Source organism: Pseudorhizobium endolithicum, from assembly GCF_902153245.2.
Taxonomy (GTDB): domain Bacteria; phylum Pseudomonadota; class Alphaproteobacteria; order Rhizobiales; family Rhizobiaceae; genus Neorhizobium; species Neorhizobium endolithicum.
In genome coordinates, this window is the sequence record NZ_CABFWF030000008.1 from 201,092 (window position 1) to 246,305 (window position 45,214).

The 45,214-nt window shown below is 64.5% G+C and carries 34 protein-coding genes and 1 riboswitch; of the genes, 16 read left to right on the top strand and 18 right to left on the bottom strand.

Annotated features, from left to right (window positions below; genetic code table 11):
• The first annotated feature begins 63 nt into the window (after positions 1-63).
• Positions 64-2,199 (top strand): methylmalonyl-CoA mutase, encoded by a 2,136-nt coding sequence (gene scpA / locus RTCK_RS05630; RefSeq protein ID WP_142592080.1) that lies wholly within the window; start codon positions 64-66, stop codon positions 2,197-2,199.
• 4 nt (positions 2,200-2,203) lie between these two features.
• Here scpA and RTCK_RS05635 read toward each other — a convergent pair whose 3' ends face one another.
• Positions 2,204-3,310: an NAD(P)/FAD-dependent oxidoreductase gene (locus RTCK_RS05635; protein ID WP_142592081.1), complete on the bottom strand. Its 1,107-nt coding sequence runs from the start codon at positions 3,308-3,310 to the stop codon at positions 2,204-2,206.
• A gap of 221 nt (positions 3,311-3,531) precedes the next feature.
• Here RTCK_RS05635 and RTCK_RS05640 point away from each other — a divergent pair, with 221 nt between their 5' ends.
• Entirely contained in the window at positions 3,532-5,697 is a 2,166-nt protein-coding gene (locus RTCK_RS05640; protein WP_142592082.1) for a DUF294 nucleotidyltransferase-like domain-containing protein, read from the top strand.
• 19 nt (positions 5,698-5,716) lie between these two features.
• Here RTCK_RS05640 and RTCK_RS05645 read toward each other — a convergent pair whose 3' ends face one another.
• From RTCK_RS05645 to RTCK_RS05665, 5 genes are all read right to left on the bottom strand, one after another.
• The gene (locus tag RTCK_RS05645) at positions 5,717-6,715 is read right to left on the bottom strand and encodes a TRAP transporter substrate-binding protein (RefSeq protein WP_142592083.1); all 999 of its coding nucleotides are present in this window, start codon (positions 6,713-6,715) and stop codon (positions 5,717-5,719) included.
• A gap of 12 nt (positions 6,716-6,727) precedes the next feature.
• Positions 6,728-8,494, bottom strand: coding sequence for a TRAP transporter large permease subunit (locus tag RTCK_RS05650; protein WP_142592084.1), 1,767 nt, complete (start codon positions 8,492-8,494; stop codon positions 6,728-6,730).
• 107 nt (positions 8,495-8,601) lie between these two features.
• The gene (locus RTCK_RS05655) at positions 8,602-9,546 is read right to left on the bottom strand and encodes an ABC transporter substrate-binding protein (RefSeq protein WP_185927922.1); all 945 of its coding nucleotides are present in this window, start codon (positions 9,544-9,546) and stop codon (positions 8,602-8,604) included.
• Positions 9,543-10,322: an ABC transporter permease gene (locus RTCK_RS05660; RefSeq protein ID WP_142592085.1), complete on the bottom strand. Its 780-nt coding sequence runs from the start codon at positions 10,320-10,322 to the stop codon at positions 9,543-9,545. The genes RTCK_RS05655 and RTCK_RS05660 overlap by 4 nt, the downstream gene beginning before the upstream one ends.
• Before the next feature lie 137 nt (positions 10,323-10,459).
• A riboswitch (TPP riboswitch) is annotated at positions 10,460-10,563 on the bottom strand.
• A gap of 71 nt (positions 10,564-10,634) precedes the next feature.
• On the bottom strand, positions 10,635-12,584 hold the full coding sequence (locus RTCK_RS05665) for a protein-L-isoaspartate(D-aspartate) O-methyltransferase (RefSeq protein WP_142592086.1): 1,950 nt from the start codon (positions 12,582-12,584) through the stop codon (positions 10,635-10,637).
• Between the two features lie 293 nt (positions 12,585-12,877).
• On the opposite strand from RTCK_RS05665, the gene RTCK_RS05670 reads away from it, so the two are divergent.
• Positions 12,878-15,127 (top strand): FepA family TonB-dependent siderophore receptor, encoded by a 2,250-nt coding sequence (locus RTCK_RS05670; RefSeq protein ID WP_211181433.1) that lies wholly within the window; start codon positions 12,878-12,880, stop codon positions 15,125-15,127.
• A 78-nt stretch (positions 15,128-15,205) separates the two neighbouring features.
• On the opposite strand, the gene RTCK_RS05675 is transcribed toward RTCK_RS05670, so the two are convergent.
• Positions 15,206-16,096, bottom strand: coding sequence for an alpha/beta hydrolase (locus tag RTCK_RS05675; protein ID WP_142592087.1), 891 nt, complete (start codon positions 16,094-16,096; stop codon positions 15,206-15,208).
• A 19-nt stretch (positions 16,097-16,115) separates the two neighbouring features.
• Entirely contained in the window at positions 16,116-17,567 is a 1,452-nt protein-coding gene (locus RTCK_RS05680) for a glycosyl transferase family protein (RefSeq protein WP_185927923.1), read from the bottom strand.
• A 280-nt stretch (positions 17,568-17,847) separates the two neighbouring features.
• Here RTCK_RS05680 and RTCK_RS05685 point away from each other — a divergent pair, with 280 nt between their 5' ends.
• The 5 genes from RTCK_RS05685 (at position 17,848) to RTCK_RS05705 (ending at position 21,875) form a co-directional block, all read left to right on the top strand.
• The gene (locus tag RTCK_RS05685; protein WP_142592089.1) at positions 17,848-18,774 is read left to right on the top strand and encodes a siderophore ABC transporter substrate-binding protein; all 927 of its coding nucleotides are present in this window, start codon (positions 17,848-17,850) and stop codon (positions 18,772-18,774) included.
• Between the two features lie 75 nt (positions 18,775-18,849).
• The gene (locus RTCK_RS05690; protein ID WP_142592090.1) at positions 18,850-19,812 is read left to right on the top strand and encodes an ABC transporter permease; all 963 of its coding nucleotides are present in this window, start codon (positions 18,850-18,852) and stop codon (positions 19,810-19,812) included.
• Positions 19,802-20,767, top strand: coding sequence for an iron chelate uptake ABC transporter family permease subunit (locus tag RTCK_RS05695; RefSeq protein ID WP_408004507.1), 966 nt, complete (start codon positions 19,802-19,804; stop codon positions 20,765-20,767). The genes RTCK_RS05690 and RTCK_RS05695 overlap by 11 nt, the downstream gene beginning before the upstream one ends.
• Positions 20,764-21,522: an iron ABC transporter ATP-binding protein gene (locus RTCK_RS05700; protein WP_142592091.1), complete on the top strand. Its 759-nt coding sequence runs from the start codon at positions 20,764-20,766 to the stop codon at positions 21,520-21,522. The genes RTCK_RS05695 and RTCK_RS05700 overlap by 4 nt, the downstream gene beginning before the upstream one ends.
• Before the next feature lie 50 nt (positions 21,523-21,572).
• Positions 21,573-21,875 carry a DUF2218 domain-containing protein gene (locus tag RTCK_RS05705; RefSeq protein WP_142592092.1) on the top strand — a complete coding sequence of 101 codons (303 nt, stop codon included), beginning with the start codon at positions 21,573-21,575 and terminating at the stop codon, positions 21,873-21,875.
• A 116-nt stretch (positions 21,876-21,991) separates the two neighbouring features.
• Here RTCK_RS05705 and RTCK_RS05710 read toward each other — a convergent pair whose 3' ends face one another.
• Positions 21,992-22,903 carry a LysR family transcriptional regulator gene (locus tag RTCK_RS05710; RefSeq protein WP_142592093.1) on the bottom strand — a complete coding sequence of 304 codons (912 nt, stop codon included), beginning with the start codon at positions 22,901-22,903 and terminating at the stop codon, positions 21,992-21,994.
• Between the two features lie 157 nt (positions 22,904-23,060).
• Between RTCK_RS05710 and RTCK_RS05715 the strand changes: the two genes are divergently transcribed.
• From RTCK_RS05715 to RTCK_RS05730, 4 genes are all read left to right on the top strand, one after another.
• Positions 23,061-24,161 (top strand): Bug family tripartite tricarboxylate transporter substrate binding protein, encoded by a 1,101-nt coding sequence (locus tag RTCK_RS05715; protein WP_142592094.1) that lies wholly within the window; start codon positions 23,061-23,063, stop codon positions 24,159-24,161.
• 71 nt (positions 24,162-24,232) lie between these two features.
• Positions 24,233-26,230: a tripartite tricarboxylate transporter permease gene (locus RTCK_RS05720; RefSeq protein WP_142592095.1), complete on the top strand. Its 1,998-nt coding sequence runs from the start codon at positions 24,233-24,235 to the stop codon at positions 26,228-26,230.
• A gap of 60 nt (positions 26,231-26,290) precedes the next feature.
• Positions 26,291-27,394 (top strand): 4-oxalomesaconate tautomerase, encoded by a 1,104-nt coding sequence (locus tag RTCK_RS05725; protein ID WP_142592096.1) that lies wholly within the window; start codon positions 26,291-26,293, stop codon positions 27,392-27,394.
• Positions 27,395-27,428: 34 nt separating this feature from the next.
• The gene (locus RTCK_RS05730; protein WP_142592097.1) at positions 27,429-28,487 is read left to right on the top strand and encodes an isocitrate/isopropylmalate dehydrogenase family protein; all 1,059 of its coding nucleotides are present in this window, start codon (positions 27,429-27,431) and stop codon (positions 28,485-28,487) included.
• Positions 28,488-28,539: 52 nt separating this feature from the next.
• Here the strand turns inward: RTCK_RS05730 and rraA are convergent, their stop codons facing one another.
• The 4 genes from rraA to RTCK_RS05750 all read right to left on the bottom strand — a co-directional run bounded on the left by rraA (position 28,540) and on the right by RTCK_RS05750 (position 32,163).
• Entirely contained in the window at positions 28,540-29,031 is a 492-nt protein-coding gene (rraA, locus tag RTCK_RS05735; protein WP_142592098.1) for a ribonuclease E activity regulator RraA, read from the bottom strand.
• Positions 29,028-30,005 (bottom strand): D-2-hydroxyacid dehydrogenase family protein, encoded by a 978-nt coding sequence (locus tag RTCK_RS05740; RefSeq protein ID WP_142592099.1) that lies wholly within the window; start codon positions 30,003-30,005, stop codon positions 29,028-29,030. Before RTCK_RS05740 ends, rraA begins: the two co-directional genes overlap by 4 nt.
• Before the next feature lies 1 nt (position 30,006).
• Positions 30,007-31,095 carry an Ldh family oxidoreductase gene (locus RTCK_RS05745; RefSeq protein WP_142592100.1) on the bottom strand — a complete coding sequence of 363 codons (1,089 nt, stop codon included), beginning with the start codon at positions 31,093-31,095 and terminating at the stop codon, positions 30,007-30,009.
• A gap of 159 nt (positions 31,096-31,254) precedes the next feature.
• Positions 31,255-32,163, bottom strand: coding sequence for a LysR family transcriptional regulator (locus tag RTCK_RS05750; protein WP_142592101.1), 909 nt, complete (start codon positions 32,161-32,163; stop codon positions 31,255-31,257).
• Between the two features lie 464 nt (positions 32,164-32,627).
• Between RTCK_RS05750 and RTCK_RS05755 the strand changes: the two genes are divergently transcribed.
• The gene (locus RTCK_RS05755) at positions 32,628-33,284 is read left to right on the top strand and encodes a GntR family transcriptional regulator (protein ID WP_185927924.1); all 657 of its coding nucleotides are present in this window, start codon (positions 32,628-32,630) and stop codon (positions 33,282-33,284) included.
• A gap of 36 nt (positions 33,285-33,320) precedes the next feature.
• On the opposite strand, the gene RTCK_RS05760 is transcribed toward RTCK_RS05755, so the two are convergent.
• Both RTCK_RS05760 and RTCK_RS05765 read right to left on the bottom strand, forming a co-directional pair.
• Positions 33,321-34,715, bottom strand: coding sequence for a CoA transferase (locus tag RTCK_RS05760; RefSeq protein WP_142592103.1), 1,395 nt, complete (start codon positions 34,713-34,715; stop codon positions 33,321-33,323).
• Entirely contained in the window at positions 34,715-35,866 is a 1,152-nt protein-coding gene (locus RTCK_RS05765; RefSeq protein WP_142592104.1) for a 2-methylaconitate cis-trans isomerase PrpF family protein, read from the bottom strand. Before RTCK_RS05765 ends, RTCK_RS05760 begins: the two co-directional genes overlap by 1 nt.
• Before the next feature lie 107 nt (positions 35,867-35,973).
• Between RTCK_RS05765 and tcuA the strand changes: the two genes are divergently transcribed.
• From tcuA to RTCK_RS05780, 3 genes are all read left to right on the top strand, one after another.
• On the top strand, positions 35,974-37,407 hold the full coding sequence (gene tcuA, locus RTCK_RS05770; protein ID WP_142592105.1) for an FAD-dependent tricarballylate dehydrogenase TcuA: 1,434 nt from the start codon (positions 35,974-35,976) through the stop codon (positions 37,405-37,407).
• Positions 37,404-38,540 carry a tricarballylate utilization 4Fe-4S protein TcuB gene (gene tcuB / locus RTCK_RS05775; protein WP_142592106.1) on the top strand — a complete coding sequence of 379 codons (1,137 nt, stop codon included), beginning with the start codon at positions 37,404-37,406 and terminating at the stop codon, positions 38,538-38,540. Before tcuA ends, tcuB begins: the two co-directional genes overlap by 4 nt.
• A 116-nt stretch (positions 38,541-38,656) precedes the next feature.
• Complete coding sequence (locus RTCK_RS05780; RefSeq protein WP_142592107.1) at positions 38,657-39,547, top strand: LysR family transcriptional regulator; 891 nt, start codon at positions 38,657-38,659, stop codon at positions 39,545-39,547.
• Positions 39,548-39,598: 51 nt separating this feature from the next.
• On the opposite strand, the gene RTCK_RS05785 is transcribed toward RTCK_RS05780, so the two are convergent.
• The 3 genes from RTCK_RS05785 to RTCK_RS05795 all read right to left on the bottom strand — a co-directional run bounded on the left by RTCK_RS05785 (position 39,599) and on the right by RTCK_RS05795 (position 44,515).
• Positions 39,599-41,257 carry a thiamine pyrophosphate-binding protein gene (locus tag RTCK_RS05785; RefSeq protein ID WP_142592108.1) on the bottom strand — a complete coding sequence of 553 codons (1,659 nt, stop codon included), beginning with the start codon at positions 41,255-41,257 and terminating at the stop codon, positions 39,599-39,601.
• Positions 41,258-41,351: 94 nt separating this feature from the next.
• Positions 41,352-43,367: a tripartite tricarboxylate transporter permease gene (locus tag RTCK_RS05790; protein ID WP_142592109.1), complete on the bottom strand. Its 2,016-nt coding sequence runs from the start codon at positions 43,365-43,367 to the stop codon at positions 41,352-41,354.
• Between the two features lie 62 nt (positions 43,368-43,429).
• Positions 43,430-44,515 carry a type 2 periplasmic-binding domain-containing protein gene (locus RTCK_RS05795; RefSeq protein ID WP_142592110.1) on the bottom strand — a complete coding sequence of 362 codons (1,086 nt, stop codon included), beginning with the start codon at positions 44,513-44,515 and terminating at the stop codon, positions 43,430-43,432.
• Between the last annotated feature and the right edge of the window lie 699 nt (positions 44,516-45,214).

Consider the following 45,214-nt stretch of genomic DNA (forward strand, 5'->3'; position numbering starts at 1 on the left):
ACTGAATAACAAGCCACGGCGGAGCCTTCCGCGCGTGAACAAAGGCGTATCGAGGAGCGACCGATGTCGGAGAAGACCCTGAAGGATTGGGAGCAGCTGGCCGAGAAGGAGCTGAAGGCTTCGCCGAAGACGCTGGTCTGGGAGACACCCGAGGGAATTGACGTCAAGCCGCTCTACACGGCGCAGGACCTCGAAGGGGTCAACCACCTCCACAGCCTGCCGGGCTTCAAGCCCTTCGTCCGCGGCCCGCGCGCCACCATGTATGCCGGCCGCCCCTGGACCATTCGCCAGTATGCCGGCTTCTCGACGGCGGAAGCGTCGAATGCCTTCTACCGCCGCAACCTTGCCGCCGGCCAGAAGGGTCTTTCCGTCGCCTTCGACCTCGCCACCCACCGCGGCTACGATTCCGACCATCCGCGCGTGGAGGGCGACGTCGGCAAGGCGGGGGTGGCGATCGATTCCGTCGAGGACATGAAGATCCTGTTCGACGGCATCCCGCTGAAGGACATGTCCGTCTCCATGACGATGAACGGCGCCGTCATCCCGATCCTCGCCTCCTTCATCGTGGCGGGCGAGGAACAGGGTTGCTCGCGGGCGGAGCTCTCCGGCACCATCCAGAACGACATCCTCAAGGAGTTCATGGTCCGCAACACCTATATCTACCCGCCCGAGCCCTCGATGCGGATCGTCGCGGACATCATCGAGTACACCGCGAAGGAGATGCCGCGCTTCAACTCGATATCGATCTCCGGCTATCACATGCAGGAGGCGGGCGCGACGCTGGTGCAGGAGCTTGCCTTCACGCTCGCCGACGGACGCGAATATGTCCGTGCGGCGCTCGCCAAGGGCCTCAACGTCGACGATTTCGCCGGCCGCCTCTCCTTCTTCTTCGCCATCGGCATGAACTTCTTCATGGAGATCGCCAAGCTGCGCGCGGCGCGCCTCCTCTGGTCGTCGATCATGGAGGAGTTCCGGCCGCAAAAGGCATCCTCGTTGATGCTACGCACCCACTGCCAGACGTCGGGCGTCTCGCTGCAGGAGCAGGACCCCTACAACAACGTCATCCGCACGGCCTACGAGGCGCTGTCGGCCGTGCTCGGCGGCACGCAGTCGCTGCACACCAACGCGCTCGACGAGGCGATGGCGCTGCCGACGGATTTCTCCGCCCGTATCGCCCGCAACACGCAGCTCATCCTGCAGCACGAGACCGGCGTCACCAAGGTCGTCGATCCGCTGGCCGGCTCCTATTACATCGAGACGCTGACCAACGAGCTGGCGGAGAAGGCCTGGGCCCTGATCGAAGAGGTCGAGAAGCTCGGCGGCATGACCAGGGCAGTCGCGGACGGACTGCCGAAGCGGCTGATCGAGGAGGCGGCCACCAAGCGTCAGGCCCGCGTCGACCGCGGCGAGGAGATCATCGTCGGCGTCAACAAGTACCGGCTGGAGAACGAGGACGATCTCGACATCCTGGCGATCGACAACACCGCCGTACGCGCCGCCCAGATCAGGCGGCTGAAGCAGGTACGGCGGCAGCGCGATCCGAAGCGCGTGGAGGAGACGCTCGCTACGCTTTCTGAAGTCGCTCGTTCGGGCCAGGGCAACCTGCTTGCGGCCGCCGTCGAGGCGGCGCGCGCGAGGGCCACGGTGGGCGAGATATCCGACGCCATGCGCCAGGCCTTCGGCGACCATGCCGCCGTGCCGGAAGTGGTGGGCGACATCTACGGCGCCGCCTACGAGGACGATCCGGAGTACAGGACGCTCGTCTCGCGCCTCTCCGGCTATGCCCAATCCTCCGGCAGGCCGAGGATCATGGTCGCCAAGCTCGGGCAGGATGGTCATGATCGCGGCGCCAAGGTGATCGCCTCCGCCTTCGGCGATATCGGCTTCGACGTGCTGGCCGGACCGCTTTTCCAGACACCCGACGAGGCGGCCGACCTGGCGGTGAAGGAGAAGGTCCAGGTGGTGGGAATGTCCTCGCTCGCTGCCGGCCACAGGACGCTCGCGCCGCAACTGGTGGAGGCACTCAAGGCAAAGGGCGGAGGCGACGTCATCGTCGTGGTGGGCGGTGTCGTCCCGCGCCAGGACTACGATTTCCTGCTGGAGAACGGCGTCGCCGCCGTCTTCGGCCCCGGCACCAACGTGCTCGATGCCGCCAACAAGGTTCTCGACCTTCTGGAGGGCAAGCGGCGCAATATCTGATGCGTCAGCCTTGCCTTACCGTGTCTCGAACATGGTCCCCGATGGCAAGGCAGGAGGTGAGACCCGGCGACTCGATGCCGAACAGGTTGACGAGACCGGCCACGCCATGCGCCGGCGGCCCCTGGATGAGGAAGTCCTGCGACGCCACCTCCGGCGGCACGATCTTCGGCCGGATGCCGGAATAGGCGGGGATCAGCGAACCGTCGGCAAGACCCGGATAGTAGCGCCGGATACCGCGGTAGAAGCTCTCGGCGCGGGCCGGGTCGACCTCGTATCGCAGACCATCCACCCATTCGACGTCGGGGCCGAAGCGTGCCCGGCCGGCAAGATCGAGCGTCAGGTGGATGCCGAGCCCGCCCTTTACCGGCACCGGGTAGATCAGTCGCGAAAACGGCGTCCTGCCGGTCATCGAGAAATAGCTGCCCTTGGCGAAGTAGGCCTGCGGCACCTTTTCCGGCGGCATTCCGGCGATCCTCCTCGCCAGACCCGGCGCTCCGTGCCCGGCAGCATTGACCAGCAGCCGGCAGCGCAGCGCGGCGGGTTCTTCGCCGCCAATCTCGATCTCCACTCCCGCCTCGACCGCCCGACCCGCCACCACCGGCGCCTTGAAGGCGATCAGGGCGCCTGCATCTTCCGCGTCGCCCAGCAGCGAGGTCATCAGCGCATGGCTGTCGATGATGCCGGTCGAAGGCGAAAGCAGCGCGCCGGTGGCGGAAAGGGCAGGCTCCAGATCCATCGCTTCCTCGGCGGAAATCTGCCGCAGGTCGTCGACGCCGTTCGCCGCGGCCCGGGCGGCGATCCCCGGCAACACTTCGAGCTCCTCCGGCGAGGTTGCGACAATCAGCTTGCCGCAGTTGCGGTGCGGCAGACCACGCTCCGCGCAATACCGGTAGAGCTGGTGCCTCCCGGCCACGCAGAGCTTCGCCATGAGGCTGTCCGAGGGATAATAGATCCCGGCGTGAATGACCTCGCTGTTGCGCGAGGACGTTCCGGTGCCGATCGCGTTGTCCGCTTCGAGGACCAGCACCTCGCGACCCGCAAGCGCCAGTGCCCTTGCGGTCGCCAGTCCGACGACGCCTGCACCGACCACCACGCAATCCACGTCCTCCACGTCGCTCTCCCGCCTGTTAAACTGGCCAGAAGTGATACCGGAAGGAAAACCGGAGGACAAAGGCCATCGTCCCGATTGATCCGGATGGCGGCGGGTTGCGGCTTAAGTCTACTTGCCGAAGCCTGAAATCCGGTCGAGTCTGCGGGACGGGAGCAGCTCCGGTTCTTTCGCGGGCTGGGACGAGTGATGGACAGCGCAGAAGGCGGTATGGAGACGATGGCGTGACGCCCGGAACGTTCGGTGACGCGGCGGCGGGTGCGAGCGCCCCGTTGATCGCCCTCGACACCGTCGTGCTCGATACCGAAACCACGGGGCTTGACGTAAGGCAGGACCGCATCGTCCAGATCGGCGCGATCCGCATGCACGGCGCGGACATTCTGGAAACGCAGGTCTTTGACGTCATCATCAACCCCGGCATCCCGATCCCCGCGGGGTCCAGCCGCGTGCACGGGCTTGCCGATGCCGATGTTTCCGGCCGCCCGAATTTTGCTCAGGTCGCCCGCGAACTGGAGACGTTCATCGGCAACCGGGTCGTCGTCGGCCATTCGATCAACTTCGACCTCGCCATGCTGCGCAACGAGGCGCATCGCCACGGCGTGCGCTGGAAGGAGCCGCGCTGGCTCGACATCGCCCTGATGTCGGTCGCCATCACGCCGGGCCTCGTCAGCCCCTCCCTGGACAACCTGGCCCTTACCTACGGCATCGAAATCGAGGGCCGTCATACTGCGCTGGGTGATGCCCGCGCGACGGCCGCCGTCTATGCCGCCATGCAACAGCGCCTTATCGGCAAGGGCGTCCGCACTCTGGGCGAGGCGGAAAATCTCGGGTGGTCGGCCCATGCGCTTGTTGCGCAGCAGCAGGGGGTGGGCTGGTTCGAGCGCCCGGCCGGCGGGCCGGATTTCGTTCACACGGCAATCGAGATCGGAAGCAAGCGGGCAATCGACAGCTTCCTCTATCGCCAGCGGCTGGAAGACGTGATGAGCAGTCCGCCGATCACCGTGGATGCCGGTGCCTCGCTGCACGAGGCGGCCCGCCTGATGGCGGACAAGGGCATAGGCTGCGTCATCGTCAGGCAGGCCGATGGGCCGCATGGGATACTGACCGAGCGTGACGTCCTGCGGGTGCTGGCCGACAGGGGACCGGAGGCCGGTGCGACGGTGGTCGGCACGATCATGAGCTCGCCGGTCATCACCGCACCCGGGGATACGTTTCTCTACCGGGCGCTCGGACTGATGGCGCGCCGGAACCTCCGCTATCTCGGCGTCCGAAACGAGCACGGCGACCTCGCCGGTGTCTTCACCCTTCGAACCCTCCTGCGGGAGCGGGCGCTTTCGACGCTGACGGTGGGCGACGAAATTGCTGCAGCGACGCGCCCGCGCGAACTCGCACGGGTCCGGGCGGCTCTCCCCTCCCTCGCTTCGGGCCTGATCTCCGACGGCCTCAACGCGCAGGCGGTGGGGGCGGTGATTGCCGCGGAAGGACGTGCGATGACCGCTCGGGCCGCGGAGATCGCCGAGGGCGAACTTCTGGCGGCCGGTCACGGCCCGCCGCCGGCCGATTATGCCCTGCTCGTTCTCGGATCGGGCGGCAGGGGCGAGAGCCTGCTGGCGGCGGATCAGGACAATGCGCTGGTGATCGACGACGACTACCACGGCGACCTCGATTCGGAGGAGGACTGGTTCAGCCGCTTCTCCATGCGCGTCAACGAGATCCTCGACCGCGCGGGCGTCCCGTACTGTCGCGGCGGCGTGATGGCGAAGAACCGCTCCTGGCGCAGGAGACATGGCGAATGGCTTCGGCAGGCGCGGATCTGGGCGACGGAGCCGTCGCGGCAGGGTTTGGCAAACGTCGACATCTTCTTCGACTTCGCGCCGGCCCACGTCTCCTCGACGAAGGCGGCAGGGCTCGCGGACAGCCTCCGGCTCGAGTGCGCCCATGTTGCGCGCGCTTCCCCGGGCATGCTGCGGATCCTCAGCGAGGACGCGGCGGCACGCTACAGCCCGCTCGGCATGTTCGGCCGCATCCGAAAGGACAATGGCGGACGCGTCGACCTCAAGAATGGTGCCTTGCTGCCGATCGTCTCCGGCGCCCGGGTCGTCGCGCTTCGTCATGAGATCCCCGCCCACACAACGCCGGAGCGACTGCGGCAGGCAGCCGCTGCCGCCAGGCGTTCGGAGAGCGTTGCGGCGCTGCTGGCCGACATGCACGGTTTCCTGATGCGGCTTATCCTGACACAGCAGATCGCCGACATCGAAGCCGGAATCAAGCCGGGCGGTACGGTGGACGTATCCCGGCTCAACCGCAGGGACATGGAGCGGTTGCGCCACGCGCTCCAGCATGTCGGCCTGGTGCGCAATCTCGTGGGAGACCTGCTGCGGGAGACCTGAGGCCGCTGCGGATTTCTGGTCAGCTCAGCCGCAGGATGGCATCTATGATCTTCCGGCCGCCGACGGCCCCGCCAAACTCCTGCCAGACGGGTTCGGCAAGCTTGCGCCATTGCTCCGGTGATTCCGGCTGCAGTACCCGAGCGCCCCGGGAGACCGCCAGGTCGAGCGACGTCTGCTCGTCGTCGGCCATCCAGGTGTTGAAGAGTTCCGTAGCCTTCCCCGAGATCTCCGTCAGGACCTGCCGCTCCTGGTCGTCGAGACGATCCCAGAAATCCGCGGCAAAGAAGATCACGCCTGCCGACCGGATATGGGAGGTCCGGGTCAGGAACGGCACGACCTCGTATAGCTTGAGCCCCGCATAGGCCGAAATGGTCAGGTCCATCGCGTCGGCCACTCCGGTGGAGAGCGCATTGTAGGTCTCCGTGATCGGAATGCCGACGGGGATCGCTCCGAAGCCGCTCCAGAGACTGGTATGGAGCCGGCTCTGGATCACCCGCATCGTCTTTCCCCGCATCTGCTGCGGCAGCGTTACCGCTTCCTTGGCAAGCAGATTGCGGGCACCGTAATCGATGAAGCCCCCGACGACGAACCTCTGCTCGGCAAGGCGCACGACCAGTCCCTCGCCGATCTCACCACCGACGACGCGGCGCATATGATGCTGGTCCCGGTACAGGAAGGGCAGGTCCAGCACCTGCAGTTCCGGCACCCAGGCCGCGAGGGTGGAGACGGTGGAGAGGCTTGCCTGGATGGAACCGAGCAATGCCCCATCCGCCACTTCCTTTTCACCACCGAGCGCGCCATTGGCGACGATCCTGAAGCGGAACCGGTTCGGCAGGCGCTCCTCGGCGCGATCAGCGATCCACCGCCAGATCCGCGTCTCCGGCTTGTCTTCGCCAAGCAGCGAAGCGACCGTCACCGGGGTTGTCCGGGCGGCGGCGGGCCGTACGAGACGAGGAGAGGCTAAGGCCGGAACCAGGGCGGCGGCCGTGAGCAGGGTGCGGCGTGTGAGAGGGATCATCGAGCATTCCTTTCAGAGAAGAAGCGTCAGAAGGCAGAGGGCGAGAAGCGCGCATAGCAGCGCGACGAGATAGGGGATGACCGCCCGGAAGAGGGTGGCCGGCGGCACTCCGGTCGTGCCGCTGACCACGAAGACCAGCATGCCCACCGGCGGGGTCAACCCGCCCAGCATCAGGTTGACGACGAGGATCACGCCGAACAGCACTGGGTCGATGCCGGCGGCCACGGCGGCCGGCAGCAGGATCGGTCCGAGCAGCAGGATCGCCGCCCCGGTATCGAGCACCATGCCTGCCGCAAGCAGGACAAGGTTGCAGAGAAGCAGGACCTGCCACGGGTTGCCGCCGAGGGTCCCGACCGCATTGGTCACCATGCCCGCCACGCCGTCGACGGCAAGAAGAAACGCAAACGGGGCGGCCGCGCCGATCAGCAGGCCGAGCGCCGCAGCCTCGACCGCCGACCGGCGGAAGGTCGAAAAGAGGCCCGCCGGGCCTTGCCGGCCCGCCACCGCCAGCAGCAGCGCATAGCCGGCGGCGAGTGCCGCCGCTTCCGTGGGCGTCACGACCCCGAAGCGTATGCCGCCGACGACAACCCCTACGAGCCCAAGCGCCGGAACGGCCTTCACAAGGGCCTTGCGACGTTCGTCGCCGCCGGCCCGGACGCTGCGGGCGCTGTCTCCGTTGGCAAGGCGGATCGCCACGGCGAGGCAGAGCGCCATGAGCAGGCCGGCATAGGCTCCGCCGACCAGCAGCGCGCCGACGGACAGGTCGGTCGCGGCAGCCAGGAGAAGAAATGCGATGGAAGGGGGGATGACATTGTCGAGCACGGACGTGGCGGCGATGATCGCGGCGGAACGCTCCGGCGGATAACCGTGACGGACAAGATGCGGATGGAAGGTCGCCGCACCGAAGGCGGCATTCGCCACCGACGAACCGGATGCGCCGGAGAAGAGGACGCCCGAAAGCAGCGCAGTCTGCGCTAGGCCCGCCTTCCTGTGACCGACGAGGGCTTCCGCCAGCCGCACGAGGCGCGCACCGGCGCCGGACAGGGTCAGCAATCCGCCGCAAAGCAGGAAGAAGGGGATTGCCAGCAGCAGGAATTTCGACATGCCGCCGGCTACCGACGAGGCGATTGCGGCCTCGCCCAATCCGCCGCCAAAGGGAAGAGCGAGGAAGACGCCGACGAGCAGGCAGTGGGCAAGCGGCGCTCCCAGTGCCAATCCTGTTCCGGCGGCAAGCGCCGCAACCATGCTCGGCTGCCATTCCGAGACTATCCGTACATCGGGCACGGCGAGGACGGCCGCGCCTGCCAAGATCAGGGAAAGGCACGCCCCGATGGCCCGGCCCTCGCTGATGCGGACGAGCAGGAGGGTGATGACGAGCAGAAGACCTCCTCCAGAGAGGCAGGCGAAGCGGACGGCTTCCGGAAGGCCGAGAACGGGAGACAAGGAGCGCATGGCCGTAGCCGCCGCTCCGCCACCGGCGAGGAGGACGAAGCCGGCCGCAGCGGTGAAGGCATCCGCGCAGATGTCGGCCGACGCCTTCAGCCTTCCCGGCAGCAGCCGGGTGAGCCCGTCCAGCCGCAGCGAAAGCGGCCCGCGTAGGCTGAGCGGCATGCCGAGCGCGACGAGCGCCAGGAACAGCCAGAGGGCCGCCTCCTCGGTTCCTACGATGCCGGTCGACAGCAGGTACCGAAGACCGACCGAGACCAGAACGAGCCCGAGAAGCAGCATGAGGAGAATGGCGGCGCAGGCCGACAGCAGCTGTTCGAGGCGGTGAACCATCCGGCCCGCCAAGGCGGCCGCGCCGGCAGGTCCCCTGCCGTCCGCCGGTGGCGACAAAGTCGCCGCAAAACTGTTTGGCAGGGCCGCCGGCCGGCGCTGCATCCCCGTCATCGGCCGATTTCGATCGCCAGGTCTTCGACCGCCGGAGACCGCTCGATCAGGCCGCTTTCGGCCATGAAGGCGCCGAAACGCTCGTAGCGAGCCCGGTCCAGCGCGGCGGGGCGCTTGGCAAAGCGAGGGAGGGTGTCGGTGAAGGCCTGCCGGTTCAGCGCATCGTCGAGATTCGGATAGGCCTTGATGAAGAGCGCCCAGGCCTCTTCGGGATGATTGGTGAGGAAGATGCTGGCCTGTTCCACGGCCTGCAGGAAGCGGCGCAGCCGGTCGTCCCCAGCGAGATCCCTGTGGACGACGAAAATCAATTCGTCGTAGACGGGCACGCCGTACTCCTCCGGAAAGAAGGAACGTGCCTCGCCGCCCTCGAGCCGGATCTGGGTCAGCTCGAAATTGCGGAAGCCACCGACCGTGGCATCCACCTGACCGCCGAGCAGGGACGAGGTGAGAGCGAAGTTGACGTTGACGAGTTTCACCTCGTCGAGGCCGACGCCTTCCACGGCGAGCATGCGCTTCAGCAACGCATCCTCGAAGCCCGAGACGGAGAAGCCGATCTTCCTGCCCTTTAGGTCCGCAAGCGATCCGACCGGTCCATCCGCGAGCACCGTGACCGTGTTGAGCGGAGTCTCCACCAGCGTGCCGAAGCGCACGAGCGGCAGGCCGGCGGCATGGTCGAGATAGAGGTTGGGCTGATAGTGAACTCCGATATCCGCCTGCTTTGCCGAGACCAGCCGCGGAACGGCGGACGGATCGGCGGGCGGGACCAGCTCGACCTCCAGCCCGGCCTGCTGGAACAATCCTTTCTCGAGCGCCACGACCATGGGAGCGTGGTCGGGATTGACGAACCATTCCAGCAGCACCGACAGGCGATCGGCTGCGAAGGAGGGCACGGGCATCGCAAAGAGTGCAAGCAGGACGAGGGATAGGAAGCAAAGCTTCATGATTTGTTTCTCCGGCTAACGATTCGGGACGAGTGTTCGGTTTCCGGTGCCCAGGGCGTCAGCCGCGCCGTCAGCCGGTCGACGGCGAGGCGCAGCAGAAGCGTCAGCAAAGCCAGGACAGCCATTGCGGCGAAGACAGTATCGGTCTGCATGCGGGCGTTGGCCTGGACCATGACGAAACCCAGACCTGCTGAGGCGCCCACCCACTCACCGACGACGGCACCGATCGGCGCGAGCGGTGCGGCGACCCTGAGGCCCGAGATCAAGCCCGGCAGGGCCAGCGGCAGGCGGACGTACCGGAGCGTCTGCCAGTGGGTCGCGCGTGTCAGGGCGACGGCGTCGAGGATCGCCGGCTCCGTGCGGCGCAATCCGTCGGCAAAGGCCGAGGCGACCGGAAAGAAGATGATGATCGTCGCCATGACCGCCTTGGACCCGATGCCGAAGCCGAACCACAGCACGAGGATGGGCGCGAGGACGAAGACGGGCAGCGCCTGCAGCACCAGGATCAGCGGCCAGAGAAGCCGGCCGAGCCGCGGGAAGGCGGCGGCAGCCAGAGCCGCAAGCATTCCGATCAAGGTGCCGCAAACCAGCCCGACGACGATTTCCGCCAGCGTGACGAGACTGTTGCGGAAAAGAAAATCCCCCTGCCGCACGAAGGCGGCCAGAACCTGCGACGGCGACGGCAGGATGTAGCGCGGAGGGTCCGCGAGCGTGACGCCGGCCTGCCAGAGCACCAGCAGCCCGAAGACGCCCGATCCGGTGTGACGGAGGGACATGGCGCGTGTTCTATCGCATCCAGGCGGGGTCCGGCGGCACGGAGGCAGGCGGGTATTGCGTCACAATGAACAGCATCGAGCGATCTCCAGACGTCACATCACGGAGATCCAGGCAAAGCGGAGAAGAGAATTGGCGCCGAAATGGCCGTTTCCGTTCCTACGCCGGCATGACCCGGATCAGGTTCAAGGGTCCGGCTCACCGCCATCTCAGCACCGTTACGATGCCCCCCTCGGAATAGGCCCATGTTCCACGAAAGACCTTGCGCTGTCAATCGAGCCTCCTCCCCAACTCTCCGCCGAGCCGGCGAGGTTTCAGAGGCCGGAGGGATAGGTTTCCGGAACGCCCTGATGCGGATCATCCGCGGACAGGGGTTGGACCGGCGTGGTGCGGTCAAACCAGACGAAGGCATCGAACTGTTGCGCCAGGGAAGCCTCCATGTAGTGGCTGGAGCGCTCGCTCTCCGGCCGGTAGATCACCCCGATGAAGCGCTCCAACCGCGGCGTGTGCAGTTCTTCCCGCAAAACGGGGTGCCGTGACAGGTCCAGCAGGAAGCGTTCCAGCCCCGTCCCGTGCATGAGGCTTTCGTAGCTACCGTCCAGCGACGGGCGAATCCGCTTGATCTCCATGTCGCCGTCCCAGTCCGTCGCCGCAGCCACCTCGCCCTCGTGAGTTCCGAAGCCGATGAGCGCTGCGTCATCCCCGAAACGCTGCCGGCACAACTGGCCGATGTTGATCTCGCCGCGGGCGCGTCCCATCCCCGTCGCCCGGGCGTCGCCGATATGGGAATTATGCGCCCAGACCACGGCCTTGGCATCCGCGCCGGCCGCTTGAAGCACCTGCTCCAGGGTCTCGAACATATGGGTGTCGCGGAGATTCCAGGACTCCGCGCCTCCGTAGTACATGATCCGGTAATAGCGTTCAGCAGACGCGACCAGCCGCGCATTCTGGGCGGCATCCAGCAGGCCCTCCCCGCCATCCTCCTCAAACTGCCGCCGAAGCAGATCCCGGCACTGCTCGACCACCGCCTTTTCACAGGTGCGATAGCCGGCGGTCAGCACCGCGCGGCCGTATCCCGCCGGCTCGTCCTGCCACGGCGTGAGGCACCCGTAGCGTTGCCGGGCAATTTCGGCGGCCTCGGGATCGACGGCATCGAGATAAGCCAGAACAGCCGATATGGACGCCTGCATGTTGTAGATATCGAGGCCGTAGACGCCCGCCGCGGCGGAGGGCGGGATCGACCGGTTGCGGTCGCGCAGCCATCGGACGAATGTCCACACTTCGCGATTGCGCCACATCCAGGCCGGAAATCTCCGGAAGGCGCTTTCGGACAGGCTGGGCGAGCGGTTCTGCACGTAGCGGTTATAGGCGGCAGCGTCCGGCCAGTCCGCCTCCACCGCGACCACGGTGAAACCGTGGCGCTCGATGAGCCGGCGCGTGATGGCGGCGCGCGCACGGTAGAATTCCGACGTACCGTGGCTCGCCTCGCCGAGCAGGACGATCCGACGATCGCCCCAGCGGTCGAAGCATTGGCCGAACGAAGGATCGTCTACGTCAGGAAGGGGCTCCGCCGCCGCTGCAATGCGCCGCGAAAGTCCGGCCGGACCGTCATCCTGTACCGCCGGCAGCCATCCCTGCCGGCCGATCAGCGGGACAAAGCGCACTCCTCCGAGATCGTCATCCTGGAACGCATCCACACCGGTACGGGTAACCCGCACCAGCCGTTGCTCGTTTTCCGGACCGATGGGAATGACGAGGCGTCCGCCGATGGCAAGTTGTTCCTTCAGAGCATCGGGCACGGCCGGGCTGCCGGCGGCAACCAGTATGGCGTCGAAGGGTGCCGCCTCGGGGAAACCCTCGCTTCCGTCGCCGACATGGACCTCGACATTGTCCTGCCCGAGCTCGCGAAGCCGCTCCTCCGCCTCCTCGGCGAGTCGCGGATGCCGCTCCACCGTCACGACGCGTTTCGCGAGACGACCCAGCACGGCCGCGGCATAGCCGGATCCGGTTCCGACCTCCAGCACCCGATCCTCCGGCCGGATCCGCGCCTCAGCGCACATCACAGCGACGATGTAGGGCTGCGAGATCGTCTGCCCCTCACCGATCGCCAGGGGGGCATCCTCATAGGCATGCCGCTCCATTCCTGCCGAGAGGAACATCTCCCTTGGCACGATTCGCAAGGCGTCGATGACTGCCGGGTTGTCCACACCACGGCGGAGGATCTGCTGGACCATCCTTTCGCGGGCATCTTCGAAATCTATCATGACATGATCTCTCTCCTGCATACGCTATCCCAACGCCAGGAAATGCAACGAGTTTCAGGGCGCCGGACAAACAGGTGCGGTTTCGACGGGCGCCACGGGACGGACCTCCTTCGGAACGGAAATACGGGATTCAGCCGCCGGCCCCGCGGCTTTCAGATTTGCTCCCACCGATAATTAGACTCGTTCAAAAACACCGCCATTGACCCCCGCCCGCCACCTCATGAAAAGGCGACTAGCTTAGTCATGTTTAGGAGGCTTCCATGCTATCTCGATCGCGCATGTCCAGGAGACGGATGGACCACGCACGGCTTCTGCTGACGACGGCGCTGACCGGCATGATCGCCGTGCAGGCGGGGCAGGCATTCGCCCAGGAAGCGGAAACCGAGGACGACACGGTCCTGGAGACGATCGTCATTTCGGCCGAGCAACAACTGAAGCAGGCGCCGGGGGTCTCGACGGTCACTTCGGAAGATCTCGCCAAGGCGCCTCCCGCAAACGATATCGCCGAGATCATCCGCAAGATGCCGGGCGTCAACCTGACCGGCACGACCGCAAGCGGCCAGCGCGGCAACCAGCGCCAGATCGACCTGCGCGGCATGGGTCCGGAGAACACGCTGATCCTCATCGACGGCAAGCCGGTGCTGTCGCGCAACTCCGTCCGCATGGGACGCGCCGGCGAGCGCGACTCGCGTGGAGACACGAACTGGGTGCCGGCCGAGGCCGTGGAGCGGATCGAGGTCATTCGCGGCCCCGCCGCTGCGCGCTACGGCTCCGGGGCGGCGGGCGGCGTCGTCAACATCATCACGAAACGGCCCGAGAAGCTCAGCGGCACGGTTTCGACCTATCTGAACGTGCCGCAGCACTCCGAGGAGGGCATGACCCGGCGCGGCAGCGTGCTTCTCGGCGGACCGATCAGCGACACGATGTCCTTCCGCCTGCTCGGCAGCTACAACAAGACCAATGCGGACGACGCCGACATCAATGCCGACGTCAATGTCGATCCGACCGTCGCACCGCCGGCGGGCCGCGAGGGGGTCGTCAACAAGGACGTGCGGGCGCTTCTTTCGATCGAGCCCACCTCTGACCATGTCTTCGACATCGAGGGCGCCTTCAGCCGCCAGGGCAACATCTTTGCCGGAGACCGCCAGCTGACGGCGACCAACCCGACGCTCGAATCGATGATCGGGAAGGAAACCAACATCATGCGGCGCGGCACGCTGTCCCTTACCCACCGCGGCACCTATGACTTCGGCGAGTCGAACAGCTATATCCAGTGGGAAAGGACGCTGAACGAGCGCCTTCTGGAAGGCCTGGCCGGGGGACCGGAAGGCTCCATCACCTCGACGGAATGGGGCCAGATCACCCTCGACAACCTGACCGCCAAGTCGGAGTGGAACCTGCCCGTGGTCATCGGCGGGTTCGACCAGACCTTTACATTGGGTGCGGAATTCCGCGGCGAATGGATGGAGGATGATGTTTCCATCCAGCAGGCGACGGCCGTCAGCCCAGGCGGCGGTGGGCCCTCCACGCCTGTCGTCATCCCCGGCGTGCCCACGAACGGCGACGACCGGGATCCTACCATCAACGCCTGGATGGGCGGCATCTATGTCGAAAACAACATTCTCCTGACGGACCGCCTGACGCTGACGCCGGGCCTTCGCTTCGACTATCACGACCACTTCGGCACGAACTGGAGCCCCAGCCTGAACGCATCCTACGAACTGACCGACGAGGTCACGATCAAAGCGGGCATCGCCCGGGCGTTCAAGGCTCCGAACCTCTACCAGCTCAATCCCAACTACGTGTACTATACCCGAGGCCAAGGATGCCCCGTCGGATACACGAATGGCGCTACCGGCGGCAACGGATGCTTCGTCGTCGGCAATCCCGACCTGGAGGCGGAAACGAGCTGGAACAAGGAAATCGGCATCAACTACAACGATGATGCCGGGTGGAATGCAGGGATCACCTACTTCCACAACGACTACCGCAACCGCATCTCCTCCGGCATGGTGCCGGTAGGCACCGCCGATGCCGCCACCGGCACCCAGTTCGGAACGCTGTTCCGCTGGGAAAACGTTCCGGAGGCTGTCGTGTCGGGCCTGGAAGGAAACCTGTCGATCCCGATCAACGACGTCCTGACGTGGAGCACCAACGCCACATATATGCTGGAGTCGGAAAACAAGCAGAACGGACAGCCGCTCTCGCTGGTGCCCGACTACACGGTCAACACGTGGCTCGACTGGCAAGCGCGCGAGGACCTGTTGCTGACGTTGTCGGCCACCCATTACGGCGAGACACCCTCGCCGACCGTCACGGCCACCACGGGTGAAGCGGTCGGCAACCCCGAGCCGCGCGATCCCTATACGCTCGTCAATATCGGCTTCAAATACGATATCAACGAGATGTTCAGGCTCTCCGGCGGCGTCAACAATGTGTTCGACAAGCGGGTCTTGCGCGAGGGAAGCGGCAATGCCGCTGGCGCCAATACCTATAACGAGCCGGGGCGCTCCTTCTACGTGGCGCTGACGGCGAGCTTCTAGGACCGCAGTCATACGGACACACAATCGGCCGCACGCGTGCGGCCGATTTTCCATCTCATGCTTCCCGGCCGATGGGATCTAGCCGGCTCGCGAAACCCAATCCAGGACGGAGGGGATCGAGGCCGCGAAGGTAGCCCCATGCCCCATGCCTTCCAGCACCGTCACGGTCAATGAAAGGTCGTGGTGCCGGCGAAGCCGTCGAACCAAGTCCATGGTCGCAGGTGCCGGCCCGATCTTCGGCGGCGTCTTGTCATCGGACCGCTGCTCACGATCCCCCAGCGCCACCAATAGCGGGACAACCTCGCCGGCCGGCAGCTCGAACATCTTCTCCTTCTCCTGCAGCAGCGAGCCGCCCCACCAGACCGAGGGGCTGATCGCAGCATAGCCGGCAAAGGCGGACGATCCCGTCAGGAGCGTATGGAGCGCAAACAGCCCGCCATAGGAATGGCCCCAGAGAAAGCGGCGGCCCGGATCGACCGGAACGTTCGCCTCGGCCAGGCGGCGCAGTTCGCCCGTCAGCATCGCCAGAAAGGTATCCGCACCGCCGATCTGCCGTTCGGGCCGCTGCGGATCGGGCACCGGTCCCTTGCCATCCAGCGACGGCGTGTAGTCGAGCGAACGTCGGTTGACCTCGAAACGCAGATTGGTGGGATAGCCGATGCCGAAGATGGCCACATCCTGCGCCGCCCCCAACAGCTGCGGCGTCAGGACGTCGAAGGCCCCGTTGCCGTCGAGCATGTAGAGGGCGCGGTATCCCGCCGGCGGGGCGGCCTGCACCGGCACGGCCCGGAAGAGGCGGAACGCGCCCCCATCGGAGAGCGTCACGTCGGCGACGTCGAGCCGATGTGTCGGAACCGTCTGTTTCAGGATGTCCAGCTTGACCTCCGGGATCTTGATCTCGGCCCTTGCACCGAGGGCGAGGGCCACGAAGGGCAGAGCTGCGAGAAAGGCGCGTCGCGATGGCTGCATGGTGTCTCGTCGGTAGGGGTTAGCGCTTGCGGCTCGCCCATAGTTCGGTCGCCCGCCGCAGGCTGTCTTCGAACCGGGCTGCGGATTCCCTGGAGACGGCGAACAGGGCTGTCGCCGCGGTGTAGATGACGGTCGCCTCCGCCAGTTCGTCACGCGCGGCGCCCGACCAGACCGCCTGCCAGTATTCGCGCTGCGTGTAACCGCTGGTCGGAGCAGCGGTGCTGCCGAGAGCAGGCCGAGCCGGAATCACGACCGAGATATCCTCGCCCTCCATCATCCGCATCACGGTGGTCGCCCGCGTCGGGGTGATCTGGGCAAAGCTGCGGATGGTCGTCACCATGGTCATACTCTCCATGCCCAGCAGCTTGGCCACATCGCGGTAGATGAACCTCGAAGCGCCGCCTGGCGCGCCCACGATCGTGGCGGGAGCGGATACGGGATTGATCAAAGGCGCCACGTTGTGAAGCGGCGTGCGGGTTCCGAACAGCGGATGCAGGTTGAACATCGCGGTAACCTGCGGAACCAGCGCCGCAAGCGGCATATAGGCTATGCCATGGGATGCCAGTGCCGCCGAGGCTTCCGCCGCGGTGACGCAAATGGGGATGGAGGCGCGTTCCGCAGCTTCTTCCAGTTTGCCGCTGTCCGCCCCGTTTCCGAAATGCCCATGCATGAGGACACGATGTCCCGCTCCGGCGACCAGCTTTGCAGCGTGCATGAACCAGGGAGGACTCCGCCATCGGGGCGATACGTAGGCGGGCCAGTCCAGATCAGCCCCCAGATCATTCCCTACCCCCGCCGGCACGGCCTCCCGCACGGCTCTCGTGAAGCCGGCAAGCTCCACTGCCGTCGGACCGCGATACTGCACCGTCGACAGCAGTGCGCCGATCTGAACCGGGTCTGCTTCCCCCCGCAGGATGATGGCCAGTGCATCGCGCGCCTCTTCCGCCTCCAGCGGGCGACTGCGCCCGGGGCCTGGCGACGTCAGGGCTATGTACTTGGCGAGGCGGCGCTGCGGGTCAGCATTGTCGCCGATGGACGCGATCTGCCGGGCGATGACCGCCGAGGTCGGTTCGGCCTCCAGATGATCGCCGCGCGTTGCGGCCAGCGGGGGCGACAGGACGATCGACCGGCGCTGCCAGCCGTCCTGCGGTGTCTGTGCCGGGGCAGAAGTGGTGGTATCCCGTTCTTTCCAGCCTTCGCCCCTCATCAGCGCGTTCACCTCCTCGGAAACTGCCCGCACCCGCAGTCTCAAGGTCTCGGCGAACGGAGTGGGCTTCAAGCCCCGGCCCGTCCGGATGAAGATCGGGTCGCCGTAGAGTTCCCTCAGATCTCCGAGCATCCGGCTCACGGAGGAGACCTGCATCTCCAAGCTGGCCGCCGCGCCCGTTACGCTTCCTTCGCGCAACAGAGCATCAAGCACCAGAAGCAGCTTGGTCCGGTTGATCTGTAACTGTCCGCCGTCTTCGGCCATCTTGCCTCTTTCGACCCCTTGGTGGTGCGGGCCGGCCTCACATCTACGGCCGCCGCCACCTCCCTTTGGAGCAGACCTCGGCATGCGACCTACATAAGTTTTCCATAGAACTCAACTTTTTCCGCCGAGCTTGCCAGCGTGGTGCGAATTGCTATTTCGGCAAATTGGAATATATCGAAAAAACAGCGATTGACCGCCGCTGCACCCTCTCGATAACTGGCCCTATTTCCTCAAGTTATCCTGGAGCCCTCGAGGGGGCGATCCAAAGGTGGAGACGTCAATGTTCCCGAAGATCCGAAACGTCCGACTGGCCCTCGCAGTTGCAGGCGCCATTCTTGCCGCACATGCCGTGCCGTCCGCGGCGGCCGAGATTGTCGTCAAGCACAGCAAGGGCGAGACAACCTTGCCGGAGACCCCGAAGACCGTGCTCGTCTTCGACATGGCCAGCCTCGATACCCTCCATACCCTGGGCGTCGAGGTCGACGGCGTGCCGGGCGGCGCCAAGCCCGACTACCTGTCGAAATATGCCGGCGGCGACGTCCTGAACATCGGCTCGCTGTTCGAGCCCCACTATGAGGCCGTCAGCGCGGCCAAGCCCGACCTGATCATCGTGGGCGGCCGCTCTTCGGCCAAATACGAGGACCTGGCGAAGATCGCTCCGACGATCGACATGACCACGGATCCCGCCCACTTCATCGAAAGCGCGCGGAAGAACGTGCAGACGCTTGCGGAAATATTCGACAAGCAGGCGGAGGCGGATGCCGCCCTGCAGGCGCTCGATACGTCGATCGCCGACCTCAAGGACAAGGCGGCATCGGCCGGCAAGGGGCTGCTCGTCCTGACGACCGGCGGCAAGATGAGCACCTACGGCACCGGCTCGCGGTTCGGCGTCCTCTTCTCCGACTACGGCGTGCAGCAGGCGGACGAGAACATCAAGGTCGGTACGCACGGCCAGCCTGTCTCGTTCGAATACATCCTTGAAAAGAACCCCGACTGGCTCTTCGTCATCGACCGGGACAGCGCAATCGGCCGCGAAGGACAGTCGGCCCAGAAGTTCCTCGACAACGAGATCGTCGCGCAGACCACCGCCTGGAAGAAGGGACAGGTCGTCTATCTCGACGCAGCCGCGTGGTATCTCATCGGCGGCGGGCTCACGGCCATGCAGAACACGGTGAACCAGTTGAACCGGGCCTTCGAAGCCAAGTAAAGAAACAACAGACACGGCAGGGCGGCGGCAAACCGATGATCGGTTGCCGCCGCCCTGCATCACACGGTGACCTTCGTGAAGCTCTTCATCCCAGCCCTGCTGGCCACCGCCGCGCTTGCCGTGGCAAGCCTGTTCGTCGGCGTCAGCGAGATGACCTTCTCCACCCTGCTTTCCGGCCCGGGCGGCGAAAGGGCGTGGATGATCCTCGGGGCGAGCCGCGTTCCACGCACCCTGGCTCTCATACTGGCAGGCGCCGGAATGGCCGTCGCCGGTACCATCATGCAGATGCTGTCGAGGAACCGGTTCGTGGAACCGTCGACGGCCGGCACGGTGGAATCGGCCAGTCTCGGCATGCTTGCCGTCCTGCTCCTCGCGCCCGATCTTCCGGTCATCATGAAGATGCTTGTGGCCGCAGCCTTTGCGCTCGCCGGCACCGCCGTCTTCCTCTCCATCCTGCGGCGGGTGCCTCTCCGCTCGCCCGTGCTGGTGCCGCTGATCGGCCTGATGCTGGGCGGCGTCATCAACGCCTGCACGACGTTCTTCGCCTACCGCTATGATCTCCTGCAGGCCATGGGAGCATGGACGAGCGGCGACTTCTCCGCCGTCCTGAGGGGCCGCTACGAGGTCCTGTGGGTCGCGCTGGCACTGACGGTTGCGGCATATGTCGCAGCCGACCGGTTCACCGTGGCCGGCATGGGCGAAGACTTCTCGACCAACCTCGGCCTCGACCACCGGAAGGTGGTGGGGCTCGGGCTCGTCATCGTCTCCATGGTGACGGCATCGGTGGTCGTCACCGCGGGTATCCTGCCCTTCATCGGGCTGATCGTTCCGAACCTCGTCAGCATGGTCATGGGCGACCGGTTGCGGCGCACCCTGCCCTGGATCGCGTTGAGCGGCGCGGCGCTTGTGCTCGTCTGCGACATGATCGGCCGGCTCGTCAACGCTCCCTACGAAATACCCGTGGGCTCCGTCCTCGGAGTGGTGGGCAGCCTCTTCTTCCTGAACCTGCTGTTGCGGAGACGCCCGCGTGCAGCCTGACTCCCTCCGTTCAGCCCGCAGGGTGCTGCTCATCATCGGCATCGTCGCGGCCGCCGCCGTCGTCGCGTTCATGACCCTCGGGGCCCGCGGAAACTGGAGCTTCGTCCTGCCCTTCCGGGGAACGAAGGTTCTCGCCCTCGTCCTGGTGGCCTATTCGATCGCCGTCTCGACCGTGCTGTTCCAGACGATCACCAACAACCGCATCCTGACACCCGCGATCATGGGGTTCGACTGGCTCTATATGCTGCTGCAGACCGTCCTGGTCTTCCTGCTCGGCGCCGCCGCGACCTCGTCCATCGACCCGCGCCTGATGTTCCTTGTGGAGATCGGCACGATGACGGGCTTCTCGCTGGTCCTTTACCGCTTCCTGTTTTCGGGAAGCATCCGAGATCTTCACCTGCTGATCCTGATCGGCGTCGTGTTCGGCACCCTGTTCCGGAGCCTCGCCGGTCTCCTGCAGCGCCTGATCGATCCGAACGAGTTCGTGGTCCTGCAGGACAGGATGTTCGCAAGCTTCAATGCCGTCGATTCCAACCTGCTCGTGATCTCGGCGGTGATGGTGGCGATCGCCAGCATCATCGCCCTGCGCATCTTCCACACCTTCGACGTGATGGCGCTCGGGCGCGAGACGGCGATCTCGCTCGGCGTCGATCACCGCCGCATCACGATGATCGTACTCATCCTGGTGACCGTTCTCGTGTCGGTCTCCGCCGCACTCGTCGGCCCGGTGACGTTCTTCGGCCTGCTGGTCGCCAACCTCGCCTATATCGTGATGCCGACGGCGAAGCACCGCTACGTGCTGCCGGCCGCCGTGCTGATCGCCATCATCTGCCTCGTCGGCGGCCAGACGGTCCTGGAGCGGCTGTTTGCTTTCGACACCGCACTTTCCATCGTCGTCGAATTCGCCGGCGGCCTCTTCTTCATCTTCTATCTTCTCAGGGGACATCCCCGATGATCGACATCGACAACATCACGAAGGCCTATGGCGAAGCGACGGTCGTCGACGGCGTGACCGCCAAACTGCCGAAGGGCGGCGTCACCACCATCATCGGCCCGAACGGCGCGGGCAAATCCACCCTGCTCTCGATGATCGCCCGGCTGATCCCGAGCGACAAGGGGTCCGTGCTGGTGGATGGGCTCGATGTCGCCCGGACCTCCGGCGACAAGCTGGCACGGCGGCTCTCGATCCTTCGCCAGGACAACCACATGACGGCCCGCCTGACCGTCCGCGACCTCGTGGCCTTCGGTCGCTATCCATACAGCAAGGGACGGGTCACGGCCGAGGACCGGGAGCATGTCCGGCGCGCGCTCGGCTATCTCGGGCTGGAGGAGCTGGGCGAGCGCTTCCTGGACGAACTGTCGGGCGGGCAGAGACAGCGTGCCTTCGTCGCCATGATCCTCTGCCAGGACACCGACTACATGCTGTTCGACGAGCCGTTGAACAATCTCGACATCCGTCACGCCGTTGCGATGATGAAGCTGCTGCGCGATGCGGCGCGCGACTTCGGCAAGACGGTCGTGGTTGTGCTTCACGACGTCAACTTCGCCTCCTGCTACTCCGACCATATCGTCGTGATGCGCGACGGCAGGCTGTTCATGCAGGGGACACCCCGCGAGATCATACGGCCCGACATTCTGGAGCAGACATACGGCTGTCCCTTCGAGGTGCACGAGCTCGGCGGCGACCGCATCGCCGTCTACTACGCCTGACCGGTCGCCATGTCGCAGACCACAAGGGCACAAACAGGAAAGAGAAGAGCATGAGCGAGCACACTCCCACCGCCAGAAGCCGCGCCGATATTGCGACGGAACATGCCAGCAAGTACCTGCAGCAGCTTTGCAAGCATTTCGCGCACAAGCGCCCCGTGACCTTCGACGAGCGGAACGGTGAGATCAGCCTGATGACCGGGACGTGTCAGCTTCGCGCAGAAGACGGCCATCTGCTCATCGCCGTGGAGAGCGACGACGCGGCGCAACTGCCGCAGCTCGAGGACGTGGTCGCGCGGCACCTGGTGCGCTTCGCCTTCCGGGAAGAAATGAAGATCGATTGGCAACGGGCTTAGCAGCAGGACGGCTCACCGGACGGCCGGCGGACGGCCGTCATCGACATCCGCTTATTCAGGGCGGGGCGGGTGGCTGACACAAATCCAGGTCCGGGCAGCTTTTCGTCTGCGCCCTGTTATTCCGGACCTGGCTTGCTGCTCCACATTCCCATCAGCATTGCGCGGAAATGCTCCGCGGCAGGCGAAAGTCTTGCGCCGCGACGACGCACGACGCCGATGGTGCGCCCGATCCTGGGATTGAGGATGGGCCGCGTCACGATGAACGGGTGATCGTCTCCCGGCGTCGCCGTCTGCGGCAGAACGGATATGCCCAGGCCGGCCTCCACAAGTCCCAGCGAGGTCGAGAGATGGGTCACCTCATAGAACCATTGAAGTTCGATATTGGCGCGCGTCAGCGTCGCATCCAGAAGCGTGCGGTTGCCGCTTGAGCGGTGCACGGTGATGAGACGGTAAGGCAGAAGATCCTCCCACCCGACCTTCTCCTTTTCCGCAAGCGGATGATCCCGCCGGACGGCGAGGACGAAGGGGTCCTCCGCGATCCGGTCGAAGATGAGGTCCGGGTCCGCCGTTCCCATGAAATTGATGCCGAATTCGACTTCCCCACGCAGCACGGCCTGCAGTCCCTCGGTTGCCGTCAGGTCGAGTATCCGAAACCGGATATCGGGAAACTCGCGGTTGAACTGCTTGATCACCGCCGGAAGGAAGTAGAACGCCGCAGTGGGCAGGCATGCGATCGTCACGAGCTCGTGGCGCCGGGGCCTCCTGTCGCGGGCAGCGAACAGGGAGCCGTCGAACTCCTCGAGCATCCGGCGCACGAGCGGCACCAGCTCGAGTCCGAGCGCGGTGGGCGAGACGTGTCTGGTGGTGCGCTCCAGCAGCGCCGCACCGATCGAGGATTCCAGCTTCTGAACCCGCCTGCTGAGGGCCGGCTGAGACATATTCAAGGCTTCAGCCGCGCGATTGAAGTTCTCCAGTTCCACGACCGCCAGAAAAGCGCGCAAGTCCAGGATCTCACAATTAATGCCCATATCGCATCAATCCCGCGAAAATTTGCAATTAACTTAATAATCCCGTGGGGTCATAACTGTCAAAGGAAAGCCAAACGGTCTCGCAAGAGCCCTTGCTTCCCTTTCCATAATGTGTACCTTTGTATACATATGAACGCAGTCCTCGGGAGGAAAAACAATGATTGATCTCACTCGTCGCCAGCTTCTGGCCGCAGGCTCCGCTGCGGCCGCCTTGGGAATGGCCGGCGTGCGCCCCGCGCTGTCGCAAGGCTCCGTCGACTTTGCCGGCAAGACCGTGGAATGGTGGATGCCGTTCTCGGAAGGCGGCGGCTCGGATGTATGGGCCCGCTTCTTCGCCCCCTATCTGTCGAAGTACCTGCCGGGCAATCCCAATGTCGTCGTCCGGAACGTTCCGGGCGGAGGCTCCATCACCGGCTCGAACGAATTCGTCGCCCGCGCGCGGCCCGATGGGCTGGCGATCCTCGGGACCTCCGGCTCCACGCAGTTCCCTTACCTGCTTGGGGATCCGCGCGTCCGCTACGACTATACCAAGCTCATCCCGGTCCTCGTTTCGCCCACGGGCGGCGTCTGTTACCTGCCGGCGAAGTTCGAGGTGAAGTCGCCGGCGGATCTCGGCAAGATCAAGGACCAGGAACTGGTCTACGGCAGCCAGGGCGCAACATCGCTCGATCTGGTGCCGATGCTCGCCTTCCGCCTGCTCGGCCTCAATGTCCGCCATGTCTTTGGTATGAAGGGCCGCGGGGATGGTCGCTTGGCCTTCGAGCGAGGCGAAGCAACAATCGACTACCAAACGTCCTCAGCCTACCTGACCAACGTGATGCCCCTGGTGGAGGCCGGAACTGCGGTTCCTATGTTCTCCTGGGGCGTCCTTGACGCCGAAGGCAACGTTCAGCGCGATCCTACTTTCCCCGACCTGCCGCATTTTGTAGAAGCTTACGAAATGATGCATGGATCGAAGCCCTCCGGTGTGGAGTTCGATGCTTACATGGCCTTCTTCGGCTCCGGCTTCGCAGCGCAAAAGCCCTGCATGTTGCCTGAAGGAACGCCTGACGACATCGTTGCGACCTATCGCAAGGCGTTCGCCGACGCGGTGGCGGACCCGGAACTGCAAAAGGCCAAGTCGGAGGTTCTCGGCGACTACACCCAGGCTGTCGGTGACGACATCCAGCGCCTTTACGAAGTCGCAACGACCATCTCACCTGACGCGCGCGCATGGGTGCGCGAGTTCCTGACGAACGAGCATAGTGTTCGCTTCTGATAAATCCAGCTTGTCAAGCCACCGTGCATTGCACGGTGGCTTCCTGAACCCATGCGTTTCCGGATGCCGCCATGGCCGAGATAATCCTCAATTCCCTAGCCACCCTTTTCACCGTCAATCACCTGTTCTTCATGCTCGTAGGCATCATGCTTGGGCTGGTTGTCGGTATATTGCCGGCACTGGGTGGCATTGCCGGCATGTCGCTTCTGCTTCCATTCATTTATGGGATGGACCCTACCTCCGCCATCGCCATGATGATCGGCCTACTAGCTATCCTGCCGACATCGGACACATTCTCCTCCATCCTGATGGGCATTCCCGGTTCGTCCGCCTCGCAGGCGACTGTGCTTGATGGCTTTCCTCTGGCTAAGAAGGGAGAAGCAGCGCGGGCCTTAAGCGCCGCCTTCACCGCATCGCTCTTCGGAGGCGTCTTTGGGGCCCTCATCCTGACCGGGATGGTTGTGATCGCAAGGCCATTGATTCTTAGCTTTGGCTCTGCTGAACTGTTCATGTTGGCCATTTTTGGCTTGTCCATGGTCGGCATCCTGTCCGGGTCCAGCCTCGGCAAGGGAATTGCCTCCTGTGCGCTCGGCCTTGCGCTCGGTAGCGTCGGCACAGCGCCAGCAAACGGCAGTGAGCGCTTCACCTTTGATTCGCTCTACCTGATGAGCGGCATCCAACTCGCCGTCGTTGGCCTCGGTATCTTCGCACTGCCGGAGATCGTCGATCTTCTACGCTCCAACCAGTCCATTTCATCCTCCGGCAAGCTTGGCAAGGGGTGGCGGACCGGCGTGTTGGACGTGTGGAAGAGCCGGTGGCTCGCCCTTCGTTGCTCGGGCTTCGGCGCGCTCATCGGCATGATCCCTGGGCTTGGCGGTAGCGTCGTCGACTGGCTGGCCTATGGCCATGCCCTTCAAACCACAAAGGACCGCGAGGAGTTCGGCAAGGGCGACATTCGTGGCGTCATCGCGCCTGAATCCGCCAACAACGCCTGTGCCGGCGGAGCTTTGGTTCCGACCCTGCTCTTTGGCATCCCGGGCTCCGGTTCCATGGCAATTTTCCTCGCCGCCATGATTCTCATCGGCATCCAGCCCGGTCCTTCTATGGCCGATCCCAGCCGTGATCTTAACCTGACTTATACGATCATCTGGACCTTGGCCCTCGCTAATGTCGTGGGTGCCGGCCTATGTCTGCTCCTTTCACCTTCCATCGCAAAACTGACTACAATCAAATACACCCTTTTCGCGCCTTTCATGATCATTGTGATTTCGTTCGGCGCGTTCCAGGCATCCCGCTCGTTCAGCGATATGGTCGCCCTACTGATCGTCGGCTTGATCGGGATCTTCTTGAAGCGCTTCGGGTGGCCGCGACCGGCATTCCTTATTGGCTTTGTGCTGGCTGGGCAGGTGGAAACCTATCTCTACCAAGCCGTGCAATTCGACGGTTGGGGGTTCCTGCAGAAACCCATCGTCATTGTGATTGCGCTGATCACCATCGCCTCCATCTGGTTCGGAAGCCGCAAGAGGCCGACCGACGAGACGGAGAAGGCACTCGACATGGAAGGCGATAGCGAGCATGCGCGCGCCGGCAATCTGTTTCCGCAGATCGTCTTCAGCGCACTTGCTTTGATTGTCTTCGTGTACGTTCTCTACGGAGCCTACGACCTGCCCTTCCTGGACAAGATCTTCCCGATGGCGGTTGCCGTGGTCGGGATCCTTTCGAGCACCATGATTCTCCTACCGCAGTTGCGTGCGCGGAATTCAGGCGGCGACAGCAGCGTGAATTTTGACGCAGACGCTCATGCCGAGGACGGTGGGCCCTGGAGGTTCGTGGCATGGCTGGTGGGTTTTGTGGCTCTGATCGGTCTCGTTGGGTTCTTCCTCGCACTGGCGGCTTTCTTCATCGCCTTCATGCGCACTGTTGCCAAGGCCAGTTGGAAACAAACAGTCGTGCTTACCGCCGGCGCAGCATTGATGATCACCATCCTGGCATGGTTCCTGAACATGCAACTGCCCGCGGGAATGCTGCAGGACCATTTCTACGCGTACCTGCCCTGGCCGCTGAATTGAGATGAAGCGGCAAGTGCCGGCTTGATCACTACCATGCCTTAAAGAATATCTGGAGCCATCATGCCTAAGCAAACTTCCATTCCCTGCATCCTGATGCGCGGCGGAACCTCGAAGGGGCCGTATTTCCGGATGCAGGACATACCGCAGGACCCCGAAGAGCGCACACGTATCCTGCTGGCCGCGATGGGGTCTCCGGACGTGCGCCAGATCGACGGCATCGGCGGTGCGGATACGCTGACGAGCAAGGTGGCCATGGTCGGCCCGTCGGAGCGTGAAGGGGTGGACGTGGACTATCTCTTCGCCCAGGTCTCGGTCGACCAGGCGATCGTGGATACATCGCCGTCCTGCGGCAACATGCTCTCGGGCGTAGGCCCCTTCGCGATCGAAAGCGGAATGGTCCCCATAGCAGGCGATGTCACGAGCGTCGTGATCTACGACATCAACACGAAGAGCCGTATCGAAGCGATCGTCCAGACACCGGACGGTGCCGTCAACTACGAGGGCGACGCCCGGATCGACGGGGTGCCGGGCACGGCCGCCGAAATCAGGCTCAACTTCATGGACATCGTCGGCTCCAAGACCGGAGCATTGCTGCCGACCGGAAACGTGGTCGAAGAGATCGACGGCGTGAGAGTCACGCTGATCGACGTGGCGGTACCGATGATGATCTTCCGTGCCGCGGATCTGGGCAAGACCGGCTATGAAACACCCGCGGAACTGAATGCCGACACGGCACTGTTCGGCCGGATGGAGGCCATGCGCCTGGAGGCCGGACGGCGCATGGGATTGGGCGACGTCACCGGGAAGGTGGTTCCGAAGATGGCCATGCTCGCCGAAGCGCGAGACGGCGGTAGCGTCGCGGCCCGTTACTTTGTCCCGCACAAGACGCATGCCGCCTTCGCGGTGACGGGCGGGTTGTGCGTTTCGTCCTGCGTCCTGTTGCCCGGCACGGTGGCCGACGGCCTTGCGGACAGGCCAGACGGGCTGGATTGCACCGTCATCATCGAACATCCCACCGGGGTTCTGGACGTGGCCATGACGGCGAAGGCAGAAGGCAACAGCGTCGAGATCGTAAGCGGAGGCGTCGTGCGCACGGCTCGCAAGCTGATGGAAGGCCAGGTCTTCGTGCCCTCCCATCTCTTTCACGTCAAATCGGCGGCGTAAGGCGCCGCTTGCCCGAACGGAGCACCCGCATATCATGAAACTGCTTGTTCTTCCGGGCGATGGCATCGGACCGGAGATCGTTCGCGCCACCGTCTCCGTACTGGAGGCCGTGGACCGGCGCTTTTCGCTGGGCTTCCACTATACGTGGCGCGATATCGGCTTCTCATCGCTCGAAAAAAACGGGACGACGCTTCCGTCCGACCTTCTGGACGTGGCCCGCGGAATGGACGGAACGCTGCTCGGGCCAATTTCGCACCTCGACTACCCGCCGCGCGAGCAGGGTGGGCACAACGTCTCGGCGGCCTTCCGTACCCAACTCGATCTCTATGCGAACATCCGGCCTGCAAGAACCCGCAGCGGGGTTTTCCATCGCGGCACCGAGATGGACCTGGTGATCATGCGGGAGAACACGGAAGGCATGTATCCCGACCGCAACATGTATGCGGGGAGCGGAGAATACATGCCCACCGAAGATGTCGCGATCTCGATGCGCAAGGTCACTGCGCGGGCAATCCGGCGCATCGCCGTGGCTTCCTTCGAACTGGCACGGCGACGGCGCAAGAAGGTGACGGCCGTGCACAAGGCGAATGCCTTCGTGCTGACCGACGGCCTTTTCCTGAAGGAAGTGCGCAAGGTCGCGGGCGACTATCCGGATGTCGAACTGGAGGAGGTGCTGGTCGATGCGATGGCTGCCCTGCTGGTACGCCACGCGGATCGATACGACGTGATCTGCACCACCAACTTTTTCGGTGACACGCTTTCGGATCTTGCATCCGAACTCTCCGGAAGCCTGGGCCTCGCCGGCTCCCTGAACGCCGGAGACGACCATGCCGCAGCCCAGGCGCAACACGGGTCGGCACCCGACATCGCGGGTCAGGACAAGGCCAATCCGACGTCGATGATCCTTTCCGCCGCCATGCTGCTGCGCTGGTACGGCGAGCGGACCGGAGACGTGCGCCATGTCGACGCCGCCTCGCTGATCGAGAACACCATCGACCGGGTGATCGCGACGGCGACGACGCGCACCGGCGATCTCGGCGGGCCGCTCGGCACGAGGGAGTTTACCAGGACCGTCATCGACGGCCTCCGGTAAGGATACAGGCCGGCAGATGACGGTACGCCATCATCTGCCGATCCGCCCGCCGTTAACCGGCATGCACCGGACGGTCGGCGACCAGAACCCCATCTGCGTCCGCGTACAGATAATCGCCCGTGCGAAACTCAACATTGCCGAAGCGTACGGGGATGCCGCGGGCGCCATGGCCGGTCTTGCCGCTCTTCTTGGGGGCCTGGCCCAGCGCCATTACGCAGAAATCCATCCCGGCTATGTCCGCGCTGTCGCGGATCGCGCCATTGATCAGCAAGCCTTTCCAGCCGTTCGATTGAGCAAGAGCCGCGATCTGATCCCCGACAAGGGCACATCGCAGGGATCCTCCGCCGTCGACCACCAAGACCTTGCCGCTTCCGTCGCCTCCCAGCGTCTCGCGGAGCAATCGATTGTCCTCGAAGGTCCTGATCGTCACGACTTCTCCGTGAAAGCCGTCTCTGCGGCCGAAGGACTTCCATTGCATCTCACAGAAGCGAACGTCTTCATCATTGGTGTCGACAAGGTCCGCGGTCCTGATAACGTCGGTCATGGTGTTTCCCCAAGGTTCGGCGCCGCGAGGACCCGCACGGGCCTGCCTTCGCGCCAGGCTCTGATATTCTCCACCGTATCGCGATAGAAGGCGCGGTAGGCGCCTTCTGTGACATAGCCGAGATGCGGCGTCAGGACGGTGTTCGGCGCATGACGCAGCGGATGGTCGGCCGGCAACGGCTCCATGTCGAACACGTCCAGGCCGGCCCGAATCCGGCCTTCCCGGAGAGCCGCAAGGAGCGCATCCTCGTCCACGAGCGGGCCGCGTGACGTGTTGATCAGGATCGCGCCACGCTTCATCAGGGCCAGTTCTCCGGCCGAGACGATGTTGCGGGTACGCTCGCTCAGGATCAGGTGCAGGGAAACGACATCCGCCTCTCCGAACAGCGTCTGCTTGTCGACACGCCGCACCCCGACTTCCGCCGCCCGCTCATCCGTCAGGTTCGGGCTCCAGGCCATGACCTCCATCCCGAAGGCCCTGGCGATGGGCGCCATCCGGCTGCCAAGCTTGCCCAGACCGACAAGACCGAGCGTCTTGCCCCCGAGCACGGTCCCGATCGTCGCCTGCCAGCCGCCCTCGCGGATTCGCCGGTCTTCCTCTGGAATGAAGCGTGCCAGAGACAGGATCAGTCCCCAGGCGAGCTCCGGCGTGGCGTGCGCGGATTCACCGGCAAAGGTGTGGCAGACGGTGATGCCGCGTGCCACGGCGGCTTCCATGTCGATGGTCCGGACACGCGCGCCGGTCACGACGACCAGTTTCAGCTTCGGGAGCCGGTCGATCAGCGTCGCTGGGAGAGGCATGCGCTCGCGCATCAGACAGAGGACGTCGAAGCCGGCGAGTGCGCGCGCGGCTTCATCCTCACCGGCTAGATTGCAGCCGAAGCGGACGACATCGCAGTCGCTTCCCAGCGACGACCAATCGGCCAGCCTCAGCGCCACGTCCTGATAATCGTCGAGAACGGCGATCCGAAGCATGTCAATGTTCCTTCACGAGGCTGTCGGCATCGAGGGACAGGCCTACACGCGCCGCTTCCTCCCGGACCATGGCGATATCACCCTCGGTGAAGGGAATGCCGGAAACGAGGCGCTCGGCCATTCGCCCGGCTTCCGGCTCGCCCGGCATCAGGATGGCCTGGCCTTCGTCCGCACGGGGACACGCCCGTGCACGCTCCACGAGGGCGTCCATGCGCGCGCGATAGGTCGAGACATCCGTAAACAGCTCCGGGCGAAACACGATGAGGTTGTGTCCCACATTCTGCGGACGGTCGCGATCCCGATACTGGTCTGCGACTTCGCCGCCGAAGGCCGCTCCGGTCATCACCCCCGCAAGCACTTCCATCATCAGCGACAGGCCCGATCCCTTCGGCCCGCCGAGCGGCAGAACGATACCCTCGTAGGCGCGCCGCGCATCGGTGGTCTCCCTTCCGTCGGCGTCGAGTGCCCAGCCTGCCGGAATCGCCTCCCCCTTCTGCATCGCACGCCTGATCTTGCCGCGCGCGACCACGGAGGTCGCCATGTCGAGGATGACGGGCGGCGAGCCGTTTCCGCCGGGAGCACCGAAGGCGAAGGGACTGGTTCCGAGGAAGGGGGTTCGCCCACCCCAGACGGGCATGCTGGGTGAGGCATTGGTGAACACGAACGCGGCGTATCCGGCTTCGACAGCGTCCAGCAAGTATCCGGCCGCCATCCCGAAATGCGTGCTGTTGAAGACCCCCGCCATGCCGATGCCATAGGTTGCGGCGGCCTCGATCGCCTCATGCAGCGCGCGGCGGGCCACAACGAAGCCCAGTCCATCGTCGCCATCCACATGCGCTGCCGCCGACGCCGGGCGGGTGACGCGGATCTGCGGCCGCGCACGAACCAGCCCCCGGCGCAAGCGTTCCGCATAGATCGGGATCCGCGAGACGCCGTGCGTGCCGACGCCTCGCAGGTCGGCGAGGACGAGATAATGCGCAACCACGGCGGCATCATCGGCCGGCAATCCGAGCTGGCGGAAAATTTCTGCGACGGACGTTTTCAGCCGCTCTGCATCGACGAACGTCAACGGCTCCGGCGCAATGGACATGGCATGTATCTCCTCGATGACCCTGCGAGAGAGCACTATCACCTCAGCCGGCGTCTGTATACCATTGTATCCAGAACGATCCCGTCTCTTTGGTGACAATGGAGAGCCTCGACCAGGTGGCGGAAGATGGACCGCTTCGCCGCTGAAGGATCGGCTCTATCAGGCCGGAAGATAGCTCGCGCTGGCCAGGGAAAGGAAATCCCGGATCGGCCTGGAAAGCGGGCTGGACGGGCGCCTCACCATCAGGAGCGACCGCTGCGCCCAGTGGTCCGCCAGCTTTGCATGGACGAGATCCGTGCCAGCCAGGAGGTGGAGGCTGGTGGACCGCATGAAGCCGATGCCGAAGCCCGCTTCAACCATGCGGACAAGCGAGGAAAAGGTTTCCACATTCACCCGCTTACCGAGGGAGCGACCGCTGCTTGCTGCCGCCGCACTCAACAACCTGTCCAAGGCCCCGCTGTGGTGGATGCCGACGACCTCGTGTTCCGCAACCTCGTCGAAACGGACCGACCTGCTCGACCGAAGCCGGTCGGCCAGGACATGATCGGGAGAACAGATCACAAGGACCTTGTCGTCCTCGAAGACCGTCGTCTCGAACCGCTCGACGTCATTGTTGTCGGCAACGAAGGCGATATCGGCCTGGCCATCGTCGAGGACGAGGAGCGCCCGGGCCGCCGACATTTCCTGAATTTCGAGGCGGATGCCCTCACGACTTTCCGCGTAGCGGGCAAGCAGCTCGGGAAGCCGTCCCGAAAGGGCCGAACTGGTACAGGCAAGCCGCAGAGAGCCGCTGGCGCCGCTGGCATAGTCGACCATCTGCGTGTGGAGATCGGCGATCGTGCGAAGGATTTCGCGGCAGCCGACGACGTAGATCTGCCCGGCCGCGGTCAGCCGTACGCCTTGCACGGATCGGTCAAAAAGAGCGACCCCGAGTCGAACCTCCAGATCGCTGATCCGGCGGCTGACGGCAGAGGTCGCTATATTCTCACGCTCCGCGGCCCGCCCTATGGAGCCGAGCTGCGCCACCGCTACGAGGAGCCGAGCTGTTAGCGGGTCGAAGGACTGCATGCGGCCTCCCGTCGACTGCTGCGGCCGTCTCCTGGTCGAGGCCGAAATCGCGGCGCACCCGCTGCATCATCGCCGCATCGAAGCGATGCAGGTGATAGTCGTTGCAGCGTCGCACGAGTGCGACGTAACGCTGCAGAGCGGCAACCGTCTTCCTTATCATGGGCGCTGGCATGATCCGTTCCACCAGGTTTGGACTCGTCTATGCCCATGATCTAGCGGCTCCTGTTGCAGTGCGGTAGCGCCGTTTGGCGATGGCGGCATCGCGGCTCGGCAAGACCTGCACAGTCCCGGTTTCGGCCGCATGCCCTTGGCTGCAACCCATGCGCGGATGGGCCTTCGGCTCCCGCGGAGAATCCATAGCTTCCTCCAACGGATCTGCATACATTGGTATGCGAAAGCAAGATGCCCGTGGACAATTTCCGCGCGATTCTTTAGCCCAGATAGGCAAGAAGGAGAACGCTTCCATGCCGCCCCACAAGGATCCGCTTGCCAAGACCCGAGGACATAGCACCTATCACGCAATCCTCGCGGCGATCCGCGACGGGATTTATCGTCCCGGCGATCCGCTGCGCGAGGAGGAAGTAGCAGCCCGCCTTGGCGTCAGCCGCACACCGGTACGCGAAGCCCTCGGCCGCCTTCAGGAGAAGGGCCTGCTGGAGGCCGCACCCGGTCGCGGGGTTGCGGTGTCGATCCTTTCGATGCAACAGATCTTCGAACTCTATGCCATGCGCGAGGAACTCGAAGGTCTGGTCGCACGCTTCGCCGCCCAACATGCCACGGAGGCCGAGATCGCCAATCTCGAGCGGCTCAACGACAAGTTCGCCGCCAGCACGGATCCCGCACTCGCCGCGCAGATGAACCGCCAGTTTCACGCCCGGCTCTATGACGCCGCGCGCAACCGCTACCTGCGTCAGGCGGTCGAGGACCTGCAGGAAACGATCGCTCTCCTACCGGACACCACCTTCATTCAGGACGGTCGTACAGGCACGGCAACCGATGAGCACAGGACAATCATCGAAGCGATCCGGCGACGCGATACCGAGGCAGCGAAAAAGGCGGCGGTCGGCCACATCAAGGCTGCCCTCGGCGTGCGCCTGCAGATCACCAAGGCCGAGAGCTGAACGAAGCCTCGACGATGGCGGCCTTGATGTGGCGTGTCATCTTTCCGGCCAGATCGCCTCATGCGTCCCGAGCGGTACCGGCAGCCGGTCCCAGGACCGGGGCCGCCCGTCGAACAGCAATGCCGGGCGCAGCGCCGCCACATGGCCGAAATCGGTGTCGAAGCCGTCCATCAGGTCGGCGGCATCCGCCTGCTCGGGGTTGCGCTCGGGGTACGAGCTGTCGTCGCCCAGTTCGGCCCGCATCCGCCACATCCACTCCGCCGTCCCGGCGAGCGATATCGCCGCATGCCAGCGTCCCCCCGTCTCGTGGCGGCGGATGAGCGCGACCATTGCAGCAAAGGCTGCGAGATAGCCGCTGAGGTAATCCAACGGCTGGCAGGGGAGAAGAGCCGGGGCCGGCGACGCATCGTCGATCGCCATGCCGGTCGTAGCCTGTACAAGGCTGTCATAGCCCCTGCGAAGGCGCCACGTGCCCTGTTCCGAAAAAGCGGAGAGCGACAGGGAGACCAGTTCCGGATTGATGGCCGTGAGATCCGACAGGCCGAACCCGCGCCGGCCCAGTGAACCGGGGCGATAGGCGTCCAGATATACGTCCGCATCGTGCGCCAGCATCTGCAGTTGTTCTCGCCCTTCGGCCGTATCCAGATCGATGAAGGCGGAACGCTTTCCGAAGCCGGTATCGATCACCAGCGAAGGGATCGACGGAAGGTTGGCACTCGCTATCCGTAGGACCGACGCGCCGTGCTCGGCCATGGTACGGCCGGCCATGGGACCGGCGATCACCCTCGACAGGTCGAGCATGCGCGCCCCCTCGAGCGGCCCGCCAGGCGTTGAGCCAAGCAGCTTCCGCGGCGCTTCGGCAAGGCGGCGGAGCGAGATCGGCTGACCGCCAGCCGGATCCAGCCGCGCCCGTTCACCCAGCCATGCTTCCCGGGAGCGCACCCGCGCCGCACACAATCCGCGCCGGATCGCATCGACCTCAATATCGGAAGCGCTTCTCGCGGCGACCGCCGACCGCACCGCATCCGGGTCGTTGCGAACCGAAAGCATATCAAGCAGCGCGTCCCGCAGATGCGGGAAATTGCCGTGAAGATACACCCATTTTCCATCGGCCGCCGGATAGAAGCCAGTGAAGGGGTCCCGGAACTTTGCGGGACGGCCATCAAGCATCAGGTAGCTCGAGCTTGCCATTGCAAGCTCGGCGGCCCGCGTATCCAGACCGACCGCCGCGATCCTGCCCGTACGGATCTCCAGAATACGCGAGACGGCGAGCCCCACCGCGCCGAGGGCGGCTGCCGCCATAGGGGCGATGGGCCAGGGCGTCGCCAGCACTTTCGGACGCTCCACGATCGTCAGGCGATCGACAGGGGCGTCGTCCCAGCCAACGGCCGAAAGCAGGGAATGCAGCGGATGCCCGGCTCTCCCCAGCATCACGACGGAGCTCCGCCAAATGGTGCAACGGCAACCTCTCCCTGCATCAGCCGGCGGGCCGTCCGGTAGACGGTGGCGCTGGCAACATGCCAACCGCACTCCACCGGCGTGACCCGGGCGCTCGCCGCAACGACGCCCGAGGGATGTCCTATCCGCACGGGGTCTGTCCTGTCTTTCACCTGGGCCAGGCGATGCGCCAGCGAGCCCTGGATCCCGCAGGCGGCCGCAAGGCACATGGCGCCCGTAAGGGTTACGGCCCGGTGCACACGCTCCATCGACAGCATGCGAACGGCGATGTCGTAGTCCGCCGGATCGATGCTCCGCCCGTCGAGCGCCGCAAAAGTACCCGGCCGTCCAATGATCGCGATCTTCGGATTGGCCAGTCCGGCATGGTCGGGAGACGATGCCAGTCCCATCCTCACGGCCGCGAGGCGCCGCAGGCGGTCGAGCAATGCCATCAGACCCCGATCGGCCTCCATGGCGTCGGGCGAAGCCGAGATGTCCAGACCCAGTTGCTCGGCGGCAACGAAGGCCACCGGATTGGTCGCGTCGACGATGGACATATCGAAGGAGCGGCCATCGATCACAATCGTCTCAAGCACCTTGCCCGTGGGCAGGAGCCCGGAGGTAACCGTTCCGCCCGGCTCCAGGAAATCGAGAGCGATGCGGGCGCCGCTGCCGGACACCCCGTCGATCGTGAAATCCCCTGTTGTCAGGGCCCTGCCATGGCAGACGGGAAAGCGGGCATGGATGATCTTCTTCGTATTCACCTGGTGAATCCGAACGAGCGCTTCGCCGTCGTCCACGCGAACGAGGCCTTCGTCTACCGCGAAGGGACCCACCGCTGACGACAGGTTACCGCAGTTGGCTTCCCAATCGACCACCGGCCGGTCCACCGCCACCTGGGCGAAGGTGTAATCGACATCGGCATCCGGACGGGTGGCCGGACCGATGATGACCGCTTTGGACAGGCTCGACGTTCCGCCTCCCATCCCGTCCAGCTGCCTTCCATAGGGGTCGGGACTGCCGAGGGCTGACAGCAGCATCGCATCCAACGCTCCGCGCTCCGGCGGGCAATGGTGCGCGTGGAAGAAGACACCCTTGCTGCTGCCGCCACGGTAGAAGACGGCAGGAACAAACACCTGCGACATGAACCCTCCTTACGATCTCTCCTGTCAGCGACCATTGACATCATGGTTGGCGCATTCTACTCATCGTATACAAATGCATGCAATAGCGGAAAAGGAATCCTGTTGCGATGAGTGACCGCTTCAACGGGTATGACATCCTCGTCATCGGCGGCGGCAATGCCGCACTATGCGCAGCGATCAGCGCCCGCCGCGGCGGCGCCTCTGTCCTCGTCGTAGAGGCCGCCCCGAAATTCTACCGCGGCGGAAACACCCGCCACACCCGCAACATGCGCTGCGCCCACGACAGTGCCACCGAGACGCTTTCGGGCCCCTACTACGAGGATGAGTTCTTCGAGGACCTGTGGCGCGTCACCGGCGGCAACACGGACGAGAAGCTGGCGCGGATGATGATCGCCGAGTCGAAGGACATGCTGAACTGGATCGTGGAGCAGGGTGTCCGCTTCCAGCCCTCGCTCGGCGGCACGCTCAGCCTCGGGCGCACCAACTCGTTCTTCCTCGGCGGCGGTCGCGCCATGCTCAACGCGCTTTATCGCACAGCCCAGAACCTCGGCGTCGACGTGGTTTACGATGCGGAGGTGGTCGGCCTCGATATTGCCGACGGCCGCTTCAAGGCGGCCACCATCCGCCATGACGGCCGCGAGCATGTCGCCACCGCCAAGGCGGTCGTGGCCGCCTCGGGCGGCTTCGAAGCCAATATAGACTGGCTCAAGGAAGGCTGGGGCGACATTGCCGACAACTTCCTCATCCGCGGCACACCCTATAATCGGGGAACCGTGCTGAAGATGCTGATCGATCGCGGCGTCAAGCAGATCGGCGACCCCACCCAGTGCCACGCGGTGGCCATCGACGCGCGCGCGCCGAAATACGACGGCGGCATCATTACCCGCCTCGACTGCGTCGTCTTCGGCATCGTCGTCAACAAGCATGCCGAGCGCTTCTATGACGAGGGAGAGGACGTCTGGCCGAAACGCTATGCCATCTGGGGGCGGCTGGTAGCGGCACAGCCGGACCAGATTGCCTACATCATCTTCGACGCCCGATCCCTCGAACTCTTCATGCCGTCGCTCTACCCGCCGATCAGGGCTGGTACGATCGCGGAACTGGCAGACAAGCTCGACCTGCCGGCAGCGCGGCTTGAGGAAACCCTGTCGCAATTCAATGCCGCCGTGCAGCCGGGGACTTTCGACCACGCCACTCTCGACGACTGTCGCACGGAAGGGCTTTCACCGCCGAAGAGCCATTGGGCCCGCCGGATCGAGACGGCACCCTTCTACGCCTATCCGGTCCGCCCGGGCATCACCTTCACCTATCTCGGGGTACGGGTGAACGAACAGTCGCGCATGCTGATGGCTGATGGAACGCCGTCCCGAAACATGTTCGCCGCCGGGGAGATCATGGCCGGCAATGTGCTCGGCCAAGGCTACGCCGCCGGTATCGGCATGACCATCGGCAGCGTCTTCGGGCGCATCGCCGGCCGCGAGGCCGCAGCCGAGGTGCGCACCGGCACGCCCAAGCCGGCAATCGCCATGGAGATCGCATGAACATTCACGTCCTCGCCGACCCTCTTCACGCCAGCGCCACACTGGAGGAAGCTGACCGCCTGATGACGGTCTGCAATTCCTGCCGCTATTGCGAGGGCCTGTGCGCCGTCTTTCCGGCCATGGAGATGCGCCGCTCCTTTTCCGACGGCGACCTCAACTATCTGGCGAACCTCTGTCACAGCTGCGGCGCCTGTCTCCCGGATTGCCAGTTTTCTCCGCCTCACGAATTCAACGTCAATGTCCCGAAGACGCTGGCAAAGCTTCGCGGAGACACCTACCAGGCCTATGCGTGGCCACCGCAACTTTCCGGGCTCTTCGCCCGCAACGGGCTTGCGATCAGCCTGATCGCAGCGCTTTCGGTCGCCCTTTTCATCGCAGGCTTCGTCGGCTGGAACGATCCCTCGGTTCTCTTCGGCGTGCACACCGGTCCAGGCGCCTTCTATCGCCTTATGCCGCACAACACGATGGTGCTGATCTTCATGCTCGCCTCGCTCTATGTCGTGCTGGCGATCGCCATGAGCATCCGCGCATTCTGGAGCGATATCGGCGAACCGGCCGCAACGCTGACGGAGCGTTCCTCCGTCTGGCAGGCGATCAAGGATGCCTGTACGCTGCGTTACCTGGACGGCGGCGGTGTCGGCTGCATGAACGAGGACGAAGCGCCCACCGATCGACGCCGGCTTTACCACCACCTGACCTTCTACGGCTTCATGCTATGCTTCGCGGCAACCTCGGTTGCCACCGTCTACCACTATCTCGTCGGCAGAGAGGCGCCCTATTTCTGGTACGACCTGCCGGTAATCCTTGGCACCCTCGGCGGTATCGGCCTCATCATCGGCCCTGCGGGCCTCCTGGCCGCGAAGTGGCGCAGGGATCCGCTTCTTCTCGACCAGACGCGGATGGGCATGGACGTCGCCTTCCTCGTCATGCTGTTCCTGACCAGCGCAACCGGGCTGCTGCTTCTCGTCCTGCGGGCGACGCCTGCCATGGGCCTGCTACTCGCCATCCATCTCGGCGTGGTGTTCAGCCTCTTCATCACCATGCCCTACGGCAAGTTCATGCACGGCATCTACCGGTTCCTGGCGCTTGTCCGGTATGCGAAGGAGAAACGCGAACTGGAAGGCGGCGGTTGAAGGCGCGCCGCCGGCACAGAATGCGGTCGAACCGCCGGCGAAGCGGCATCGCCGGGCACCGCAATCCTGCTATGGTACCGGGATAGCTTTCGTGCCATGCACCGGGTGGAGAAGCGATGCGCATCGACTATCTTGGCCTTGAAGCCTTCGTCGCCGTCGCCGAACTGGGCAGCTTTTCGAAAGCCGCCCAGAAGCTGAACCTGACACAGACGGCGCTCAGCCATCGGGTACGCAAGATCGAGGCTGACCTCAATACGCGTCTGCTGGTGAGAACATCCCGGGACATCTGGCTGACCAAGTCCGGCCAGGCGCTCCTGCCGCAGGTTCGCCAGCAACTGGCGACCCTCGCCGATCTCTATGAAGCCACACGCCAGACGGGGCAGGACGCGCGCCGACGCATGGTGTTTGCATGCCTTCCGACCATCGCAAGCTACTATCTGCCCGACCTGATCAAGGCCTTCTCGGACCAGCACCGCGGGTTCCAGGTCGTGCTTCTCGACCAGCCGGCCGGCCGCATTCTCGATCTCGTCAAGGAAGGCGAAGCGGAATTCGGCATTACCATCATCGGCGCCACCCATTGGGATGTCGAAGTGGAGCCCCTATGCCGCGAGCCTTATGTCCTGCTCGTCCATCGGCAGCACCCGCTCGCCCAGCGGAAAAGCGTGACAGGTGCCGATCTGTTGGGTGAGCCGATGGTGCGAATTCGTACTCAGTCGACAAACCGGCAACTGGTAGAGAACTCGCTCGGAGACGTCAGCAGCAAGCTCGACTGGCGCTTCGAGGTACAGAATGCCGCTACGGCCATGAGCCTGGTCGCGTCCGGCGTCGCGCTGACCGTATTGCCGCGCTTGACCATGCATCAGTCGCCGGCAAACATCGTCGGCCTGCCTTTCTCGGATTCCGCCCTGTCCCGCGACATCGGCGCGATCAAGCGGCGCGGAGCTCCGCTGTCGCCTCCCGCCGAGGCGCTCCTGGAGATGATCCGCAACCGCCTCTCGCACATCTGAAAGATCCGCCGCCACGGTTAAGCATTCGACGCATCGCCCTGAGCCGGCATCCTAACCGTGCCGGCCTGGCGGATGGGCCTTCCGGATCACAGGCGACATGACCTTGTCCGATATGCGAAAATCCCAGACTGCCGCCCCACCCTTCGCCCTGAACTCGCCGACAAGGCCCGGAAGATCTGCGAGATCCCCAACAGTCGCGCCGCCAATGCCGAAGCCCTTTGCGATGGCCGCGAAGTCCGGACGGCCGAAGACCGCACCCTCGTCCGACAGGCCTTCCGAACGCAGCTTGTGTATCTCGGATCCGTAGGCGCCGTCGTTCAGGATGCAGATGAGGATGTTCATTCCGTGCCGGCGGATCGTCTCGATCTCCTGGACATGCATCATCAGGCTGCCGTCGCCATCAAACAGGACAACGGTGCTGCCGGGTCTGGCGGCCGCGACACCCATGGCGAACGAGATCCCATTTCCGATCGCCCCGAACTCCCGGATCGTCAGAAACCGCTCCTGCGGTCGTGACGGCATATGCGCGAAGTAGAAGGAGCAATGACCGGAGGAGTTCACCATCTCCCAATCGTCCGGCAGGTTCGCTTCGAGCGCCGCCACCACGTCACGCGGGTCATGCAGACCCGGCTCCGGCGGGAAGGGCTGCGGATCGATCGGCGTTTCGCGGATCAGCCGGATCGTCTCATCGCTCCGCCATTGCGGAGTGCGTGGCTCAATGGCGGCCGCCAACGCATCGACACCCAGTCTGGCATCGGCTCGTATATGGCTGTGGGCGGCAATCCGCCCCTGGCTGACCGCGAGAGGTTCGACATCGATCTGCAGAACATGCGCCCTCGGAAAGAGCTTGCCGCCTTCGGCATTGTGATGGGCGAGGATCGTGCCGACGCCGATCACCAGATCCGCCTCGCCAAGCAGATCCCGCGCGGCTTCCGACGAGAAGCCGCCGGCGATGCCGATCGAGAAGGGATCGTCGTGAAAAAGCCCGCGTGCCGGCAAGGTGGTGGCCAGGAGCCCGTCGCAGCGCTCCGCAAGCCTGCGGCAGGACGGCCCCGCACCGGCGGCGACGGCTCCCATGCCGGCCATGACGACGATCCGCCTTGCAGAACCGATCAGGTCCGCCGCCTTCGCCACGTCGTCCGGATGGGGCGGCATCGGCCCCACCGCCGGGACGAGGCCGATCGACGGCGGAGGCAGGGCGGCAGGGCCTTCCCACACCCGGCCCTGAAGATCGAATGGAACGCCGACGACCACAGGCCGGCTCATCGTTCGCGCCTCGAGGAAAGCATCCCGGATGGCTTCAGCCATCCTGGGCGGGTGGTGCAGTGGGTGATAGGTCGCACCGGCCGCCCTGATGAAGGGTGCCTGGTCGATCTCCTGGTTGTACCAGGCGGCTTTGAGCGGCGCCTCCCCCGCAAAGATCACCAGCGGCACTCGCGCGCGCACCGCGGCCGGCAGGGCCGTCAGGATCTGTGTCAGGCCCGGCCCGCACGTCACCGTGGCGACCCCTACTTCCCCGGTCTTGCGGGCATAGGCCATCGCCGATGCGACAGCACAGTGTTCGTGGCGCAGATAGATCATCCTGGTCCCGAGCCTGGCAAGGGCCGTCGCCCAGTTCATGTTGGCGTCACCTAGCAGGGCAAAGCAGGTTTCGGTGCCTTCACGACGAAAGGCTTCGGCGAGAACCTCATATGTCTTGCGTTCACTCACGCATCTGCTCCGATCTCGTATGTGTTGTCGTTTCGGCCGCCCGCAGGGCGGCGGGCGGAGGAAATTCAGGAGGACGCCGTGGCCGCTCCGCCGGTCAGCGCAGCGGCCACGGCAGATCGGTGTAGGCCTGAAGCAGCCCTGGAGGGAAATCGCGCCCGAGGATGCCGGCGAAGGCAAGCATCCCGCACACCCCGCCGATTGTGTAGAGCGCGGTCTTCGCCGGGCTCAAACCGGCGCGGTAGCGGAAGAAGGCGAGAAAGAAGACGATCAGCGCTATCACGAAGCCGAAGAGGACAGACAGGATGAGGAGCAAGGCGAACCAAGCCAAGGTTCCCCACAGCCCGTGTGGCAGATTCGCTTCCGCACCGCCTGTCTCCAGGTCCACGAACATCGGGCTTGTTTCCGGTGCCAGGCGCATCCTTATCAGCAGCACTATGCAGGCGACCAGAGTCACCGACCCGACGACGACGGGGAAGATCTTGTCCCCCATCCGCTCGATCAGGAGTGCGTCGATCAATGCCACCAGGACGTAGCCGGTGATGCACAGCAGGAAGAGGACCGACGTCCGCTTTCCGCCGGCTGCCACCGCCTCGGTCTCGATCACATGCCGGGCATTCCGCAATCCGAAGTACAAGGAGGCGACGGTCAGAGCCAGGATGACGAGCACCAGAGGCGACGCGACATAGCTCATCCCGAACTCGAAGCCGCGCATGAACCGCGCCCCCGCGATCTGGTTCACCATGTTCGCGAACGCTTCCAACTGCCCCGACAGGACAAAGCCGATCAGAAAGGCCGGTCGGGAATAATCGAAACGCCGCAGAAGAATGCCGAGGAACCCGACGAAGATCAGGGCAATCAGATCTCCCTGCGACATGCGGGACTGGAACGCGGCGAAAGCGATGACCATGAACAGCAGCGGCGCCATCAGCGTGAAGCGCACCTTCGTGATCTTTGCGATCTGGCCGGCGAGCAGAATGCAGAGGCCAGCACCGAACAGCGTGGCGAGGGCCAGCGACCAGACGATGGTATAGGTGACGTCGAGGTTCTGCCGCACCATATGCGGCCCGGGCGACAGGTTGAGCAGAGCCATCCCGCCAAGAAAAACCGCCATCGAACCGGAACCAGGAATCCCGAAGATCAGCGTCGGGATCAGCGCGCCGCCGTAATTGGCATTGGCAGAGGATTCCGGTCCGATCACACCGCGGATATCACCCTTGCCAAACCCGCTCTTGTCTTCGGTCGACTGCACGGTATAGCCATAGGCAATCCAGTCGACGACGGAACCGCCCAGACCGGGGATGATCCCTACGATCACGCCGATTACCGCACATTTGGTGGACAGCCACTTGTTTCGCCACCAGTCCCCAATTCCCCGGAACCAGCCAGTGCCGAGGCTGTTGCCCTGCGCAATGCTCTGGTCTTCCCGGAGAAGCGATACGATCTCCGGGATGGCATAGATGCCGAGGCCGACGATCACGATCTGCAGACCATCGACGAGGTAGGGCATGTCATAGGTCGTCATGCGCAGGCTGCCCCCGGCGCCGGCCGCTCCTATCGTGCCGACAAGAAGGCCCAGACCGGCGGCGATCACACCCTTCAGGGGCACACGGCCCGCCAGGATCGCGACCATGGACATGCCGAGAATGGCCAGCATCAGCATTTCGGGAATGCCGAACATAAGAATGAGCGGACGGGCGACGAAGATGACCCCGGTGAGGGCAAGAGCGCTGATCAACCCGCCGTAAAGGGAGCACATGAAGGCGGCCGAAAGGGCCCTTGCGGCCTCTCCTCGGCGCGCCATGGGGAACCCGTCGAGAACCGTGGCCTGCGACGAAGCGCCGCCCGGGATGCCCAAAAGGACCGAGGAAAACGTATCCGAGGTCGGATTGACCGCCAGAAGCCCGACCATCAGCGCAAGACCCGAAACCGGATCCATCCCGTAGATGAATGGCAATAGCAGCGACAGGCCTGCGATGCCGCCGATTCCGGGCAACACCCCGACGAGCAGGCCCAGAAACACACCGATCAGCAGATACATGAGTTGCTGCGGCTGCAACAGCAGGAAGAAAGCTTCGCCCAGAGCCGGCAAAGCCGTGTTCACGAGGTCCATCGGCAACACCTTTCAGCAGTCGGTTGTGAGGCCCGGCGAACGCGTGCTCGCCGGGTCGCGGGTTACTGCATCGTGATGCCGTAGTCGTCCTTCAGCCAGTCGAGCACGTACTGCTTGGCCTCGGGGGTCACGGTGATTGCCTGCTCGTGCGCGACCTGAGCGGCCTTGCCGACACCTTGCGGATAGGCGCCCAGCGTCTCCTCCGAATTCTTGGCGAAATCAGGCTCGGCGATCATGGCTTCGAAAGCCTTCGTGTACATGTCCACGACCTCCTGGCTTGCCGAACCGGGCAGGTAGATGAGCTTCTGCGCGGCGAAGCCTGCGACGAAGAAGGCTTTCCATGCCTCCCATCCGGTACCGGTGGTCTCGCAGCCCTCGGTCGCCTCGCAAACCTCCTTGAAGGTCGGAATGTCCGGGAAGGTCGGATCCCTGACGATATTGCCCTGCTCATCGAGCGACCCATAGGTGAAGGCAGGCACCGCCAGCTTCTGCTCGACGAGCGGCACGACGCTCTTCAGGTAAGCGGAGGTCGTCTGGTAGTCGATGTTCGCCTCGCCGCGCTCGAACATCAGGCGGCCGTCGCCCCGGCCTTCGATCCCGAAAACGGGATCGACCTGGAGACCGAGCAGCTTGAATGCCAGAAGCGGGACCAGGTCGAGCGTAGTGGCACCCTGCGAGCCGTAGAGAAAGGCTTCGCCCTTGAGATCGTCGAAATCGCCGTCGAAGCGCTCCCCCAAATCCGGAGGAAGGTAAACCACTCCCCCGGTGCCGGACGATAGCACGACCTTCCAGTCCTTGTACTCGTAGCGGACCCGCGGATCGCCGAGCAGGTAAGGAAACTGCGTGCTTCCGGACGGGCCGAAGAGGAGCGTTCCGTCAGGCGTCGACTGTTGCTGAAACCAGTTCGCCCCTTCCGTGGACCCCGCCCCCGGCCGATAGCGGACGACGACGGTCGGATTGCCCGGAAGGTGCTTGCTGAGCAATGGTGCGAAGAAGTTCGCCCAAGCCGCCGACCCTCCGGATTCAGCAAACGGGATGACGAATTCCACCGTCTTGCCCGACAGATCCTGTCCCTGAGCCGGTGACAGCGCCGCAAGCCCGATCACCAGGCCCCCGCAGACAACCTTGCTCATCTCGCGCATGCTCATCATGTTTCCTCCCATGTTCAGATCCTGCGAGGACTGCGCACGACCGCACCTCGCCTGACACGCGGCTCCTCCAGCCGCATGCGACAGGTTGGCACAGCGCACATCAGCGAGAAAAATTCTTACATCTCACCCATCCATGAATTCTGCTCATCTGCCCGGCCACCGCCCTCGCGATTAATGGCGAGACGCACGCTTGTCCGCCGGCGCGCTCCTGGGACCAGTCCACAGGCCGAAGTTCTCAAGCCAAACGCCCGGGTCGGCTTGATAGGCCGCCGAGATGCTTGGAGCCGACAGGGCGCATGACAGAACACCGTACCCGCGATAGGATTGGCAAGGAAAACGGAGGCGGCTGCTATGATCGAAAGCGGCTCCGGCGAGGGTCGAGGCTCCCGAAGATCACCGGCTGCTTTGTCGGTCATCCGGGCCAATGTGCGCCGGGGGCGTGTGTGCCATCGTCCTCGCGACGTATGCTCCGGGCGAGGATACGGAGAGCCTGATGGAGAGGCTGCGGTTTTGGGCGCGCGAAAACGCAAAAAGCCCCGCTGGGGGCTCAATGAATGGCAAATTGTTGGTTGCGGGGGCAGGATTTGAACCTGCCTTCAGGTTATGGTCCGCAGGACGACGAGCTACCTCGCCAGCGAAGATGAAGTCTTCGCGCCAGCGACATGATGCAGGGGAGAGGGATTTGGTTGCGGGGGC

What these genes read in the sequence shown, in the direction of transcription:
- scpA (WP_142592080.1), top strand. Translation starts at nt 64, where the DNA reads ATGTCGGAGAAGACCCTGAAGGATTGGGAGCAGCTGGCCGAGAAGGAG.
- RTCK_RS05645 (WP_142592083.1), bottom strand. Translation starts at nt 6,715, where the DNA reads ATGATCCCTCTCACACGCCGCACCCTGCTCACGGCCGCCGCCCTGGTT.
- RTCK_RS05650 (WP_142592084.1), bottom strand. Translation starts at nt 8,494, where the DNA reads ATGGTTCACCGCCTCGAACAGCTGCTGTCGGCCTGCGCCGCCATTCTC.
- RTCK_RS05655 (WP_185927922.1), bottom strand. Translation starts at nt 9,546, where the DNA reads ATGAAGCTTTGCTTCCTATCCCTCGTCCTGCTTGCACTCTTTGCGATG.
- RTCK_RS05660 (WP_142592085.1), bottom strand. Translation starts at nt 10,322, where the DNA reads ATGTCCCTCCGTCACACCGGATCGGGCGTCTTCGGGCTGCTGGTGCTC.
- RTCK_RS05665 (WP_142592086.1), bottom strand. Translation starts at nt 12,584, where the DNA reads ATGATAGATTTCGAAGATGCCCGCGAAAGGATGGTCCAGCAGATCCTC.
- RTCK_RS05670 (WP_211181433.1), top strand. Translation starts at nt 12,878, where the DNA reads ATGGACCACGCACGGCTTCTGCTGACGACGGCGCTGACCGGCATGATC.
- RTCK_RS05675 (WP_142592087.1), bottom strand. Translation starts at nt 16,096, where the DNA reads ATGCAGCCATCGCGACGCGCCTTTCTCGCAGCTCTGCCCTTCGTGGCC.
- RTCK_RS05680 (WP_185927923.1), bottom strand. Translation starts at nt 17,567, where the DNA reads ATGGCCGAAGACGGCGGACAGTTACAGATCAACCGGACCAAGCTGCTT.
- RTCK_RS05685 (WP_142592089.1), top strand. Translation starts at nt 17,848, where the DNA reads ATGTTCCCGAAGATCCGAAACGTCCGACTGGCCCTCGCAGTTGCAGGC.
- RTCK_RS05700 (WP_142592091.1), top strand. Translation starts at nt 20,764, where the DNA reads ATGATCGACATCGACAACATCACGAAGGCCTATGGCGAAGCGACGGTC.
- RTCK_RS05705 (WP_142592092.1), top strand. Translation starts at nt 21,573, where the DNA reads ATGAGCGAGCACACTCCCACCGCCAGAAGCCGCGCCGATATTGCGACG.
- RTCK_RS05710 (WP_142592093.1), bottom strand. Translation starts at nt 22,903, where the DNA reads ATGGGCATTAATTGTGAGATCCTGGACTTGCGCGCTTTTCTGGCGGTC.
- RTCK_RS05715 (WP_142592094.1), top strand. Translation starts at nt 23,061, where the DNA reads ATGATTGATCTCACTCGTCGCCAGCTTCTGGCCGCAGGCTCCGCTGCG.
- RTCK_RS05720 (WP_142592095.1), top strand. Translation starts at nt 24,233, where the DNA reads ATGGCCGAGATAATCCTCAATTCCCTAGCCACCCTTTTCACCGTCAAT.
- RTCK_RS05725 (WP_142592096.1), top strand. Translation starts at nt 26,291, where the DNA reads ATGCCTAAGCAAACTTCCATTCCCTGCATCCTGATGCGCGGCGGAACC.
- RTCK_RS05730 (WP_142592097.1), top strand. Translation starts at nt 27,429, where the DNA reads ATGAAACTGCTTGTTCTTCCGGGCGATGGCATCGGACCGGAGATCGTT.
- rraA (WP_142592098.1), bottom strand. Translation starts at nt 29,031, where the DNA reads ATGACCGACGTTATCAGGACCGCGGACCTTGTCGACACCAATGATGAA.
- RTCK_RS05740 (WP_142592099.1), bottom strand. Translation starts at nt 30,005, where the DNA reads ATGCTTCGGATCGCCGTTCTCGACGATTATCAGGACGTGGCGCTGAGG.
- RTCK_RS05745 (WP_142592100.1), bottom strand. Translation starts at nt 31,095, where the DNA reads ATGTCCATTGCGCCGGAGCCGTTGACGTTCGTCGATGCAGAGCGGCTG.
- RTCK_RS05750 (WP_142592101.1), bottom strand. Translation starts at nt 32,163, where the DNA reads ATGCAGTCCTTCGACCCGCTAACAGCTCGGCTCCTCGTAGCGGTGGCG.
- RTCK_RS05755 (WP_185927924.1), top strand. Translation starts at nt 32,628, where the DNA reads ATGCCGCCCCACAAGGATCCGCTTGCCAAGACCCGAGGACATAGCACC.
- RTCK_RS05760 (WP_142592103.1), bottom strand. Translation starts at nt 34,715, where the DNA reads ATGCTGGGGAGAGCCGGGCATCCGCTGCATTCCCTGCTTTCGGCCGTT.
- RTCK_RS05765 (WP_142592104.1), bottom strand. Translation starts at nt 35,866, where the DNA reads ATGTCGCAGGTGTTTGTTCCTGCCGTCTTCTACCGTGGCGGCAGCAGC.
- tcuA (WP_142592105.1), top strand. Translation starts at nt 35,974, where the DNA reads ATGAGTGACCGCTTCAACGGGTATGACATCCTCGTCATCGGCGGCGGC.
- tcuB (WP_142592106.1), top strand. Translation starts at nt 37,404, where the DNA reads ATGAACATTCACGTCCTCGCCGACCCTCTTCACGCCAGCGCCACACTG.
- RTCK_RS05780 (WP_142592107.1), top strand. Translation starts at nt 38,657, where the DNA reads ATGCGCATCGACTATCTTGGCCTTGAAGCCTTCGTCGCCGTCGCCGAA.
- RTCK_RS05790 (WP_142592109.1), bottom strand. Translation starts at nt 43,367, where the DNA reads ATGGACCTCGTGAACACGGCTTTGCCGGCTCTGGGCGAAGCTTTCTTC.
- RTCK_RS05795 (WP_142592110.1), bottom strand. Translation starts at nt 44,515, where the DNA reads ATGAGCATGCGCGAGATGAGCAAGGTTGTCTGCGGGGGCCTGGTGATC.